Origin of the sequence: Streptomyces sp. NPDC060002, from assembly GCF_042737245.1 — a bacterium.
Taxonomy (GTDB): domain Bacteria; phylum Actinomycetota; class Actinomycetes; order Streptomycetales; family Streptomycetaceae; genus Streptomyces.
This window is the reverse complement of record NZ_JBHWUW010000060.1, coordinates 1-44,476: the sequence shown is the minus strand read 5'-3', so window position 1 is coordinate 44,476 and position 44,476 is coordinate 1. Positions and strand designations below refer to the sequence as shown.

General features: G+C 69.4%; 43 protein-coding genes and 3 pseudogenes. 22 read left to right on the top strand and 24 right to left on the bottom strand.

Annotated elements, in window-relative coordinates:
- Nucleotides 1-71 precede the first annotated feature (71 nt).
- Complete coding sequence (locus ACFWBD_RS35030; protein ID WP_384125716.1) at nucleotides 72-1,430, bottom strand: hypothetical protein; 1,359 nt, start codon at nucleotides 1,428-1,430, stop codon at nucleotides 72-74.
- Between the two features lie 946 nt (nucleotides 1,431-2,376).
- Between ACFWBD_RS35030 and ACFWBD_RS35025 the strand changes: the two genes are divergently transcribed.
- Nucleotides 2,377-3,477, top strand: a complete 1,101-nt coding sequence (locus ACFWBD_RS35025) for an exonuclease domain-containing protein (RefSeq protein ID WP_385676019.1) — start codon at nucleotides 2,377-2,379, stop codon at nucleotides 3,475-3,477.
- 723 nt (nucleotides 3,478-4,200) lie between these two features.
- A complete protein-coding gene (locus ACFWBD_RS35020) occupies nucleotides 4,201-4,701 on the top strand; it encodes a hypothetical protein (RefSeq protein WP_385676016.1) in 501 nt (166 codons plus the stop codon).
- Between the two features lie 61 nt (nucleotides 4,702-4,762).
- On the opposite strand, the gene ACFWBD_RS35015 is transcribed toward ACFWBD_RS35020, so the two are convergent.
- On the bottom strand, nucleotides 4,763-6,391 hold the full coding sequence (locus tag ACFWBD_RS35015) for a hypothetical protein (protein WP_385676013.1): 1,629 nt from the start codon (nucleotides 6,389-6,391) through the stop codon (nucleotides 4,763-4,765).
- A 129-nt stretch (nucleotides 6,392-6,520) separates the two neighbouring features.
- Here ACFWBD_RS35015 and ACFWBD_RS35010 point away from each other — a divergent pair, with 129 nt between their 5' ends.
- On the top strand, nucleotides 6,521-6,688 hold the full coding sequence (locus tag ACFWBD_RS35010) for a hypothetical protein (protein WP_385676010.1): 168 nt from the start codon (nucleotides 6,521-6,523) through the stop codon (nucleotides 6,686-6,688).
- Between the two features lie 457 nt (nucleotides 6,689-7,145).
- On the opposite strand, the gene ACFWBD_RS35005 is transcribed toward ACFWBD_RS35010, so the two are convergent.
- The 3 genes from ACFWBD_RS35005 to ACFWBD_RS34995 are packed head-to-tail and all read right to left on the bottom strand — an operon-like array spanning nucleotide 7,146 to nucleotide 9,689.
- Entirely contained in the window at nucleotides 7,146-7,760 is a 615-nt protein-coding gene (locus tag ACFWBD_RS35005) for a C39 family peptidase (RefSeq protein WP_385676007.1), read from the bottom strand.
- The gene (locus tag ACFWBD_RS35000) at nucleotides 7,753-8,745 is read right to left on the bottom strand and encodes a threonine/serine dehydratase (protein ID WP_385676004.1); all 993 of its coding nucleotides are present in this window, start codon (nucleotides 8,743-8,745) and stop codon (nucleotides 7,753-7,755) included. Before ACFWBD_RS35000 ends, ACFWBD_RS35005 begins: the two co-directional genes overlap by 8 nt.
- Nucleotides 8,742-9,689, bottom strand: coding sequence for a D-alanine--D-alanine ligase (locus ACFWBD_RS34995; protein ID WP_385676026.1), 948 nt, complete (start codon nucleotides 9,687-9,689; stop codon nucleotides 8,742-8,744). The genes ACFWBD_RS35000 and ACFWBD_RS34995 overlap by 4 nt, the downstream gene beginning before the upstream one ends.
- A gap of 141 nt (nucleotides 9,690-9,830) precedes the next feature.
- Between ACFWBD_RS34995 and murF the strand changes: the two genes are divergently transcribed.
- A complete protein-coding gene (gene murF, locus ACFWBD_RS34990; RefSeq protein WP_385676001.1) occupies nucleotides 9,831-11,231 on the top strand; it encodes a UDP-N-acetylmuramoyl-tripeptide--D-alanyl-D-alanine ligase in 1,401 nt (466 codons plus the stop codon).
- Here murF and murC read toward each other — a convergent pair.
- Both murC and ACFWBD_RS34980 read right to left on the bottom strand, forming a co-directional pair.
- Complete coding sequence (gene murC / locus ACFWBD_RS34985; protein WP_385675998.1) at nucleotides 11,228-12,646, bottom strand: UDP-N-acetylmuramate--L-alanine ligase; 1,419 nt, start codon at nucleotides 12,644-12,646, stop codon at nucleotides 11,228-11,230. The two genes, murF and murC, sit on opposite strands and share 4 nt — an antisense overlap.
- A 262-nt stretch (nucleotides 12,647-12,908) precedes the next feature.
- Entirely contained in the window at nucleotides 12,909-13,088 is a 180-nt protein-coding gene (locus ACFWBD_RS34980; RefSeq protein ID WP_385675995.1) for a hypothetical protein, read from the bottom strand.
- 694 nt (nucleotides 13,089-13,782) lie between these two features.
- On the opposite strand from ACFWBD_RS34980, the gene ACFWBD_RS34975 reads away from it, so the two are divergent.
- From ACFWBD_RS34975 to ACFWBD_RS34960, 4 genes are all read left to right on the top strand, one after another.
- Nucleotides 13,783-14,808 carry a hypothetical protein gene (locus ACFWBD_RS34975; RefSeq protein ID WP_385675992.1) on the top strand — a complete coding sequence of 342 codons (1,026 nt, stop codon included), beginning with the start codon at nucleotides 13,783-13,785 and terminating at the stop codon, nucleotides 14,806-14,808.
- Nucleotides 14,793-15,338: a GNAT family N-acetyltransferase gene (locus ACFWBD_RS34970; protein ID WP_385675989.1), complete on the top strand. Its 546-nt coding sequence runs from the start codon at nucleotides 14,793-14,795 to the stop codon at nucleotides 15,336-15,338. The genes ACFWBD_RS34975 and ACFWBD_RS34970 overlap by 16 nt, the downstream gene beginning before the upstream one ends.
- Before the next feature lie 141 nt (nucleotides 15,339-15,479).
- Nucleotides 15,480-16,052: an HD family hydrolase gene (locus ACFWBD_RS34965; protein WP_385675986.1), complete on the top strand. Its 573-nt coding sequence runs from the start codon at nucleotides 15,480-15,482 to the stop codon at nucleotides 16,050-16,052.
- Between the two features lie 579 nt (nucleotides 16,053-16,631).
- Nucleotides 16,632-17,756 (top strand): hypothetical protein, encoded by a 1,125-nt coding sequence (locus tag ACFWBD_RS34960; protein ID WP_385675983.1) that lies wholly within the window; start codon nucleotides 16,632-16,634, stop codon nucleotides 17,754-17,756.
- A gap of 138 nt (nucleotides 17,757-17,894) precedes the next feature.
- Here ACFWBD_RS34960 and ACFWBD_RS34955 read toward each other — a convergent pair whose 3' ends face one another.
- Complete coding sequence (locus ACFWBD_RS34955; protein ID WP_385675980.1) at nucleotides 17,895-18,704, bottom strand: hypothetical protein; 810 nt, start codon at nucleotides 18,702-18,704, stop codon at nucleotides 17,895-17,897.
- 117 nt (nucleotides 18,705-18,821) lie between these two features.
- The gene (locus tag ACFWBD_RS34950) at nucleotides 18,822-20,612 is read right to left on the bottom strand and encodes a helicase HerA domain-containing protein (RefSeq protein ID WP_385675977.1); all 1,791 of its coding nucleotides are present in this window, start codon (nucleotides 20,610-20,612) and stop codon (nucleotides 18,822-18,824) included.
- A 308-nt stretch (nucleotides 20,613-20,920) separates the two neighbouring features.
- Between ACFWBD_RS34950 and ACFWBD_RS34945 the strand changes: the two genes are divergently transcribed.
- Together ACFWBD_RS34945 and ACFWBD_RS34940 are read left to right on the top strand one after the other, a co-directional pair.
- A complete protein-coding gene (locus tag ACFWBD_RS34945; RefSeq protein WP_385675975.1) occupies nucleotides 20,921-21,592 on the top strand; it encodes a hypothetical protein in 672 nt (223 codons plus the stop codon).
- A 75-nt stretch (nucleotides 21,593-21,667) separates the two neighbouring features.
- The gene (locus ACFWBD_RS34940; protein WP_385675972.1) at nucleotides 21,668-22,225 is read left to right on the top strand and encodes a DUF6233 domain-containing protein; all 558 of its coding nucleotides are present in this window, start codon (nucleotides 21,668-21,670) and stop codon (nucleotides 22,223-22,225) included.
- A gap of 10 nt (nucleotides 22,226-22,235) precedes the next feature.
- On the opposite strand, the gene ACFWBD_RS34935 is transcribed toward ACFWBD_RS34940, so the two are convergent.
- The 5 genes from ACFWBD_RS34935 to ACFWBD_RS34915 form a co-directional block, all read right to left on the bottom strand.
- Nucleotides 22,236-22,745: a hypothetical protein gene (locus tag ACFWBD_RS34935; RefSeq protein WP_385675969.1), complete on the bottom strand. Its 510-nt coding sequence runs from the start codon at nucleotides 22,743-22,745 to the stop codon at nucleotides 22,236-22,238.
- 115 nt (nucleotides 22,746-22,860) lie between these two features.
- Nucleotides 22,861-23,061, bottom strand: a complete 201-nt coding sequence (locus tag ACFWBD_RS34930) for a hypothetical protein (RefSeq protein WP_385675965.1) — start codon at nucleotides 23,059-23,061, stop codon at nucleotides 22,861-22,863.
- Between the two features lie 5 nt (nucleotides 23,062-23,066).
- The gene (locus ACFWBD_RS34925) at nucleotides 23,067-23,534 is read right to left on the bottom strand and encodes a hypothetical protein (protein ID WP_385675962.1); all 468 of its coding nucleotides are present in this window, start codon (nucleotides 23,532-23,534) and stop codon (nucleotides 23,067-23,069) included.
- Nucleotides 23,535-23,605: 71 nt separating this feature from the next.
- Nucleotides 23,606-24,100, bottom strand: a complete 495-nt coding sequence (locus tag ACFWBD_RS34920; protein WP_385675959.1) for a TIGR02391 family protein — start codon at nucleotides 24,098-24,100, stop codon at nucleotides 23,606-23,608.
- Nucleotides 24,101-24,216: 116 nt separating this feature from the next.
- The gene (locus ACFWBD_RS34915; protein ID WP_385272023.1) at nucleotides 24,217-25,095 is read right to left on the bottom strand and encodes an alpha/beta fold hydrolase; all 879 of its coding nucleotides are present in this window, start codon (nucleotides 25,093-25,095) and stop codon (nucleotides 24,217-24,219) included.
- A 113-nt stretch (nucleotides 25,096-25,208) separates the two neighbouring features.
- On the opposite strand from ACFWBD_RS34915, the gene ACFWBD_RS34910 reads away from it, so the two are divergent.
- Nucleotides 25,209-27,149, top strand: a complete 1,941-nt coding sequence (locus ACFWBD_RS34910) for a BTAD domain-containing putative transcriptional regulator (protein ID WP_385675956.1) — start codon at nucleotides 25,209-25,211, stop codon at nucleotides 27,147-27,149.
- Nucleotides 27,150-27,196: 47 nt separating this feature from the next.
- Here the strand turns inward: ACFWBD_RS34910 and ACFWBD_RS34905 are convergent, their stop codons facing one another.
- Entirely contained in the window at nucleotides 27,197-28,693 is a 1,497-nt protein-coding gene (locus ACFWBD_RS34905; RefSeq protein WP_385675953.1) for an NF041680 family putative transposase, read from the bottom strand.
- 16 nt (nucleotides 28,694-28,709) lie between these two features.
- Nucleotides 28,710-29,153 carry a hypothetical protein gene (locus ACFWBD_RS34900; RefSeq protein ID WP_385675950.1) on the bottom strand — a complete coding sequence of 148 codons (444 nt, stop codon included), beginning with the start codon at nucleotides 29,151-29,153 and terminating at the stop codon, nucleotides 28,710-28,712.
- Nucleotides 29,154-29,238: 85 nt separating this feature from the next.
- Here ACFWBD_RS34900 and ACFWBD_RS34895 point away from each other — a divergent pair, with 85 nt between their 5' ends.
- Nucleotides 29,239-29,547 carry a DUF6233 domain-containing protein gene (locus tag ACFWBD_RS34895; RefSeq protein ID WP_385675947.1) on the top strand — a complete coding sequence of 103 codons (309 nt, stop codon included), beginning with the start codon at nucleotides 29,239-29,241 and terminating at the stop codon, nucleotides 29,545-29,547.
- A 25-nt stretch (nucleotides 29,548-29,572) separates the two neighbouring features.
- Here the strand turns inward: ACFWBD_RS34895 and ACFWBD_RS34890 are convergent, their stop codons facing one another.
- On the bottom strand, nucleotides 29,573-30,208 hold the full coding sequence (locus ACFWBD_RS34890; protein WP_385675944.1) for a hypothetical protein: 636 nt from the start codon (nucleotides 30,206-30,208) through the stop codon (nucleotides 29,573-29,575).
- A gap of 138 nt (nucleotides 30,209-30,346) precedes the next feature.
- Here ACFWBD_RS34890 and ACFWBD_RS34885 point away from each other — a divergent pair, with 138 nt between their 5' ends.
- Nucleotides 30,347-31,918, top strand: a complete 1,572-nt coding sequence (locus tag ACFWBD_RS34885; RefSeq protein ID WP_385675941.1) for a zinc-ribbon domain-containing protein — start codon at nucleotides 30,347-30,349, stop codon at nucleotides 31,916-31,918.
- Nucleotides 31,919-31,930: 12 nt separating this feature from the next.
- Here the strand turns inward: ACFWBD_RS34885 and ACFWBD_RS34880 are convergent, their stop codons facing one another.
- Nucleotides 31,931-32,335 carry a hypothetical protein gene (locus tag ACFWBD_RS34880; protein ID WP_385675938.1) on the bottom strand — a complete coding sequence of 135 codons (405 nt, stop codon included), beginning with the start codon at nucleotides 32,333-32,335 and terminating at the stop codon, nucleotides 31,931-31,933.
- 137 nt (nucleotides 32,336-32,472) lie between these two features.
- On the opposite strand from ACFWBD_RS34880, the gene ACFWBD_RS34875 reads away from it, so the two are divergent.
- Nucleotides 32,473-32,739: a hypothetical protein gene (locus ACFWBD_RS34875; protein ID WP_385675934.1), complete on the top strand. Its 267-nt coding sequence runs from the start codon at nucleotides 32,473-32,475 to the stop codon at nucleotides 32,737-32,739.
- Here ACFWBD_RS34875 and ACFWBD_RS34870 read toward each other — a convergent pair.
- Both ACFWBD_RS34870 and ACFWBD_RS34865 read right to left on the bottom strand, forming a co-directional pair.
- Nucleotides 32,718-33,020, bottom strand: coding sequence for a hypothetical protein (locus ACFWBD_RS34870; RefSeq protein ID WP_385676023.1), 303 nt, complete (start codon nucleotides 33,018-33,020; stop codon nucleotides 32,718-32,720). The two genes, ACFWBD_RS34875 and ACFWBD_RS34870, sit on opposite strands and share 22 nt — an antisense overlap.
- A gap of 582 nt (nucleotides 33,021-33,602) precedes the next feature.
- A pseudogene (locus tag ACFWBD_RS34865) lies at nucleotides 33,603-34,034 on the bottom strand (ATP-binding protein); the annotation flags it as partial.
- A gap of 456 nt (nucleotides 34,035-34,490) precedes the next feature.
- On the opposite strand from ACFWBD_RS34865, the gene ACFWBD_RS34860 reads away from it, so the two are divergent.
- A complete protein-coding gene (locus ACFWBD_RS34860) occupies nucleotides 34,491-35,567 on the top strand; it encodes a polyprenyl synthetase family protein (protein ID WP_385675931.1) in 1,077 nt (358 codons plus the stop codon).
- Between the two features lie 73 nt (nucleotides 35,568-35,640).
- Nucleotides 35,641-36,711: a polyprenyl synthetase family protein gene (locus tag ACFWBD_RS34855; protein ID WP_385675928.1), complete on the top strand. Its 1,071-nt coding sequence runs from the start codon at nucleotides 35,641-35,643 to the stop codon at nucleotides 36,709-36,711.
- A gap of 43 nt (nucleotides 36,712-36,754) precedes the next feature.
- Here the strand turns inward: ACFWBD_RS34855 and ACFWBD_RS34850 are convergent, their stop codons facing one another.
- The 4 genes from ACFWBD_RS34850 to ACFWBD_RS34835 all read right to left on the bottom strand — a co-directional run bounded on the left by ACFWBD_RS34850 (nucleotide 36,755) and on the right by ACFWBD_RS34835 (nucleotide 40,161).
- Nucleotides 36,755-38,038 carry a wax ester/triacylglycerol synthase domain-containing protein gene (locus tag ACFWBD_RS34850; RefSeq protein ID WP_385675925.1) on the bottom strand — a complete coding sequence of 428 codons (1,284 nt, stop codon included), beginning with the start codon at nucleotides 38,036-38,038 and terminating at the stop codon, nucleotides 36,755-36,757.
- A gap of 5 nt (nucleotides 38,039-38,043) precedes the next feature.
- Complete coding sequence (locus tag ACFWBD_RS34845; RefSeq protein ID WP_385675922.1) at nucleotides 38,044-38,625, bottom strand: hypothetical protein; 582 nt, start codon at nucleotides 38,623-38,625, stop codon at nucleotides 38,044-38,046.
- 160 nt (nucleotides 38,626-38,785) lie between these two features.
- Nucleotides 38,786-39,565: an ABC transporter permease gene (locus ACFWBD_RS34840; RefSeq protein WP_385675919.1), complete on the bottom strand. Its 780-nt coding sequence runs from the start codon at nucleotides 39,563-39,565 to the stop codon at nucleotides 38,786-38,788.
- Between the two features lie 29 nt (nucleotides 39,566-39,594).
- Nucleotides 39,595-40,161 carry an ATP-binding cassette domain-containing protein gene (locus ACFWBD_RS34835; protein WP_385675915.1) on the bottom strand — a complete coding sequence of 189 codons (567 nt, stop codon included), beginning with the start codon at nucleotides 40,159-40,161 and terminating at the stop codon, nucleotides 39,595-39,597.
- Between the two features lie 208 nt (nucleotides 40,162-40,369).
- Here ACFWBD_RS34835 and ACFWBD_RS34830 point away from each other — a divergent pair.
- The 6 genes and pseudogenes from ACFWBD_RS34830 to ACFWBD_RS34805 all read left to right on the top strand — a co-directional run.
- A pseudogene (locus ACFWBD_RS34830) lies at nucleotides 40,370-40,516 on the top strand (DUF6207 family protein); the annotation flags it as partial.
- A 306-nt stretch (nucleotides 40,517-40,822) separates the two neighbouring features.
- Entirely contained in the window at nucleotides 40,823-41,032 is a 210-nt protein-coding gene (locus ACFWBD_RS34825; protein ID WP_385676029.1) for a hypothetical protein, read from the top strand.
- Nucleotides 41,033-41,146: 114 nt separating this feature from the next.
- On the top strand, nucleotides 41,147-42,085 hold the full coding sequence (locus ACFWBD_RS34820; RefSeq protein ID WP_385675910.1) for an ADP-ribosylglycohydrolase family protein: 939 nt from the start codon (nucleotides 41,147-41,149) through the stop codon (nucleotides 42,083-42,085).
- The gene (locus ACFWBD_RS34815) at nucleotides 42,054-42,698 is read left to right on the top strand and encodes an ATP-dependent DNA ligase (protein ID WP_385675907.1); all 645 of its coding nucleotides are present in this window, start codon (nucleotides 42,054-42,056) and stop codon (nucleotides 42,696-42,698) included. Before ACFWBD_RS34820 ends, ACFWBD_RS34815 begins: the two co-directional genes overlap by 32 nt.
- Nucleotides 42,699-42,762: 64 nt before the next feature.
- Nucleotides 42,763-43,257, top strand: a pseudogene (locus ACFWBD_RS34810) (IS701 family transposase); the annotation flags it as partial.
- An 8-nt stretch (nucleotides 43,258-43,265) separates the two neighbouring features.
- The gene (locus tag ACFWBD_RS34805) at nucleotides 43,266-44,222 is read left to right on the top strand and encodes a WD40 repeat domain-containing protein (RefSeq protein ID WP_385675904.1); all 957 of its coding nucleotides are present in this window, start codon (nucleotides 43,266-43,268) and stop codon (nucleotides 44,220-44,222) included.
- Nucleotides 44,223-44,476: the final 254 nt, after the last annotated feature.

Here is a 44,476-nt window from a genome sequence, read left to right as displayed (position 1 = left end):
GGCCCGGAGCCGATCGGCTCCGGGCAGCGGGGGCCTCCTCCTCGTAACCCCAGACAGGGATGTCCTGCTGCTCAGCGGGAGACGGGCGGGAGGGCGCGCTCGAGGAAATCGAGCCGGACCTGGCGGGGCAGGGTGCTGTCGAGGCCGAGAGCGGTGCGGATGGAGTCGGTGCTGACCTCGCGGGGAATCTCCAGACGGCGTTCGGCGTCGCCGATGATCTCGCCGATGAGATTGTGGGCTGTGCGGGGGTGGTGGCGGATGAGCCAGTCAAGCATCTTCGTCACCGGCGTCGTGATGCCGTAGAAGACCGTCGGACCGCCGACGGAGCTGTCGAGTTCCTTGCCGTACGCGAGTTCGTCGAGGACCGCGTGCAAAACGGTCGCGGCCAGGTCATGGGCGTCGATGATGCTGTCGGTGTCGGCAGCCACGCTCAGGGCGAGTTCGTCGGCGATCTCCTGGACGGCGCTCGCGGTGCGGAAGCGCAAGGCCCAGCGCTTGCGCCAGTCGGGACGTTCCCACAGGGTGCCGAAGAACCGGCGTGCCAGGCGCTGGCGCAGCTCGGCCAAGCCGATCGACAGGTCGCCGTCACCGGAGTCGAGCTTGGCGGCCGCGCTCTCCGGGGAACGGTCGCGTTCCTCTGCCCAGTCCTGGGCCACGGGGCGCGACCAGAGGCTGCGGCCGCTGACCGCGGCTTGGGGCGGGGGCACTTCGCGCTGGTCGCGGGCGATGTAGGCGCGCAGGGTGGAGGCCGCGATGCCGCCGATCTTCGCCATCTCCGGCACGCCGATGAGCTGGTCGGCGGCGAGTTCGGGGGCGGACAGGCGCACCACACACTGTGCCAGCGGCCGTGCGTCTGAGGGCCGGCGCGCGGCCCACAGGGCCAGGTGGTCGTTCCACGGGTCGGGGGGCGGGGCGTCGAGGTCGAAGTTGGCGACCTTGAGCAGGCGGCCGCCGTCGGGGTGGGCGTTGTCGTCGAGGAGGTCGGCGGCGGTGATGGTGGTGGCTGCCTTGATCGGCCGGCGCTCGAAGCGTTCGCTGGGGGCGTCCCAGACCTGGTCGGGCCGGTACCAGGTGGTGCCGTCCCACCAGTAGCCGCCCTGGCGGAACAGGAGCTGGGGTCCCCACCAGCTGCTGTGCCAGGGCGAGGCGTCCTGGTCCCGGACCAGGAGAACGGTGCGGCCGTGCTCGGGGTGCCGGCGTACGACCCAGGCCAGGTCCTGTCGGATCGGATCGGTCGTGAAGGCGAGCCAGGAACCCTTCGTGTCGGCGACCTTGTCCCAGCGGCCCCACGTGCTTCCTTCTTCATGGCGTCCGATGGCCTCGATCGCGGCGGGATCGTCGACCGGGATGTGGTCGTCGTCCACGAAGGGCAGGCCGGGGACGGGGTGGTCGGTGTGCAGGCCGTTGGCGACGGGCTGAAGGCGATGCATCGTGCTGTACTCCTCACGGCTTGAGTGCTGTAAATACTTACAGCACATGCGATCCCCATCGCACAGCACTGTGAAACCCCTTTGCCGACAGACAAGTTGGCGACAGGTCAGGCAACGACACTCACGACGGCACTCGTGCTTGCTCGCGACGGAGGCCGCAAGGTGCCGTCGTAGCGCTGCTCGCGCTGAAGTGACGCGCCGATGACGGCAAGAGGGCGAAGCACTCCGCAGGTGGGGAGGTCCGTACGCCGGTGCCTGGCAGGCGCTGGGCCGGACGTGCCCGTCTTACGCAGAGAGCATCCGCGCGAAAAGGGGTTCTGCTGTGGGGACTTGAGGGGATGGCTGTCAGCGCCCGTTGCGATGCTCAGTACAGGTGACTTGGGTGACTTGGAAGGGGTGTGCGATGCAGGACGATCTGCTGGTGGTCGGATTCGACCTCGAGACGCAGACCGAGGTCCGCATCGGCGAGTGCCCCCTGGAGCAGTGGCGCACGCTCGGCTCCGGACGGCGCGAGACCGTGGTCTGCTTCTACTGCTGGCACGGCATCGACGCTCCGCCGGCCACAAAAGTGCCGCTGCTGGCTCGCGGCCGGATCGGCGGCCTGGTCCGGCCGCACGCAGCCCCCGCCTCACCGACGACGACGAGGGCGGCCTCTTCGGCTTCCGCTTCAAAGCCGCAGGCAAGGCATAGCGTCTACCCGCACGACGCGCGTCGGGTAGCACGGCTCACCCGGCGGCCGTGGCCGGACCCCCGCCGAACCGGGGCAGGTCATCGACGGAGGCGTCCAGGCGCAGTCGCACGTACGGGTGCTGACCGGCACTATGGCGCTGTCGATGTGTCGCAGCCGGTCCTCGGCGGTCGGGCCGATCAGAGCGGTCTATAGGATCAAGCAGTTCCGCACACGGCTGACCGAGCGGTGTGTCCGCACAGCCCGGGGTGTCTGAGCATGATCTTCGAAGTCCGTACTGCTGAGTTCCTCGGCGCTCTGCTCGGGGCCCTGCCGGATGGCTGGAACGGTTCCTGGACGGGACCGCAGCTGCACGACCACCGTGAAGAGGAGTTGCGGCTGAAGGATTTGGCGCGCGACGCCAACGCCTGGGCGGGGTTTCTGCGGCCCGATGAGACTACGGGCCCCGGAGCGCGGCTGCTGCTGTCCCTGGGTGATACCGACGTCCGCTACGGAGCCGTCATCGGCCTCCTTTCCGGCGCCGATGACAGTTCGTCCATGTTCATCTACTCCCCTGGCGGCCTGGCAGACATCGGCGGAGAGTTCCATCGGCTGCCACGCTCCAGCACACCTGAGCATGTGGCCAATGTTCTGTGTCGGCTGACTCGGGCTGCGGACCAGCGCTCGGTCGAGGACCACCTCATGGAAGCGGCAGCGGTCGGCCGTCACGCAACCGGATGGTTTCCTGGCGAGCGGATCGTCGTGCTGGACCTAGAGACAACCGGTCTGAGTACCGACGATGACCGCATCGTGGAGGCCGCATGGCTTCTGGCTGATCACCGTGCTCTGGCCTGGAAATCAGTCCTGGTCAATCCGGGCATCCCGATTCCGGTGGACGCCTACGACATCCACGGCATCGACGACGTGCTCGTCGCCGCAGATGGAGCTGATCCTCGTGATGCCCTCGATGAGCTGACCGGCACACTGGCCAAGCACATCGCCGACGGGGCCACGCTGGTGGTTTTCAACCGCACCTACGACCTGCCACTCCTGGACGCGGAGTGCCGACGCCACAGTCTCCCCACCCTTACCGATCGACTGGCTCAGCCAGTGCAGGCCATAGATCCGATGCGTATCCGCCAGCAGACCCGCTACAGAGGCAGCAATACGTTGGCTGCTCTCGCCGAACTGCATTCCCCCGGCAACCTCGCCGCGCACAGCGCTCTGGGCGACTGCCTGGCCACCTGGGATGTCCTCGCTCACCTCTGTCTTCATGAGGGCAAGGCCATTGTGCGCCACCTGGCTCGCCGGCGAGAAGGCGGCCGGTCTGACACACCGCTCACAGTTCGCGACTTGCTCGCCAGCAGCACTTCGTGGTGAGCGGCGTACCGCGCCCCCCTTTCCGCTCAGCGCCACGACGGCTGCAGAGCTGGCGCGGGAGCGGGAGCGGTCTCGAGCAGACCCCCATCCCCGACAGGAGCCAGACGCGGCGGGCTGGCGGTTAGCGACGACGTCGTCCATGACCGGGCAGGCCGGCCAGGATCGCGTACACGCTGGAGCCGCTGCCGCTCGTGACCGGCTTCGCCCATCCATGCGTCGGTTCGGGGGGCACCAGGCGCAGCAACCCGTCCACGACGCGAGGCCGGGGGGCGGGAGCCGTTATCGGCTCGCCGGACAGGGGGCACCGCTCGCCCTCCGGCATGGAGTGCTGGGCAAGCGTGTTCTTGTGTGTGATCCGAGCCCAGGTTCCGCACGCGCACTCGTAGCTGTTCTGCAGCTCCGGGCCGCTCAGGACCACTTCTCCGGACTTCGGGCAGATACCGGGGCATCCCGGTGCCGAGTGCTCGTAGAGGTGACCGTTGCGCAGACTCGCTTTCGTCGGGGAACCGCAGTCCGGACAGACACACGCCTTCGTGGGAGCAAGACCGCGCCTCGGCATGTGGTCACCCTTCGCTCGCCGGGCCCCAACTCGCAGCTATCAGGGGGCGGTTAGGTTCTCCCCTGCCCGAATGCCGCCCACACCCGAGTACGCGCGAGCGGTAGCATTCGCGGGTTTCACCCTCCCGGCACACTCAGCCGTCGGCGTAGACGAGGAGCAGTGCAATGCCCAGGAAGACCAGCACCGAGAATCCGTCCGGCTACGACCCCAAGAGCGACACCGTCCGGGTCAGGCAGCACGACTTGGCACGCCTGCTGCTGATGTTCCGTTCGCTGGTCCGCGAGCAGGAGCCTGGTAGCTGGGATCACATGAGGGACTACGACGTGTCCTTCGAGCGACTGGCAGATGCCGTCGACGCTGCCGCTGAGGCCCGGCAGGGCGCCGACTGGAAGGGCCCTGACCTCCGGATGCGCTGCACCACCACCGAACCCGTCTACGACTGGCCGGACGGTGCACCCTACGACGGCGGCGCGCCGGTTACATGGAACGTTCCGGGCTACGGATCCCATGCCACCTCAGGTGACGAGGGGCGGCACTCGCTCAGGTCACTGTGCGGCTTCAGCTGGGCGCAAGGCGAAGGCCGACGCGTGGACAGCCTTCCAGACTGCCTCGAGTGCCGGCGCGAGGTCCAGCTTGGTGCCGACCGCCCCCGCGGCAACTGGTGAGTTGCGAACTTCTACCGAGGACGCCCCCTGTTAGAGGCACCCCGACCAGCCGCTGAGAGACTCAGCCGCTGATGCCGAAGGTGTGCAGCCACCACAGACCCGGCGTGGTTACCCGGCTGTTCAACAGGAGGCAGAAGCCTACGATCAAGCTTAGGAGCGAAAGCCCAGCGGCGGTACCGAGGGGAAATGCAGCACTGTCTTCGAGGTTCCCTGCGGGTTCATCAGCTTCTGCGAGCCAGATCGGGAAGAGAGCGATGGCCATCAGGATGGCCCAGCCGACGGCGGTGAAGAGGAGATCAGCCACTGCCAGCAGGGCGAGTCCCCACCACGGTGGCCCTTCCTCGGAGAAACACGCAGCTGCGAATGCCGCGCCGTCCAAGTAGACAAAGACGGGAGGGAAAAGAGAGAGGAACCAGCCGACACCCATAGCAATGTTCGAGAAGGTCCAGAATTCACTGAACGCCGGGGAAGGCTCCGGATCATGGGCGGCAAGGGGCGGCTGCACTGGTAGCACCACCAAATGGTCTTCCGTCCGTCGGTTCGTTTCCTGAGCGGCGCGTTGTGGGGCCTGCCAGTTCGGAATACCTTGGGCTCCGACATCGCGGAGCCTGGGCTGGGAGGTGGAGTATTCGGCGCTGGCTTGCGTCGACACTTCGGGAGGCGTCTCTTCTTCGGTGAGTCGACTGACCTGCCTGCGCAGGACTTGGATCTCTTGTCGCAGAATCCGTATCTCTTCCTGCTGGCGTTCCAGGTCGGCGTTCATCTCCCGTACGAGATCGCGGGCACCGGCCAGGCGTCGTTCCTGATCACTTACAGTCGCACGCAATCCGCCTCGTTCGGATTCGGCCGTTTCCGCACGCTGCCGTTCCTGCCCGAGTTCGCCAGTCACTTCCTGCAAATGCTGTTCCAGAGCGGCCAGTTGCCGAGCGGTGTTCTGGCGAATCCCCTCGATGGTTTCCTCCGCGGCGGCGTCCCGAGTGAGCCATGCGGTCTCCTGTGCTTCCGCGAGTTCTGTCTTCAGCCGTTTGGTCTCCTCCTGGGTGTGGCGGAGAGCTTGGCTTAACAGGCTCGACAGGACAGCCTTTTCCCGTTCCAGCACTTTCCGGGCATCGACCGCGTCGTAGAGCTCCGCCCGCAGCGGCACGGCAAGCCGTAGCGCCGCCCGGTAGGCCAGCCACAGGTTCTGCACGTCCTCCGCAAGCGGTGGCGGTTGGAGAACCTCCAAAGCCAGATCGAGCAGATGCTGGACTAGGTCTTTCGTCGGCATCTTCTCGCCCGCGATGAACTTGCCCAGTGTTGCCTTGGACCTGCCGGAGGCGTCCGCGGCGGCTGTGACATCCGTCTGGTGCATCTGGCCACGCAGCGTCAGTTCATGAGCCATTTTGGACTGGGTCCAGGGCGGGTCGGCGTCCAGCAGCGGTTGCAGCACCACCGCACGCCAGAGTGTCACCCACTGCTTCACCGGCTCCGGCAACGACGCGTCAACAGGGTTCAGAGGCCGCCCTGGCCGCCGTCTCTTCTCAGGCTCCTCCACCATGCTTGCCCTTGCTCTTGTTTCTTCCCCCGCGGAGACATCACGCCCACGCCATGCCTCCGCTTCCGAGCCAATTGACCAGCCGCAACGGTGGTGGACACCAAACCGCCCGGACCCGACATTCGGCAGGAGTCCACCATGGTCGATCCGCAGCATGCGCCGCAGGCCAACCGGCAAACTGCGCCGCCTGCCCGCCCGTCCCGAGTTCCGGCCCTCGCGGGAGCTGGCCTCGGAAGTGTCGGCGCTCTGACCCTGACACTGGCCGGCGCACCGTGGGGCATCGTCTTGACCGTCGCGCTCACCGGCCTCGTCATCGTGCTCGTGCAGTCCGTCGTCCAGGGAACCATCCCGCAGAACTCCCCCGACCGCCTCGCCTGGTGGCAGCACTACTGGAACTATCGCCGCACACAGCCCCAGACCCACACCCCGCCCCCACAGCACCCGCCGGCGTAGGCCCCCATCGGAAGGGTCGATTGATGAAGGCCGCGCCTCCCGCCGGTCACGCGCCTGTTCGGATGCATGTGGTGCAGCCCTGCGTCGCGTTCCCGCCGGACACGGCATGCGGCCTCCGCACTGGCGACGCCGGTACGGAGGCCGCCTGTGTGTCAGCGGGTGCGCAGCCACCACTCCAGGATGGCGACGAGGACGCCTCCGGTGGAGCCGGCGAGGCCGAGGACGGCGCGGCGGCCGGCTTCTCGCCACAGTGCCTGCGGGCAGCGCGGGCCGGCGGGTGTGGTGGTCTGGGTCGTAGTGCGGGTGGCGGCGGGCTTGCGGCGGCGGGCTTGCGGCGGCGGTAAGCCATGGCGGGTCTCCCCCTCGGTGGCGGTGTGGATGGTGGTGCGCCGGGCCCGGCGTTAACTCGAGATTGGCCTGGTGAGGGTGGTCTGGTCCCAAGACGACGCCAGACACCTCAGATGAGGGACACCCCGCGGCCGGCGAAGAACTCAGCGAACTCGGCTGCGGGCAGGCGTGCGGTGCGGGCCTGTTCGGTATGGCCGGACGGGTTGCGGAAGTGCACGGTGTCGGCCTGACGGCCGGTCACCAGCACGAGATGCCCGCCCTTACCCGGAGCGGGGTTCTCGGGGCGGCGGATCTCCTTGTGTACCGAGGCCATCACCAGCCGGCCGGAGTCGAGCAGGGTGAGAAGGCCGGGCACCGTCAGAGTGGGGTGGACCTCGGCGTGCAGGTGGTGGACGTCGTGCACGTACTGGACGAACGGGGCGTAGACAAGGCCGTGGATCACTCCCGTATCCGCGTCCTCGGTGTATGCACCGTACTTCCGGGCGCCCTCGAGGAGCTCGAACAGGGTGGGTGCGTCGCCGTTGCGGGCGAGGAGGGCCATGCGCAGGCAGGCAATGCCACACATGTGACCGCACCAGGTGCGGTACGTGTCGAGGTCGGGGGCGCCGCTCTCGGCCCATCGGGGATCGGCTGCGTGGTCGCGGCCCTGGTAGGCGAACGCGGCGATCAGGTCGGGGCTGGCGTACTGCGTGACGGTGGGAAACGAGAGGTCGAGATCAGGCACGGGCGTGGTCCTTCCGGTGGGCTGCCTGGCTGATCAGCCGGTGGAAGGTGGGCAGGTCCACGCCGCCGCCGGAGATCACCACCCCGATCGTCCCCGACTCGTGGGGCACGTGGCCGGCAAGCACGGCGGCCAGGGCACAGGCGCCGCTCGGTTCGGCTACGACCTTGAGGTGCCGGAAGGCGAATGCCATGGCGATGGTGATGTCCTGGTCGGTCACTGTCACAACAGTGTCTAGGAGCCGGGAGTTGACGGCCCAGGTCAGTGGGGAGGGGCTGGTGTGGCCGAGGCCGTCAGCGATGGTGGAGGGGGTCTCGGGCAGGGCGATGCGCTGGCCGCAGCGCATCGACAGCAGGGTGTCGGCGCCGTTCTCGGGTTCTACGCCGATGACCTTGATGCCGGGGTTCAGGTGCTTGGCGATGGTGGCAGTTCCGGCGGCGAGTCCGCCGCCGCCGACGGGGACAACGAGGGTCTCGATCTCGGGGTGCTCGGTCAGGAGTTCCAGGGCGGCGGTTCCGGCCCCGGCCATGCTGTGGAGGGAGTTCGCCGATGGGACGACGGCGAGGCCGTCGCGGGCGGCGATGTCGGCGACCAGGGCGTCACGGTCCTCGGAGCCGCGGCGGTAGGTGACGACCCTGCCTCCGAGCGCGCGGACGCCTTCGACCTTGGGGGCCGGGGCGTCGGCGGGGATGACGACCGTGACCGGCACTTCGAGGAGACGTCCGGCCAGGGCGAGGGCCTGGGCGTGATTCCCGGAGGATGCGCCGATCAGACCGCCGACGCGTTCCTTCGCGGGGAGGGAGGAGGCGTGGTGGTAGGCGCCGCGGAACTTGAAGGAGCCGGTGCGCTGGAGGCTCTCGGCCTTGCACACAACCGGCCAGCCGGCGGCCTGGTCGAGGGAGAGCGCGGTCAGGGCCGGGGTGCGGGCGGCGACCGGTTCGAGGTTGGCGGCGGCGTCTTTCACGTCGCGGGCGGTCAGCTCGGTCACGGTCGGTACCCCTCGGTGGTGTCGGCGGTGGCGAGGATCATGCGGATGAGCTGGTCGTAGTCGATGCCGGCGGCAGCGGCCATGGTGGCGAGGTTCCCGGTGTGGGACAGCCCTGGCAGGGTGTTGATCTCCAGCCAGACCGGCCGCCCGTCGGGGGTGACGATGAAGTCGGAGCGGGAGTAGCCGGAGCAGCCCAGGGCGTCGTGCGCGGTAAGCGTCGCGGTGGTGATCGCGTCGAGGGCGGGGCTGAAGAGGTTCGCCGGGCATTCGTACCGGTATTTGGTCTTGTCCCGTTTGGTGGCGTAGTCGTAGAACTCGGCGTCGGTGGGGATCGTCGCCAGCGGCGGCAGGGCGACGGGCGAGCCGTCGATCTCCAGGACTCCGCAGCTCACCGGGATGCCAGTGGTGAACGGCTCGGCGAACCAGCGCTCGCCCGGGTCGATGGTGCGCAGGGCTGCGGCGAGCTGGGCGGTGTCGCGGCAGACCGTCATGCCGATCGAGCCGCCTTCGGACAGTGGCTTGAGGATCAGCGGGAAGGCGATCGTGCTGGTGACGTGCGTGCTCACGTCGCCGCTGCGGGCCGGGAGGGTGACGGTGGGCAGGACCGCCACTCCGGCGGCGGCCACGACGGTCTTGGCGAGGGCCTTGTGCATGCCGACGGCGGAGGCCGCCACCCCCGAGCCGGTGTAGGGGATGCTCAGGTGCTCCAGTAACCCCTGGAGCTTGCCGTCTTCGGCGTACTGTCCGGCGATGGCCAGGAACGCCACGTCGGCGCTGCGGATGTCGTCGGCGAACGTCTTGTCGGCGGGGTCGAGGAGTCTGGTGGTGTAACCCTGCCGGTCGAGGGACTCCCCTGCGGCGCGGCCGGACAGCAACGACCGCTCCCGCTCGGTGGACCTGCCGCCGGAGACGACGGCGATGCGCGCGGACTCGAAGGACTGCATCGTCACGAGTAGTTGCTCCCGTTCTGTCATGGATGAGGCCGGTTTCATGCGTACCGGTCTGTGGAGGCGCTACGGTCGGAGGGCTGAGCCGGGCGGTGCTGGACCGTGCCGGGCAAGTCCTGCTGATTCGGAGTGCGTCACGTGATCCCCCTTTCACTTGAAGCCGTCGCGGCCGCCGTCGGCGGCCGGCTGTGCGACGTGCCGGACCCGGCCGTGCTGGTGACCGCGCCGGCAGCCGTCGACTCGCGCGCAGTCGAGCCGGGCGGCCTCTTCGCCGCGCTGGCCGGTGAGCACGCCGACGGGCACGCCTTCGCGGCCGACGCGGTGAAGGCCGGGGCGGTGGCGGTCCTGGCTGAGCGTCCCGTCGGTGTTCCGGCCGTGGTCGTCGATGACGTGCTGGACGCGCTCGCCGCGCTGGCCCGCACCGTGCTGGCCGAAGTCCCGGAGGCGATGGTGATCGGGCTGACCGGTTCGGCGGGCAAGACCAGCACGAAGGATCTGATTGCGCAGGTGCTGCCCGAGCTCGGGCCGACGATCGCCACGGTGAAGAGCTTCAACGGCGAGATCGGGATGCCGCTGGCCATCACCCACCTGGACCGCCAAGTGCGGTACATCGTGCTGGAGATGGGCGCCCGCGGGATCGGGCACATCTCCCACCTGACGCGAATCGCCCCGCCGACGGTCGGCCTGGTCCTGAACGTCGGCACCGCGCACGTCGGCGAGTTCGGCGGCCGCGAGCAGATCGCCCAGGCCAAGGGCGAGCTCGTCGAGGCTCTGCCCGCCAAGGGGCTGGCCATCCTCAACGCCGACGATCCGTTGGTGGCCGCCATGGCCCCCCGAACCCGCGCTCAGGTGATGACGTTCGGCACCAGCAAGGACGCCGACGTACGGGCTGCGGACGTACGGCTCGATGAGGCGGGCCGGGCCTCGTTCACCCTCGTCGCCGCCGGCCGCGACGCACAGGTCGCCCTGACCCTTCACGGCGCGCACCACGTGTCCAACGCGCTGGCCGCGGCCGCTGTCGCGATCGGGCTGGGCGCCGACGTCGCGAAGACGGCCGGCGCGCTCTCCCGCGCGGTACTGGTGGCGTCCGGACGCATGGAGGTCACCGACCGGCCCGACGGCGTGCGGGTCATCAACGACGCGTTCAACGCGAACCCCGATTCGATGAAGGCCGCGCTCGGCACCCTTGAGGCGATGAGCAGCGGGCGGCGGACCATCGCGGTCCTGGGGGAGATGAAGGAGCTCGGCCCCGACGGCGGCGACGGACACCGGCAGGTCGGCCGCCTCGTCGCCACCTCCGGCGTGCAGGTGCTGATCGCGGTCGGCGGCGCCGACGCGCAGGCGATGGCCGACGCCGCCCGGGAGAACAACCCGAGCCTGACGGTTGTCAGCGCCTCCGACCGCGACCACGCCCTCACCCTGGCCCGCGACCTGATCCAGCCGGGCGACATCGTCCTGGTGAAGGGCTCCCACAGCGTCGGGCTGGAGCACACCGCCGAACGGCTCGCCCAGCCCGACACCATGGCGAGCGACCGCTAGACGGCGGCCAGCGGCCGGTCCGAGGGCCGAAGGAGCAGCGCCCCCAGCCCGGCCACCTCGCCGACGCCCATCGTCACGACCACGTCACCGGGACGGGCGAGAGCGGCGAGCACGCCGGCGGCCTGGACCAGGCCGTCAGCCGCGTGGACGCGGACCCCGGCACTCGCGGCCGCATGCTCGATTCCCTCCCCGGTCACCGCGCCGGCCTCGGTCGGCACCGCGTCGCGCACGGGCAGGAGCACCACCTCGTCCGCGCCGGCGAGCGCCGTGCCCATCCGCGGGCCGAAGACCCGCACACGCGTCGCCCCGCAGGGCTCGAACGCGACGAGCACCCGGCCATCGGTCAGTTCCCGCGCGGCCGCGATGTCCGCGGTGATCGCGGCGGGGTGGTGAGCGAAGGAGTCCACCACCCGCACCCCCTCCACCGCGCCGAGGAGCTGCATCCGGCGCTGCACCCCGGCGAAGCCGGACAGCCCGGCCGCCAGCACCTGCGGCGCCTCGCCCAGGGCCCGGCCCGCCGCGTACGCCGCCAGCGACGCGAGCACTGCCGCACGGCCCGGCGAGCGCACCGTCCACGACACCTGGACCCCGCGCGGGTCGAGCACGGTCACCGTGCTGCCCCCGGCCGCCACCGGGACGGCGGACAGCAGTTGGACGTCGGCCTCCCTGCTTGCGCCGAAGGTCACCACCTGCGTGCCGCCGTGGCCGCGTACCCGGCCGGTCACCTCCCGGGCGCCGACATCGTCGGCCGAGACCACCAACGTCCCGGCCTGGGTGGCGAAGTCCGTCAGCGTCCCGACCACATCCGCCGTGCCGGCGAAGGTCTCAGGGTGGTCGTCGTCGGCGTTCAGCACGACCGCGACCTCCGGCCGGTACAGGGCCACGCTGCGGTCGGACTCGTCGCCCTCGGCGATCAGCAGACCGGCCCCGGCATGCCCGTTGACGCCGCCGACCGGTGCGGCACCGGCCGCCCACGACGGGCTCAGGTGCCCCACTGCGGCGGCCAGCATCGCCGTCGCCGTCGACTTCCCGTGCGTCCCGGTTACGACCACCGACCGCTCCGCCCCGGCTACCAGCTGCGCCAGGACGTGCGAGCGGTGGGCCACCGGCACGCCCGCGGCGCGGGCCGCGATGATCTCCGGGTTGGCGGCGTCGATGACGCTGGACCACACCACCACCGACGCGCCCGCGATGTTCGCCGCGTCGTGCCCGGCCCGGACCCGGCAACCCGCCGTCTCCAGCCTGGACGCCGTCTCGCCCGTCTTGATGTCCGAGCCGGACACCTGCGCGCCACGACCGGCGAGCAGGTGGGCCAGCGCGGACATGCCCGCCCCGCAGATCCCCACGAAGTGAGGACGGGTCAAGTCCAGCGGACCGACCGGCGACGGGATCTCCACGTACCTTGTCTCAACCACAGCAGTCTCCTCGTGTATGAGGTGGTGCCTGATGTGACGCTCCTCCCGGCGGGCGGGAGAAGGGGTTGCAGGGAGCCGGGCCCAGAAGGAACCGGTCCCGTCCCCGCACGTGACCTGAGCAGCGGCCCGACACGACGGCGGCGGCAGGGCAGGGGCGGGGAAGTTCACAGAGCATGACAGCGGTGGAACGGGACGCCTTCGTGCGCGTCGGGTGAGGACGGCCCGACAGCCCACCCCAGCCGTGCGGGCACTGTCGCGCCGGTCACCGCGCACTCTCCTGCGGCGGCTCGTTCAGCACCCGGCACCGACGTCGACGCTGGACAGCGTCGATCGCGCTCACGCTGCCCTCGCCGTGCTCGATCCGGGCCCGGTAGTCCTCCCAGTCGCGGTCGGTCCAGTGGTCCAGGCCTGCTGGAAAGTCGTCGGTGCCGATGCGAGTCACTGGCTCGCCTCCACGGCTGGGACGCCGTACATGCCGGCGCACGGGGCGCAGGCGAACAGGGCGTCGTCCCGCAGTATCGGCACCGGGAACCTGGGGTCCGGAGTCCCGCTGCACCAGCAGCACGAGCGGCCTGTGATCTGCTGCGCACTCAGCCGCTCGCGGTGAATCGCCGGGGCGTCCACGTAGGCGCCGGCAAACGTCTGGCGGTGCGTGCTGCGCGTCGTCATGGTGGATGCCTCGCGGTCGGGAAGCCTGCGGCGGCCGTCCCCCACGGGGGAACGAGGGAGGGCCACCGGCGCCTCCGGTGTTCACCGGGGCGCACGTCCAGTCCAACGCCGAGGCGTGGTCAACAGGTAGGAAAAGTGGACCCGTTACTACTCGCCATGACCGGAGATTTCTGAGGGCGGGATCCCCGAGACCCCTCCACGCTGCATGATCACGCAGCTACGGTGAGTGCGCGGAAGGAAATTTCCGGTTGCAGGCCCACATGACCGAACACGCCCTCAAGCAGGCCACGTTGGCCGACAGCGTGAACGAGGAGCTGAAGGCGGCCGGTCACAAGGGGACAGTCGGTGATCGCACGGTCCGCAACTGGGTAACCGGAAAAACCCACTGGCCACACCAGCGCCAGCGAGACGCCCTCACGGCAGTATTCGGATGCATACCCGTCTGCCTTGGCTTCTATCCCCCCGGCATGCCCGCACCGCCCTACGAGGACCCCTCAGCCATGCTCCGCCGCCGCTTTTGCACCGCCGCCACATCCGCCGTCGCAGCCACTGCCCTTCCCGCCGTCGACGCCCGTCCCCGCACCGTGGGCACCTCCGACGTGATCCGCCTGCGGGACGGCCTGGACAAACTCACCGTGCTCGATCAGAAACGCGGCGGACACGCCGCCCTCGAACGCGCCGCCCTCGCCGGCGCAGCCGAGGCTGTCGGCCTCCAGGACCACTCCGCCTCGCAGACGATCCGGCAACGGCTGTTCGGTGTCGCCGCCGACTACACCACGGCCGCCGCCTGGTCGTGCATCGACGCCCGCCAGCTCGACCGGGCCCGCAGCCACGTGAACGAGGCACTGAGACTGGCCGGACTGTCACAGGACCCCGTGGCACTGATGCGGGTGTGGAACTCCACCTCGATCCTCGCGCACCAACTCGGTCACCACACCGAAGGTGTCGCAGCGGCACAGGCGGCTCAGTCCTGCGCGATCACGCGCCGCGATCCGCTGTTCGGATCCCTCGCACACGCCCGTGCCGCAGTGGGGCACGCCTACCGGGACGACCGGCAGGCCGCCATCCGTTCGATCGGATACGCCGAAGAGGCCCTGGCGCGAACCGAGGTGCACCCCCGTCCGTCCTGGATCTCCTTCTACGGGCCCGCGGAACTGCACGCCCTGACCGGCATCGTCCGCAGCCGTCTCGGCCAGCCCGCAGAGGCGGAAGCAGCCTCACACCGCGCCCTGTCCGCGCTGCCCGCCCCCTACCGACGCAATCGCGCCATGACGACCGTGGACCTCGCCATCGCCCAGCTCCACCAGGGCGACGCCGAACAAGCCTGCGCCACGACCGAGGACGCCTTCACCCTGATGTCCGGAAGCCCACTGCCCGGCCGCCTGCGCGTCCAGCTGGGCGACTTCTACCGTGATCTCCTCACGCTCGCGCCCTCCACCACAGTGGCGCGCGAGTGGGCCGACCGTTACCGATCCGAATGGAGCCCCGCGTGACCACGGCACCCGCCATCGAACTGCGCCGCTACGGACACAACGACCTGCCCGACATCCGGCAGACCCTGCTCGACGTCCATGCCGACGCCTACTTCGAGCGGCGGCACGAAGAGTTCGTACAGCGCTTCCCCTGGTTCGTGGACCACTGGGGCAGGCGTGAAGGATTCGCGTGCGTGATCGCCTACGAGGGCGGTGAGCCCATCGGATTCACCTACGGGGCGCCGGGCGAGCCAGGCCGCGAATGGTGGCGCGAGTACCTGGCCGACGAGCCGGCCGACCCGTCGACGTTCTCCGTCTCGGAACTGATGCTCAGGCCGAAATGGCGCAAGCAGGGACTCGGGGAACGGCTTCACACCGCGCTGCTCGCCGACCGGCCAGAGGCCCTGGCCGTGCTCACGGTGGACACCAAGCGGCCCCGGCTCCAAGCGCTGTACGAGGGTTGGGGGTACAGGAAGGTCGGCGAACGTCAGCCGTTCCCGGACTCCCCGCTGTATGCCGTGATGCTCCTCGACCACAAACACAGGGGCTGATCGACGCCGCCTTACGGCCCGCTCCCACCGGAGCGGGCCGTCGTACCACGGGCGGTGGAGCTAACAGTCGGCGAGATCGCGGCGCGAGCTCGCCCACGCCCACTACGTTTTCAATCACAACCGCTGACACCGGAGGACCGCATGTCCGACGACGCCACCCAGGGCACCGCGAGCTTCATCTCCGAGATGGGCGTGCTCAAGCGCGTCGCACGGACCGGCTGGTGGTTCACCGGCAACAAGCACCCGGAGTCCGTGGCGGAGCACTCCTTCCGTGTAGGGGTGATCGGCTCGGTGCTCGCCATGATGGAGGGCGTCGACCCGGCCCGGGTCGCGCTGATCTGCCTGTTCCACGACAGCCAGGAGACGCGGGTCGGGGACATCCCGCACATCGGCCGGAAGTACATCAAGGCCGCCCCGAACGGCGAAGTGACCGCCGACCAGGTCGCCAACGCACATCCGGCCGTGCGCACCGGGGTGCAGAGCGCGGTCGACGAGTACGAGGCCGGCGAAACCCCGGAGGCGGTCGTCGCCCGCGACGCCGACAAGCTCGAATGTCTGGTCCAGGCGGTCGAGCACCGGGAGCAGGGCTACAGCCTCACCCAGAACTGGATCGACACCAGCCTCGCCTCGCTCAAGACCCCGTCGGCGAAGGCCCTGGCCGATGCCGCGCTGAGCATGGACTCGCTCCAGTGGCAGAAGAACTTCTTGTCCTGACCAATCCAGCCGCCACCGTCGTCGGACGGCGCGACTGCATGGAGCCGGGCCCCAGGGAATGTTGATCCCCCGGGGCCCGTGGTGTGACCGGCTCGGGGTTGTCGTCCGGGTCGGTGAGCCAGTTGACAACGTCGGCGTCGGTCATCCGGACCGCCTGCGTCTCGTGGGCGTCGCCCGGCTGGACGACGTGGAAGCGGCGGCGCTGTTCTGCCTGGCCACCGGCTGTTGGATGCCGGGAGGTGGCTGCGAGGTCGCCGGGCCGCTGGCCGGTGACGTTGGCCGGAAAGGCGGGAGTGAGATCCCTTTGCCGGTCAAGATCGCGAGCGGGGCGCACGCCGTGCGGGTGGTGGCCCTTCCGCGCGCCCTTCACGCTCCGAGACAGTGCGATTACTTTTAGTGACGGCACTTCTGGCGCTGGTCTCCCGCCTGACGTTCCTCCCCCGCCAGCGGCCCCTGGGCACGTAGGCGCGTTGGAGCACAGGGCGGACTTCCTGTGCCGCCGGCCGACGTGCATCGCAAGCACACGCAGATCGCATGCCCCGCCCACGAGAGTCGGGTGCGGGCCGGAGAGGGGACGCGATGGGTTCATGGCATTGGAACGACCAGGAAAGCCCGACCGCCACAGTCGGTGTCCGGGCCACGATGGGCGCCGTCACCATGAAGAACGACGCCAAGGCCGAACAGCGGCCGTACGTGTTCGTGCGCGGCTACGACTCGCGTCTGCACATCAACTGGTGGAACGGCAAGGTGTGGGACTGGAGCGACCAGGGCACGCCGGCCGGGCGCACCATCATCGAGAAGGTCGGCGCCGTCACGGTCCAGGACGGCCCCAACGAGCAGCAGCGGCCGTACGCCTTCGTCATCACCGACGACTCGAAGCTGCACGTGAACTGGTGGGACGGCATCAAGTGGAACTGGAGCGACCAGGGCGCACCGAGCGGGCGGCACATCCGTGAGGGCGTCGGGGTCGTCTCCGTGCAGGACAGTCCGGGTGCGAAGCAGCGCCCGTACGTCTTCGTCATCACCGACGACTTCCGGCTGTGGGTGAACTGGTGGGACGGCTCCAAGTGGAACTGGAGCGACCAGGGCGCACCGCCCAGCCACACGATCTCCCGCCCGCTGGGCGTGACCACCATGAAGAACGACGCGAACGCCTTCACCCGCCCGTACGCGTTCGTCATCACGGAGGACTCCAAGGTCTGGGTGAACTGGTGGGACGGTTCCAAGTGGAACTGGAGTGACCAGGGGGCACCGTCGGGGCAGCTGGTCAAGAAGGGCGTCGGCGTCATCAGCGTCCAGAACGATCCGAACGCGCAGCAGCGGCCGTACGCCTTCGTCCAGGGCTACGACTCGAAGCTGTACGTGAACTGGTGGGACGGCTCCAAGTGGAACTGGAGCGCACAGGGTGCGCCCAGCGGTCGGCTCATCCTGGACTCCGTCGGCGTGGTCACGATGAAGGACGACCCGAACGCCTTCACCCGCCCCTACGTCTTCGTCATCGGCGACGACTCCAAGCTCTACCTCAACTGGTGGGACGGCAAGGCGTGGCACTGGGCCGCCCAGGACACCCCGCCCGGACGCGTCATCGAACGCCCCGGCGAAGCGCTCACCATGCAAAACGATCCGAACGCCACGCAGCGGCCCTACGCCTTCGTCATCACCGATGACTCCGACCTGTGGGTCAACTGGTGGTCCCTGACCTGAGACACAACAGCCGCCTGGCCGGGCCCACGGGCCCGGCCAGGCGGCTGTGCGTTTCGATGTGCCCGACCGAGCGCCGCCCTATCGCGGCCCCAGTCCACCCGCACCCAGCGGCAATCGGCCGGCTTGTCCGACTTCAGGTCAGCTCTGGTTGGCCGTCGGGTCGGTGAGCCAGTTGACGACGTCGGTGTCGGTCATCAGGACCGCCTGCGTCTCGTGGGCGCCGTCGTGCTGGACGACGTGGAAGCGGCCCGGGTGCGAGCTCTGCTTCGGGGCGGGGCCGGCGACCGGGGCCAGGCGCCGCCAGGTGTCGGCCGCGAACCGCGCCAGGATCACCGTGGCGAACTGCTCGCGGACCTCCGGTCCCAGAACGGTGGAGTGGGGCCGCCCGTCGAAGATGACGTGGACGCGGGCCGCGCGTCCCGCCCACAGGGCGTCCTCGAGCGCGGTGATGGCCGGGGACGTCTTCGGGTCGCCCTCCTGCCGGAACGTCTCCCAGTAGCGGGCGAGCTGGCGCAGCGTGGCGTGGGCCTCGTCGATCGCGACGATCAGCCGCGGCACGTCCTCCAGGTCGCCGTTGAGGTCGAGGCGGCGCTTGAGTTCGTCGGCGAGGCCGACCAGGGCGTCGTGGATGCCGGCGATGTTGCCGCGGTGGGTCACCGTCGGCAGGGACCTGGCCCACAGGTGGGAGATCCGCTTGGGGTCGAGGACCAGGGCGTGGGCGCCCTGGTGCAGGAACTGGGCGGTGAGGGAGCGCAGGATCGTGGTGCTGCCGCCGCCGCTGGCGGTGCAGACCAGGACGTGCGGGGCTTCGACGTCCAGGTCGACGGCGATGGCCCGCCCGTCGGTGCTGATGCCGATCAGGGCGGTCCCCTCGGGCAGCGCCTCTATCTGCTCGCGCAGGTCGGGGGCGGCAAAGCTCAGCATCTTCGGGAGCGCGGTCTTCTTCATGGGTGCGGTGTTCCTGTTCTGTGTGGTGCCTGGCGAACCGGGTGTTCTCCAAAGCTGGGGGATCGTGTCGGCGAAACCGGACAGGTCCGTTTCGGCCGGTGTCGGCGGACTGGGAGGTCAGTCCAGGTCGGTGGTGCCGGTGGCGGCGCGGGGCCGGTTGCGGGCCCACTTCTTGAGGTCGCCGACGCGGTAGAGGAGTTCGGCGCCGCGCTTGTCGACCGAGCCGGGGAAGGCCGGGTCGTTGGCGCGGGCGAAGCGCAGCGCGGCCAGGGTGATGCCAGGCAGGTGGTGATCGGCGGCCTGGCGCAGTCCCACCGCCTGGTCGTCGTCGACCGGGACCGGGACCGGGGTCGGGGTCGCCGGCAGCGGCGGCGTGGTGCTGCCCGCAGGGTCGCCCGGGTCGGCGGCCGGGGCCGGGGTGAGGCTCCAGGCGTCGGCGAGCAGGTCCCGGCTCGGGGACGGCTCGGGGACGGGCGGGAGGTCCGGGGTGGGGGCGTGCCAGGCGTCGGCGAGGCCGTCGGTGGGCAACTTCTGCAGCTGCACCGCACCGGGCTGGTCGGCGGCTTCGGCCTGCTTCCCGGCGGTGGCCCACTGACGGGCTTCGGCCTCGGTGAAGAACAGCACCTGCGTCTCGCTGGCGGAGCCACCGCTGACGACCTGGGCGCGGCCGTGGTGCTTGGTTGACTTCGGCGCCGGATGGACCTCCGGGGCGAGCATCCGCCAGGCATTCATGCTGTAGCGGGCGAGGATGCGGGTGGCGAACTGCTCGCGGACCTCCGGGCCTCCCAAGGCGCGGGCCGTGGCGGACTGGGCGACCAGGAGCACGTGCATGCGGACCTGGCGGCCCATGAACAGGATCTCCATCAGGGCGTCGACGGCCGGGGAGGTCTTCGGGTCGCCGGACTCACGGATCTTGTCCCAGTAGCGGGCCAGCTGCCGCATGGTGGCGTTGACCTCTTCGAGGAGGATCAGCAGCCGCGGGCCGATGGCGTTCGGGTCGGCGCCAATGCCGAGTTTTTCGGCGAGGCGTACCCGGCGTCGGCCTTCCATGCCGAGCTGGACCAGGGCGTCGTGGATGTCGGCGATATCGGCGCAGTAGGTGACGGCCGGGATGCCGCGCGCCCAGGGGTGGGAGATGTACTTGTAGTCGAGGACGAACACGCGCGAGCCGTGGTGGAGCATCTGGCAGGCGATGCAGCGCAGGGTCACCGACTTGCCGCCGCCGGTGGAGGCGTTGACCAGGATGTGCGGGGAGTCGGCGTCCAGGTCGACGGAAACGATCCGGCCCGCGGACCCGATCCCGATGATCGGCGCGGACTCCTTGGCCTTGGCCACCAGCTCCCGCGTCTTGGGGTCCTTGAAGAGGGCCTTCGCCGGGGGCTTGCGGGTCTTCTTCACCCGCACGTACGGCTTGCGGCCCTCGGGGTGCCAGTCGAACGTCACGCCCTGAAGGGCGAGCTTCTGGGTGATGAGGTCGGCGACGACGTCGCGGGAGAAGCCCAGATGACGGGGCAGGTCGATGCGTATCTCCGCGTCGTCGTCGCTGAAGTTCTTCGGGACGTGGAGGTAGCGGCGCGGGTCGGTCTGCTCCGCCAGCCCGAGCGGCCGGTGGATGGCGTCGTGCAGCGGAGTGACCCACTCGCGCATCAGCTCCCGGTGCTCGCGGGTCAGCACCATGTACGCCGCGGTGCCCACCGTCAGCACGCAGGCCCCGCCGATCCCGCCGGGCTCCAACGCGGCGAGCGCCTGGTCCCGGTTCTGCCACAGCTCCTGGACGCTCTGCACGGTGGCGTCCAGGTCCTGGGTGGCCAGATATCCGCTCTCCCAGACGCCGGCCCCAAGCACGACGCGGAAGGACAGGCGCCGCCAACCCGGCTTGTAGGAGCGGCGCCGAACCTTGCCCTCCACCTTCGGCAGGACGCGAGTGCCGAACGCCAGAACGTTGCGTCGGTCCTCTTGACGCCGTCCAGGCCCCGGCCGGCCAACACCCGGCCGATGCCGAACATGAGGGATTCGGCTTCCTCTTCCACCCGCTTGTCGAACTTCGTCTGTGCCATCGGCCGTGCCCTTTCGGTCTGCGTCCCGGCACCTCACACCCGGAAGCGGACACGAACCGTAAAACGGTTTACCTGTGGATAAAGTCCAGCGATCCGGACCCCCTAATCCGTTCGAAACTTTAGTTGTCGCAACTTTCGTTCGTGTCCTATGGTTGTCGCATGGTTGATATGTGGGAGCTCGACAGCGAGGCCATCGAGGAGCGGGTCGCCTTCCGGGCGCAGGTGCGTGACCTGGTGTGGCGCGAGACGAAGAGGCGCATGCGCTTCCTGGGCTTCAGCGAGCAGGAGGGACCCGCCACCCCGAACGCGCTCGCCCCTACCTCCGCGGCCGCCAAGGCGGTGCACCTGATGTACCTGGAGGTCGCCACGGAAGCCGGGAACGCTGCGCGGGAGCTCGCCGCCGACGCCGCCACGCGCGCAGGCCGGGCCGCCGCCACCTACGCGGACCTGGGCGAGGCCGCCGGGATCACCCGTCAGGCAGCCCGCAAGCGGTGGCCGGAGGCCGTCGGCACCCACTGGGCGCTCTACCTCCTGACCGGCAAGAACCGCCCGCACGGTATGACCACCCAGGTGTTCCGCAGCAGCGGCAAAGCGATCGAGACCGGACGCACCGCCGTGGACGACGGCGCCCTCGCCGACGACGGGGCCGTAGGCGCCGTCGTCATCAACGCCGCTCGCGAGGCCGTATGGGCCTGCTACTTCAACGACGGCACGTGGGCCCCGGAAGAGATCGCCATGCCCGAGGACCTGCAGACCGTGCCCGCCCCGGGCAGCCCCGAGCACGGGGACTGGCTGCACAAGTGGGACCAGTTCATCACCAGCAACCTCTGACCGCCCGCCGGTCACACGCCGGGCCCGGGTCCTCCGTTGGGGGTCCGGGCCCGGCTGCGTGTCTACCGTGGGGCCGTGACAACGCCCTCCGACGACGCTGCCGAATCCGCGCCTGTGCCGGTTCGGGTCGTGCTGCCCGCCGATCCCCTGCTCGGGACCGAGCAGCAGGAGGTCGTGGCGCGACTGTGGAAGCGGCGGCAGACCGAGACAGGTTGGGCCTACCTCGTGGGGCTGCCGTCGTACCGAGACCTCGAGGACGGCGGTGTGGAGGCGGCGGAGTACCGGGTGTGGGTCCGCGCTCCCGACCATGTACGGCCGGTCGAAGGCGTCGACTACGACCAGGTCGCCACCGAGAAGCTGGAGCCGTCACCCACGTCGGTGGTCCGCGAGGTCCTCGGGGAGCGCCGGCCTTCGGGCTGGGTGCTGGCGAAGGTGCGTGAGGGCCGGGGCCCGGCCCGGGGGGTGCTGCACGCGCCGGACTGCGAGGAAGCACCGCAGGGCGCGCCGCTGCTCGGTGTGGAGCAGGCGCTGAACGTCGCGGAAAACCCTGGGACGCGGCTGTGCACGCTGTGCGGGTGCGCTCAGGAACTGACCCCGATGCTGAGCGGCTTCGACCACATCACCGACTCCTGACCTGCCGTGGTCAGGAGGTGCCCTCGATGGTGACGGGGACTTCCAGCGGCACGATCCACTCGCTGCCCTTCGACCTGACGGTGATGCACAGGCGTACCGGCTCGTTCGCGTAGTCGCGGTGCCATTCGTCCACGTTGGTCGCCGACCACAACGGCGGGGAGGTGGGGGTCAGGCCGTATCGCGTCCACTCGCCGATCATCAGCTGCTGCGGGGCGACCGTCCGGCCGGTGTCGTCGCGGCCGTCCGCGCTGAACTTCCACGGCCCCCATATGTGGGCGCGGACCTCTTCGGGAGTCGGGGTGCCTGCGAGTTGGGGTCCATCGCCCCGGTGCGGGTTGTCGTTGCGCAGGGACGCGGTGATCTCGATGGCGTTGTGGGACAGCAGGCCGGGCGGACCTCGGGACAGGGTCTGCGCGGCCCCGTTGGCGTTGTGCGCGGCTCTCCAGGAACCGAAAGCGGCAACGGCAGCGACGACCGCGACGGCCAGAGCCAGGGCCGCGATCGTGTCGGTGGTGGTCATGAGGCAGGACGCTATCTCCACGCGCGCATGCGGACTGGCCGCACGGTGGCAGACGCACGCGCCGGGCCCGGTCCTCCGGTGGGAGGACCGGGCCCGGCTGCTGCGGAGATCTCTCTCAGCGGGTCTCGATGTTGCCCTGCGGACGCACCACCCTGGTCTCCACGGGCTTGGTGTCGTTCCTCCTGTCGGTCCCGATCAGCGCGGGGTCGGTGTAGATGTCGACGATGTCCTGCTGAGGCGCCGGGGCCGGGGCCGGGGCGGGAGAAGCCGGCACGGGAGCGGACTGGCCGGTCCCCTGGTTCTGTCCATTGCTCATGGGACTCAAGTGTGCAGCAGCAGTGCGACAGTCGACAGGCCAAGACCGACGATCAGCGACCCGAGGCTCACCCACCAGTACCTGGCCTTTTTCTGGTGGCGCCGCTCGTTTTCCTCGAAGAGCGAAGCCCGAGACGAGGCCAGCCGGATCAGGGCCAACTCCTTGGGCAAGCGGACGTAGCTGACGACCAGGTGCCGCGGCTCCAGGTCCTTGTACTCAGCCACCCGGAAAGTGTGCACGCCAGCCACCAGTGAGACGGCGTATGCGGCGAAGGCACAGTAGGCGAGGACGTCGTGGTGCTTGTGCGTCGCCAGGAACTGGGCGGCGGTCGCCGCGAACCCGACCAGGAACACCGCCTTGGTGTCGATCTTCGCCAACGAGTCCGACTGGCGCGTCAGCCGTGCGGCCGCCTCGTTGTTGAGGAGCTCCAGCGTGTCCTTCTGCGCCTCAAGTTCAGCCGGTGTCATCGTCATGCCGAGAGCCTAGAAGCCGGGACAAAGGGCCGCACTCCGCTCTACGGATCGGGTCGACCTGCGGAAACGACTCACGTGCCCTCGGTCTCCTCCGCGCGCCGGATCTCGCACTGATCGAGCAGCCGGGCGAAGTAGCTGTAGGCGGCCAGCCTCTCCATGCCCTCCTGTTCGGTCAGCTCATCGCGGGTGTGCGTCGCGACGTTCCTGACCGTGAGGTTCAGTCCAGTCGCGAGGTTGTTGAGCGCGCCGGCCAACGGTGCCAGACCTCCGCGCATGCTCTTGGCCGTCTGGTCCTCCGCCGGGCCGGGCCACACGAGCTTGGGCTTTCCGGGCCCGGGGTCACCTACGGAGAGGGTCTGCTGCCAGAACGAGGTGTCGGTCACGTCGTTGCGGCCCAGGCGTTCCTTCCAGTGCACGGTCAGCGCCTCCGACGCCTCCCGCACCGCGACCCGGTACTGATGAGTCGTCCAGTGCGCGGCCGCCGCCGACCAGATCACCTCATGGAACGCGGAAGGAGCGAACCCCGGCGTCGCGGACTCCGAGGCCGCCTCGGCATCGTCAATCATCGCGCTCAGACGCCCCCGGACCCTGGCCGCCGTGGTGCGGACGTCCTGAGCTTGTCGTTTATGGTCCGACGACCCGTCGGACCATAAACGACAAGCTCAAGGGTCACTTCGTGGGGTCAGCGTGCCAGCAGGTCTCGGATCGCTCCCGTGGTCTCGTCCGGGGCCTCCTCGGCCATGAAGTGCCCCGCATTCGTCAGACGGTGGTCGAGATCCGGTGCCCAAGCCCTCCATACCTGGGCGGCGTCGTAGCCGAGCTGGGTTCCCCAGTCCTGCTGGATGACCGTGACGGGCATCGCGAACTGCGATCCGGCATCAAGGTCCGCCCGGTCGTGGGCGACGTCGACACCCGCGGAGGCACGGTAGTCGGCGACGATCGAGTCCACTGCGGCCGCGCTCGCCCGCAGGTACTCGGCGCGCACCCGCTCCGGAATCGCGTCCGGGTCCTTGGACCAGGCGTCAAAGAACGAGCCGAAGAATGCATCCGCACTGTTGGCGATCATCCTCTCCGGCAGGCCCGCCGGCTGCGCCATCAGAAACAGGTGGTAACCCACCGCCGCCGACACACCCTGCAGCACATTCCACATGTCCAGCGTCGGCACAACGTCGAGGATGCCCAGATGCGTGATGGTCTCCGGGTGGTCTAGCCCGGCCCGGAACGCGACCAGGGCACCACGGTCGTGGCCGACCATGGCGAACTGCTCATGGCCGAGCCCGGCCATCATGGACACGATGTCAGCGGCCATCGTCCGCTTCGAATAGACATCCTCGTCCGCGGCCTCCGGCTTGTCGCTCACTCCGTAGCCGCGCAGGTCAGGACAGACCACCGTGTGCTCGGTAGCCAACTGCTCGGCGACGTGGCGCCACATCAGGTGGGTCTGGGGAAAACCGTGCAGCAGTACGACCGGACTGCCGCTGCCACCGATCGCAGCGGACAGCTTCACACCGCCCGCACCGGGCAGGAGGGTGTACTCGAAACCAGGAATCATGAGTGCCATAACGGTCCTTCTCTCAGTGCCGGCTGGCTGACCACTCCAACGTGCACGACACCGATGAGCAGCCAATCAGTACGACACCGTAGATCCGGGCCCGCGCACCGAGGATAGGGAGCATGCGGATCGATGTGCTCGGTACAGTGCAGGCGCGGCGTGAGGACGGCAGCCCGATCGACCTGGGCGGACCGCGGCATCGCGAGGTACTCGCGCGCCTGGTCGCTGCGGAGGGTCGGATGGTCACCGCCGACGCTCTCATTGACGACCTGTGGTCGCGGGCGAGGGCCGGCTCCCTGGGTGCGCTGCGCACCTTCGTCGCCGCGCTGCGTCGCGCCATCGAGCCCGACCGGCCGCCCCGCACACCGCCATGCGTGCTCATCACGCAGGGACCTGGCTACGCGCTGCGCCTGCCCCGCGGGGCCACGGACGTCGACCGGTTCCAGGACGCACTGGCCAAAGCCCGCCGCTGTCCCGAAGGCGTCGTCGACCTTGGTGAAGCACTCGCCTCGTGGCGCGGTCCGGCCTACGCCGACCTGCCCGAGGCTGCATGGGCCCAGCGGGAGCGATCCCGGCTCCAGGAGCTGCGACTGCAGGGCGTGGAACTACGTGCGGGCATCCTCCTCGATTCCGGCAAGGGGGCGGACCTGGTCGCCGACCTTGGTGCGCATGTCTCCGAGCACCCCTGGCGCGAGCCGGCCTGGGGCCTGCTCGCGCGTGCCCTGTACTGCGACGGACGCCAGGCCGACGCCCTGGCCACACTCCGCCGCGCCCGCACGATGCTCGTGGAACAACTCGCGCTCGACCCCAGCCCTGATCTTCAACGTCTGGAGACGGACATCCTCACCAGGTCAGCAACCCTTGAGCCGAACCGCGAACCGGTACCTCGTCCCTGGTCGGGGACAGGCGCCCGGCTGGGCCCGCGCACGACTGTGGACCTGGCCCGCACTCTTGCGCTCGTCGGCGGCGATGCCCTGGTCTCCTCACGGCGCGACCGCCTCGCGGCTGTCGAGTCGGCCGAACAAACGGGGGACGTCGCTTTGACCGCGCGGGTCATCGGAGCCTACGACGTGCCCGCGATCTGGAGCCGAGCCGATGATCCCAGGCAGTCCCGCGCCGTGGTGGCGGCTGCCGAGCGCGCCCTCACCGCGCTCGGGCCCAATGGCCCCACCGACCTGAGGGCCCGGCTGCTGGCCACCGTCGCCGTCGAGAGCCGCAGCGGCGACACATACGACAGGGAGTTGGAGAACGCGCACCAGGCCGAGGCCCTGGCCCGTGACCTCAACGACCCCCCACTGCTGGCGTTCGCGCTCAACGGGGTGTTTCTGCAGTCCTTCGCGCGCCCCGGCCTCGCACCGCAACGCGACACGATCGGAGCCGAACTCATCGCGCTGTCCACCCGGCACGGGTTGCCAACCTTCGCCATCCTGGGCCGACTCGTGCGCCTGCAATCCGCATCCGCTCTCGGCGATCTCGGGACCGCGGCCGTACACGCAGCCGCTGCGGACGAGCTTGCCGCCGCCCACGAGTCCCCACTGGTCGCGGTCCTGACCGCATGGTTCAGAGCGCGGGTCACCGCTGCCCGCAGCACCGAACCCGGCGGGCCGAGCCCCGCAGCCGCCGCGGCGGCATACCGAGCTGCCGACAACTCCCTCGCGACAGCCGGAATGCCGGGGCTCCACCACGGCCTGCTCCCATTGGCCCTGCTCGGCCTGCGCCTGCTGCACAACCGCCCCGCCCCCACCGACTCCCAGCTCGACTGGGGGCCGCACCTGCCCTGGGCGACGCCACTGGTACTCCTCGCCCAGGGCCGGGTGGAAGACGCCCGCGTCGCCCTCGCCGCCACACCCGAACCACCCCATGACCACCTCCAGGAAGCCCTGTGGTGCCTCACCGCCCACGCCGCTGTACGCCTCGACGAACCCGAGATCGCCGCGCACGCTGCAGTTGCCTTGCACGACGCCCGTGCCGAGCACGCCGGCGCCGCCAGTGGCATGCTCACCCTCGGCCCGGTCGAGCGCTACCTCACCGAAGCCAAAGCGTGCGCCGCCGCAGACCAGTGATCCACCCCAACCGGAGCACAGTCCGGATCAGCTTGCCGATTGTGGTCCTACCCGCAGGCCACGGAAGTTGATGTCGCGGCCTGGCCGGTTCGTCGGGGTTTGGTGCCGGTCTGGTGGTGGGTGGGCCGGGTGTGGGGTTCACCGCCGACCAGGACGCGTCCCACCTCGTGACGCGGGGCTGGTGCCCGATTCTTCGAGCCGATCGGTCGTCCGGGACCCGGTGTCGTGGGTTTTTGTACCCGGGCCGGCGTAGGGCTCAGCGTGCACAGGTTCCTGAACCCCCGCCGGACCCGGGCCGGGGTGAGTCTGTTCGAGGGCAGGGGCCGTTCCCAAGGGCGGCGTAGGTCGGCGGCCAGGGGGCGGACGAGGCGGAGTTGGGTCTGGGCTGCGATGACGAGCCAGGTCCAGCGGTCGGCAGCTTCGGGGTCGCGCAGTTTCGGGGCGGTCCAGCCCAGCGTCTGCTTCCAAAATCTGAAGTTGTGTTCGATGTCGAACCTTCGAAGGAATGCCTGCCAGACGAGGTCGACGTCGGCGGCGGTGGCGCTGGTGCGGGACCACCACAGCCACAGCGGCTTGGGATCCCCGCCCGAGGGCAAGTGCTCGACCTGCAGGCGGATGACGGTGCCGGCGATGATCGGCAGGTCGCCCTCGTAGTCCTCCCAGGCAGCCCGGCGGGTCAGCCGCGGGTGCAGCTTGTCCCACGCCTTCGCGACCGCAGTGCCGTAGCGGGTGGTGGCGGTCGTGGTGGTGGCGATGGTGCCGCCCCATGTAGCGGGGTCCTTGAAGACGAACTCGCCGCCGTGCTTCGGTGGCCGGCCGTTGATACCGTGCCAGCGCGGCGGTGCCGGGCGCCGCATGACCCGGTCCGACCGCAACCTGCCGAGCACCTCCACCGGGAGGTCGCGCAGGAGGTGGGCCAGGCGCGGGACGTCGTAGCCGGCGTCGACCACGATCCAGATCAGCGGGTCACCGTCATGCCACTGCCCCGCCTCAATCAGACGGCTCACCAGGTCGCGGACCTGGACGGTGGTGATGGCGGCAACGTCCGCGCCGGGGTCCAGGCGCTGGGCGTCCAGGACCGCGGTCCACGAAGTCCGCCCTGACTCCAGGGCGGCGATGACGGAGTAGGGCCAGCCGGGGATCATCTGGTGCTTCTGCTCGCCGCGCCCGTAGGTGTGGCAGAACGAGCGGTCCGGGGACGTCGCCGCGTCGGGACGCAGCCACGGACTGACATCCACGGCCAGCACCAGCCGACCGTCCGCCGCGCGCGGCAGCGGCAGCCCTGCCAGCGCCCGCCGCAACCGGCCGACATCAAGGCGCCCCTGATTCAGCCCCGCGTACAGCGCGCCGTGGCCACGCCGATGCTCGGGCGCCAACGCCAACCCGACCAGTGTCTTGACCGGCCCGTCTGTGCACAGCAGTGCATCGGTGAGTTCGAACAGCGCGTCGCCCCGCGCGGCCAGACAGGCGTAGAACTCACCCCGGAACCCTGCCAACACCCCAATCGCTTCACGGCGAACATCCGGCTCTACCCCACCGACCACAGCAGCCTCCGCGTTGCTACCCGGGCTTCCCTCTCGGAATTTTCAGGATCACGCCCAGGCCACACCCGCGTCCACGAAACAGTTGACAGCGGGTCAAGTACGACGCCATGTTCGAATTTGGACGATAAAAGACAAGCTGAGGTGTGACAAGCGCCCTGGGAGCCGACATCAGCGCCCAGCTCGCGATGGGATCAATGACACCGACCCCAGCAACGGCGATCTTCGCCCCCGTAACGGCAACCGCCCGCTCAGCCGCACCCGCTGCCTCCGCAACGTCGAGTTCGCGCGTGCGGACCGTCGCCTGATCCTGCCCTTCCTTGGTCCAAACCGTGGGGTACATCCCGTGAGATTGGACGTGGTCCGACTCGACTTGGGTCTCCATCCAACGCTCGAAGACCTCCTCGAACCGTTCCACGGCGCTCAGCAGTCGCTTCAGATAGTCGGCGCTGTACGTCGCCATCCGCTTCCCCCTCCTCTGATCGTGTCTGCCTGAGGGGGTGAGCCTAGAAGGGGGCTTAGCTCGGCGACTGCATACGGTGGGAGCCGTGACAGTGGTGGTTCAGCAGGCGACGGCAGCCCTTGCCCAGATCGACGGATGGATCGCGGTCGAGGAACGCCGTGAGGCGGAGCGGCGCCGGGGCGTGGAGATGCGGCCGGCCCCACCGGACTGGCTGATCCAGTACGGCCTCAACCGCACCAACGTGGGCGCGGTGCACACCGGCGACTGCTGGGCTGCGGCCAAGAGCGGCCGGTGCCGCCCGGCGACCCGGCAGCAGGCGCTCGATGCCCAGCGCCAGCAGGTACCGCCGTGCATCCACTGCCGGCCTGACACAGCTCTCGGCATCCTGGACTAAGAGGCCCGCTCAAGCCGCGTGCTGATCACCAGTAGCAGCGGGTGGGGCCCGGTTCCTGGGGGCGGGCAGCAGCACGTTTCTCGTCCGCTATCCGCTGCTGGTCCCGTCGTTGGGCATCCGCTCGGGCCTCGGGGGTGACGGCTGGACCGAGGGTGATCGCCTCGGTGCCGGTCACCGGGGCCAGCGAGTACCGGAGGGGCGATTTGCTGGACCTCGTGGGCAGGCGGAGACGGGCCACACCGGCCGGGAGCTCGGCACGCAGCGCTCCGTGCCAGCGGATCCATAGCGCGGGGCGTCCGCGGAGTGCTTCGTCTCGGAGCTTGTCCACGGCGGTACTGTCGTCGGCGCGGTCGATTTCCACGGCGATCGGTGGGGCGTCTTTGCGGATCACGCGAAGGTCGAGGTAGGCAGTCCAGGACGGTGACCAGTAGGCGATGCAGCCCCCGTTCTTCAGGCGGGGCGGGTCGATGTAGCGCATCTGCGCCTCCGTCCTGCACCTCCACCCCGATGCTCCCACCCACTGCACCACCGCCCGGGTGATGGACTGGGTCGCCTCCTTGCCCGTCAGGCCGGTGAAGGAGAAGCCGGTCTCGGACAGGTACGTGCGTAAGGAGACGGCGAGGATCTCGGACTCGCCGACCTCCGTCGGTTCATGGGCCATCCGGTGATTCTCCGCTCGCCCACTGACAACGGCCGTAGGCATCGTCAGGGCGTTGACCGGGACCATCCGGCGGTGATCCGCTCCAGCCTGGTGACCTCGGCAAGGACATGTCAGTGGCGCGCCCTACGGTGCGTGCTCATGACACGTCGCACCCGCTTTCTGGTCAACGAGCACCCGGCCATCGCCGCCCAATGGCATCCGGAGTTGAACGCCGACCTGGACCTGGCGCAGATCGGTCCCGGCTCCCACAAGGCTGTGTTCTGGCGGTGCGACGACGGGCACGTCTGGCAGGCCCAGGTCCATTCCCGTGTCGCCGGAACCGGCTGCCCGCAATGCGCCGGGTACGTGCCCCGTGGCCGGACCACGCTCAACGAGCACTCCACTGACTTGGTAGCAGAGTGGCACCCGCGCAACGACGCTTCGCCGGATCAGTTCGGGCCCGGCTCGCAGCGCAAGGTCTGGTGGCGCTGTCCGGCCGGGCATGAGTACCAGGCGCGGATATCCAACCGCAGCCGCGGCACCGGCTGCCCGGCCTGCGCGAGGGCCGGCCGCGATGCACCGGCCAGGCGTTTGGCCGACATGCCCGAGCTGTTCGCGCAGGTGGACCCCGACACCGCACCGGCTGACGTGACCCAACTGCTGGTCAACTCCCGCGTACGGCTGGGATGGCGCTGCTCCCGGGGCCACCGCTGGGAGGCGAAGGTGAGCCACCGGACCGTCGCCGGATCGGGCTGCCCGGCCTGCGCCCGCAGGAAGCGTGCTCCCGCTCTGCCCGAAGCGCGGCCGGACCTGGCGGCGCAGTGGCATCCCGAGCGCAACGACGGACTGACGGCCGAAGCCGTCACCGCCGGTTCGCACCGCCTGGTCTGGTGGAAGTGCACCGTATGCGCCGGCGAGTTCCGGGCCAAGGTGTTCCACCGCGTCCGCGGCGTGGCCGCGTGCCCCTCCTGCTCCGGCCGGGTGCGCTACCAGGCGCTGTCGAGCGAGAGCCCCGAACTGGCGGCGCTGTGGCACCCGTCCCTGAACGGGGCCCTTACCCCGCTGGAGGTGACCGCCGGGGCCAATGTGCCGGTCTGGTGGCTGTGCCCCGCCGGCCACGAACCGTGGTCCGCTCAGGTGGCGCACGTGTTCATGGGCAGGCAGGGCTGTCCGCGCTGCCGGAAGCGGACAAGCGTCTCCCGGCAGGAGACGGAACTGTTCGCCGAACTCGAGCTTGTCCTCACCGGCGGAGAGCAGCAGTACGCGCTGCAGACGCCGCACGGCCGCTACCGGCTCGACATGCTCTTCCCAGCGGACCACGACCAGGCCGTGGCCGTGGAGTTCGACGGCTCGTACTGGCACCGCGACGGCGAGGAACGCGACCGGCTCAAGGCGGAGTCCGTGGAACGCCACCGGCCTGGCTGGATGGTGGTGCGGGTGCGTGAGGAGCCGCTGCGGCCGACCCGGCATGGCGACGTGCTCGTGCCGTACCTGGCAGACCCGTTCACGGCCGCCAGCATCGTTGTCGAGCACCTGACGCCGCTGGCGTCGTGGTCCGAGGACGCCCGTCAGCGTGCGCGCGCCTACCTCAAGGGCGGGCGCCGGCTGGGAGCTGCGCTGGCCCAGCGTCTGATCAACGAGCGGCAGCCCGCTGCCCCACCGGCCGACGACCGGCCCGCTCCCGAGCCTGTCTCGGGGCGGATCGCGGGCGTGCAGTCTGCCTTGTGGTGAGGGGGCAGTGGGCTACTCGGCCACGTCGTTGGGGTCGGGCAGTCGGGGCGGGAAGTGCCGCTCCAGGATCTCCACCCACTCGTGGAGGACGACGAAGCCGGTGGTGTCGGCCTGCGCCTGGACCAGCTCGGTCAGCGCGGCGACGAACGGCTGGGCAGCAGTGGCCGGCGGCATCGCGGCGGCGGCCTGCTTCAGGCGCTCATGCGCGGCCGGGAAGACGTCCTTGGCCCACGCGTCCTGCTCCTTGATGCGCCGGGAGCCGTCCTCGAAGCCGATCTGCATGATGGTCCACTGCGGGCAGTCCGGGGTGTGCCACATCTGGATCGGCAGGCCCACCCCGACGCAGGCGTTCTCCGGGCTCGGCCCCGCCTTGCAGTCCGGGCACAGCTCGCCCTCCGTCTTCGCGAAGCCCTCCATCGCCTGCTCCCCTCGTCTGGAAGCCACGAGCCTGCCACGGGAGATCACCCGCTGCACAGAGCTTTGCCGGGGCGGCGCCCCAGCTTGTTGACCTCACGGTATGGCCATCAGCGGGGGTGGTCGTCCAAGGTGGGGCGATGAGCGAGCTCCGCCCCGGTGACATCACCGACGACATGATCCAGGCCATGGACACGGCCAAGCGGCAGGGACTGCAGAAGGACCTGCGCACCCTCGCGGCCAACATCCGCGCCGATGCCGAAGGCCGCTACGACAGCGCGGAGCCCGGGTGGCGCTCCGGTGTCGAGTGGGCGCTGCTGTGGATCGAGAACACCGCCAGCCAGCTGACCGAGGGCAGGCCGGGCGCCGGGGCCGGCGGCCGGGGTCAGGGCGTGTCGCCGGAGTAGTAGAAGCGGCACACCACACCCGGACCAGCGGCCGGGCGCGGGTCGTCGGGGAGCGGGTCGTACAGCGCCCGGCCGCCGGACCACCGCCCCAGCTCGGTCATCAAGGCGACACCGTCGTCTATCTCTTCCGGCCGCCAGCCCGTGATGCCGAGCAGCAGCCCGTCCAACGGACCGCCCACGAGGGCGGCGTACGTCTGGTGCGGCAGCGGGCCCGGGTTGGAGGCGTCGTGGTCGTGGCCGTACACCCGGCCGCGCAGCAGCTGCTCGTCATCGGCGTTCATCCGGCCAGCCTCCCAGCCACCACCGAGCCCGGAGTGGGGCATGGTCAGGCCGTGCAGGTCATCGACGGACAGGCCGTTGAACAGGTTGGCGCGCAGGTAGGGGGTGAAGCTGATGATGCCGTCGGACCAGTCGCTGCCGTGCTCTCCGAGGGCAATGCCGTCGGCGTTGCAGATGAGCATCCTGCGGTCGCTCATCCGCCTGTTCCACTCGACAAAGGTCACGACCGGGGGCGGATCCTCCCCGGCGTACTCCTCCGACAGGTCCAGCTCCAGGTCGACGGGTTCGCCCACCATGATGTCGCTGGGGTCGAGCCGCTTGCCGTCGAACGTGACGCGCACGTGCGGATAGGCCCGGAGGTAGAACGCCAGCTTCGCGGTGAGGTTCGCGGCGTCGTCGTCGCGCTCCAGGCTGCTCAGGGGCTTGCCCTGGGGAACGGAGATGCGGACCGTCGTACCGGGCTTCTCCCGGGCCGGCTCTGTCTCCTCAACCTGCCAGACGGTGGCATGGTCGGCGTTGCCGCGGATCCGGACCCCGACCAACTCGTCGCCAAAAGCATTGGACACCCAGGCAGCGGACTCCCAGGTGAGCTGGTCGCCCAGGGCAAAGGCGAAGAGCCGGCCTTCACCGTTGCGGCCGTGCAGGATGCGCTCCCCGCCTTCGGTGTGTGTCCTGCTGGTCTTCCAGGTGTTGCCGAAGGCTTGGAAGGCGGTGCGTGCCCGCTCGGGTGTCATGCCGTGGCCGTTGTCGGTCACCACGACGTCGGTGATCGCCGTCAGGCTGGAGCGGTGCAGTTCGACGTGGACCTTGGTGGCGTTGGCGTCCAGGGCATTCCACACCAGTTCGGCGACTGCCGTGATCTGGGGCTTCTTCTTGAACTGGAGGATCTTGCGCTCGCCGACCGAGAGCTCGAACTCCGTCAGCGGCGGTCCGCTCTGCGCAGGCAGGGCGGCGCTGACCACACGCGCGCCAACTCCCGTGCGAGCGGCGCCTTCTGTGTTGTGATCCCCAGACATGCGGTGACCGTACCGGTTTCATACAGTGCGGTACACATCGCCTTGCGTGATGGGTGTCGTGTGCCGTGGTCTACCACTCGCAGCGGCACTACCGGCGGCGAGGTGCGGTGGCCCGGGCCTCCGCCTGGATCATGCCGGTCATCAGGTCGCGGGGAATCTAGGCCCCAGTCGGCGGCACCGGCGGTGTGCCAGCGCTCAGCGCGTGGGCCCGAGGTCGACAGCTCACGGCCAGCGAGCGGGCCACCCGCGAGTCGAACGAGCGCGCACTGATCGTCACCTCAGCGCGTGTTCTTGAGCGGTCTGGGTCGTTGGATGGATCATGCAGACCAAATGGGTGACGCGGCCAGCCAACGGCCCCAGTTGTCGTCAGGGTCTTGATCCAGATGCGCAGCCGTCACGATCACCTTCCTTCGTCCTCCTGGAGCTTGGCTCTGACCGGTCGGGAGCGGTGAATCGGTGACTTCGGATGTGGTCAACGCGCAGGTGATTGATTTGCGTGCGGTGCAGGGCCAGATCGAAGCGGTACTTGAGGACTTCCTTGCAGGCAAGGCCCGTGCGGCTTCTGACCGGGGGTGTCCGCCGGAGGCGGTGCAGGCGGTGCGGGACTTCCTGGCGGCAGGGGGAAAGCGGATCCGGGCGCTGTTGTGCGTTGTGGGCTGGCATGCGGCAGGGGCACGAGGGGATGCGACGGCCGTGCTGCGGTTGGCGGCTTCGTTGGAGCTGTTCGTTGCCTTCGCCCTCATCCACGACGACATCATGGACGACTCGGCCAGCCGCCGCGGCCGCCCTGCTGTCCACCGCGTGATGCGCGCCCGGCTGGGACAGGACGAGCGGGCCAAGCGGCTGGGTGCGGGTGGCGCGCTCCTGGTGGGCAACCTCGCGTTGATGTGGGCGCAGGGGTTGCTGCACACCCTCGAGTTGGAGCCGGGGCGGCAGCGGCTGGCGCATGGGCTGTACGACGCGATGCTGGAAGAGGTGATGTACGGCCAGTACCTGGATGTGATGGGCACTGGCCGTGACGCCGACGACATCGAGGCGGCTTTGCAGATCATCCGTTTCAAGACCGCCACCGCGACCATCGAGCGGCCCCTGCAGTTGGGGGCTGCCGTCGCCGGGGCCAGTGAGGCCACGATGGACGTTTTCACGCGGCTGGGTCTGCCTCTGGGGGAGGCGTTCCAGTTGCGGGATGATCTGCTGGACGTTTTCGGCAGCCCGGACGGCGCGTGCGCGCCGGGCCTGAGTGATCTGCGGGAAGGCAAGCGGACCGTTCTGCTGGCTTTGGGTCTGCAGCGCGCGGACCAGGCTCAGCGGAAGCGACTTGTCCACCTGGTGGGCCAGGCCGGTCTGAGCGAGCGTGAAGCAGCGGAGGTCCGGGGCATTTTGCAGGCGACCGGGGCGCGGGAGCAGACCGAGCGGATGATCGCTTCCCGCTACGAACATGTACTGCGGGTCCTGGACGGGGCCGGCTTGCCGCCGGCAGCGGACTCTGCTCTGCGTGGCCTGGCGGTCAGGGCCACCCAGTACACCTCCTGAACCCGCCGCGTCCGCGTACCTGTCGCACCAGCGATCACGTTGGTCATCCAATCCTGAGCAGGGAGAATTCCTTATGACCGAGCAGGTTCTCGAACGGGTCGCCGGATACGAGCAGCGGTTCAATGCACTTCTGGAGGAGTACTTCGCCACGCTTGATGTCGGAGGCGATGCACGGTCGTTCAGCCGTTTCACGCCGGGGTGCCTGGAGTTGCTGCGGGATCTGTCTGTGCGGGGCGGCAAGCGGATGCGCGTGGTTCTGCTGCACGAGGCGGCTCGTCTGGTGACGGACGGGCCGCTCGAAGGACTGGACGCCGCGGCGCTGAGCATCGAACTGCTGCAGACTCACCTCTTGGTGCACGACGACATCATCGACAACAGCCCCACTCGCCGGGGCGGCCCTTCCACGTACTACGCCTACCGCGAGCGGTTCCCCGACCACCCGCAGGCGGCTCTTGGCCTTGCCCTGCTGGCGGGCGACCTCGCCCTCGCTCTGGCCCTGCAGACGCTCATGGAGGCGGAACTGCCCACCGCGATGCGGCAGGCCATGGTCGAGGTGCAGACTCGGGCGGCAGCCGACACGTTCGTGGGTCAGATCATCGACCTGGAGCGGGACTTCACCGTCACCCCGGGCGAGGACGTCCTGCACTGCGTGGCCGACTACAAGTCCGCCCGCTATTCGGTTCTGGCGCCCATGCAGCTCGGGCTCCTGGCTGCCGGTGAGCAGCCGGCGCTCTTCGAACAGGACCTGCGCCGCTATGCGCGGCTGGCCGGGATCTGCGGGCAGATGCGCGACGACTACCTGGACCTGTTCGGTGACTCGGCCGTCATGGGTAAGCCGACCGGCACCGACATCCGTGACGGCAAGCACAGCTACACCGTCAGCGCGTTACTTTCGGCCGTTGACGGCTCCGAGCGTGCGCTGGTGGAAGCCGCGCTCGGTGACCCGTCCTGTACGGCGGAATCCATCGCTGCCATCCGGGAGATCGGTGAGCGCCGTGGGGTGGCGGGCAGGATGCAGGCGGACATGCGGCGCTGTGCGGAGCAGGCGTCTGCGGTCGCGGCCGGCTGGCGGTCGCGGTGGCGGGAGGAGGCGGTCACCTTCTTCGAGCTCGTGCCGTTTTGGAGCGTTGAGCGAGCCAAGTGAGCGGTGCGCGCACGGGAGGTATGAAGCGGGTGCGACCGTATGCCTATGCGGCCGGGGCGGGTGTGTCTGGGCCGGCGACCGGCTGGGCTGCAGCTGCCAGGGCGTCGCGCCAGAGCTCGGGAAGACGCTCAGCGCCGGGTAGGGCCTGGTCGATGCGGAAGCACGCGCTGACGACGCCCTGGTAGCTGAGTGCCACTACGGCCATGGGGGCGCCGGGCGGGCAGCAGATGATCGGGTCAATGCGGATGACCGTCGCCTCGCCGTAGGACAGACGGGGGCGCATGACGAAATGGGAGGCGCAGACGCTGAGACGGCCCGGGGCAGTGCTGGCGGCCACGAGGCGGCGCAGCAGCACTGGTGGCAGCCTGAGGGCGGCGCGGAGCACCGCCTTGTGCTCGGGGGACTTCAGAACGGCCGTGATCTCTTGCATTCCTGCCAGCCTCCGGCTGGAGGGTGTGGTGTTGCTGGGCAGGTCGATCCGGGTCAGGAACAGCCGGTTCCCCGGCGCGGTGGCTTCCTCGGGCGTGCGCAGGTTGACGGGAACCATGACGGGGAGCGGCCTGTCGGCGGCGCGCGGCCAGGCGTCCTTGGCCCACCGGGTGATGGCCTCGGTCAAGGCGGTGAGGTAGACGTCATTGCTGCTGGCTCCGCCGGCTTTGGCCACGGTACGCAGCCACGTGGCGGGGATCTGGGTCCACAGGGTGTGGCGGCGGCTGCTCAGTGGCTGGGATGCGGACTGCCACAGGTGGTGCTGACGGGCGTGGCGCAGCAGCGCCCGGACGGTGCGCAGCACCTGGCGGATGCGGGGGCGGCCGGCGCAGGACAGGCCCTGTGCCGGAGCCGAGAGCCTTGCTGGAGGCAGCATGGGCCCGAACAGTGTCTCGTGGACGGCGGCCATGCTGCCTCCGTCCTGGACGGCGTGATGGGTTAGATACAGCAGAGCGAACCCGTCGGGTGTGTGGCCGTGCAGCAGGATCATGCGCCAGGCGGGCGCCTTCTCGGGCCACGGTTCTTTTAGCAGGAGCCGTACTGCTGCCTCAAGAGCCGCCGGCCCGTTGCCGACCTTCTGGGCACTGACGTGACGGGCCAGGTCCGGGACGGCCGCCACCCACCGTGCCGCCGGTCCGTCGCCGCTCAGGACATGCGTCAGGCAGGGCAGGTGCGGAAGGTGTGTAGCCACGTGCTCGCGCAGACCGGCCAGATCGGGCACGGCACCGGTCAGGTGCAGTACCACCCCGATCGTCGCGTTGGCGTCCGGGTGCTTCGCGAGCCGCTCGGCGTCCCGCATAAAGAGATCGGCAGCGCTGGGCTGCGCGAAGCCACTCATGTACCTCACCCCAGGAGGTCGAAGACGGGGGTACTGACCGCTGCGCCGACGAGCGTGCCGACGGCGACCTGACCGGTGGTGTGGCAGCGAAGCCGGATCCGGGACCAGCCGATCAGCGCCACCAACGGTGTCAGCACGAGCATCCGGGGACCGAAGACCTCGGTGAGGATTGCGGTGGCGGCGGAGGCGACCGCGCAGTGCACCGACACCTTCCAGAAGAAGGTGATCACCAGCAGGGCGAGGAGAACAACGAGCATCGCCGTCACCAGGGCCTTCACTGCGGCGGGAGCGTCGAGCCCGTACAGCAGCGCGGTGCCGGTGATGACCGAGCCCATCACCCCGGGGGCGGCCACGATGCGGTCCTGCCGCCGCCGCACATGCCTGTCGCCCCAGTACCGGCGGCGCTCGCCGAATCGCAGGAGCAGCGTGGGCAGCACCGCGGTGAACACCGCCGCGAACAACCCCCAGCCGACGCCGGCCCATCCCTCGGCGTGCCAGCCCAGCAACGGGGCCAGGACCAGCATCCAGTTCCGGGGCTCGCCGCCGTCACTGAGCCACCACGCCCAGCGCGCCTCACCGCGCGGCACCACCTCACTTGCGGCCGGGTGGGTCAGGCCAGGCGGCGGGGCTGATGCGGTCGAAGCCGCAGTGCTGTGTTCCGCCACCTCTGAAACTCCCCGCCCCTCACGCGATCCTGCTGCCGCCGTGCGCGGCGCTCACCATCGAAACGACCCCCCGTAAAGCCGGTCACGGCACAGGGGCGGTCTGCTCGACACCCGCCACCCCTGCCTGGGCTGCGCGCGGGTGGCGGGGACGGGTCCGGACGGCAAAGGCAGCCATACCCAGCGCTGCCAGACCGACCGCCCAACCCGCACCCAGCATCACGCTGCTCCACGGCACCACCTGCAGACCGCCGGCGGCCACCGAGGTCTGCACCGCCCCGTAAGCAGGCAGGCAACGCACCACGAGACTGTCCGCCTCCGGATTGATCAGCGGGTTCTGCAGCACCAGATCGACGGAGCTGATCATGATGGCGAGGAACATTCCAGCCAGCTCGCTGCGCAGCACGGCCGCCAGCACCATCCCGATGCCGCCGTAGATGAGAGCGCCCATGAACATCCCCGCCCCGAGCACCAGGGGCTGCTCGGGGCGCCAGAACAGATGCATCCACCCGGTGGTGTAGGCGGCAATCACGGCCGCCATTAGGACGAGCGCGGCGCATTTCGCGAGCGCCAGGCAGGAGCGGGGATAGCCGGCGCGCACCAGCCGCTGGTCGAACTGTGCGGAGCGGGCTGTAGCGACGAACATCATGAACGCGATGACCAGGGACAGGGCCTGCAGTGCGCCGATGACCTGGAGCAGGATGTTGCCGTCCATGACCACCGAGCGGCCGACCGAACGAATCCGGAACTGCAGGGGGGTCCGGGCCACCACCGTGAACGCCAGCGTGGTCCACAGCGGAACGAAGAGGACCATGATGAGCAGTGCCAGCCGGTTACGGGCCTGCTCGATCAGCGCGAACCGCAAGGCCGTACGGAAGCAGGACCACCACCGCGTCATACCGCCACCGCCTCCGGCCCGGCCTGATCGGTCTCCAGCAGCACTCCGGCATGAAGGCGGTACAGGGCGTCCAGGCGGGAGGCGTCGTAGGCGAGGTGGGAGACGACCAGCACCGCGCAGCCCCGCTCCCGCAAGGCTCCCGCCAGGTCCCAGAACCGCAGGTAGGTGTCCCAGTCGAAGCCTTGATAGGGCTCATCCAGGAGCAGCACCTTCGGGTCGTGCATCAAGGCGAGGGTCAGGTTGAGTTTCTGGCGTGTACCTCCGCTGAGTGTCTCCACCCGCTGGTGCCGGTAGTCGCTGAAACGCAGCTGCTCCAGCAGTTCGAAGGCTCTGGTCAAACTGCTGATGCCGTAGGCGGCCTGGAAGAACCGCAGATGCTGCTCGACGGTGAAAGCCTGGTGCAGCACCGTCTCCTGCGGGCAGCAGCCCAGCAACCCGGTCTGCTCCACCACGCCGCTGTCCGCTGCCAGATCCCCGGCCAGAATACGCAGCAGCGTGCTCTTGCCAGCCCCGTTCTCGCCGACGATGCCCACCAGCCGGCCTGCGTGAAGATCCAGCGACACCCCCCGCAGAACAGGACGGCGCCGGTAGCTCTTACATACATCCCGAATCCGCAACACCGGCTCACCGGCCAGCACCACTGCATCCCCCCATTCCAGAACAGTCCTCACACGGCTGGCTTCCGGAACGCACCACCTGCTGAAGCGCAGCCACGATGCCCCCAGCCGGACAGCAACCCCACGCGAGCATCAACGACACGAAGCAAAAGCGGTGACGGGCGACGCTCCAGCTGCGCCAGTCCCCCAGTCGGAGCCCCCTGCCGGGAAAGCCGCCACACGCGGGGACGCCGACGACGAGACAGCGTTCGCGTTCCAGGAGGCGATCGCCGCGCAGTGGGCGACCGCGACAGCGGACCATACGACACGAGAGGACCGGCCGTCGGCTTGTGACTGCGCCGCTAAATCGCCCTGCGCCGTCAACTCCCCCCTCACGCTCCGGGCACGAGGTGGTATGCCCGAACCCGCCCTGCTGAGCCGCGGCAGGGCGGTGCACCTGGTCGGGCTTGTGATCGGAGCTCCGTCCGGTCTGGTTGGGTCCATGATCGGGCGGGTGATCGTCAGGCCGACCATGAAATGGGCTGATCGGGCGGCTGGTCGCAGCCACGCAGGTGGCGTACCAGGCGGGTGGAAGGCATGCAGCGTGACGTGGACACTGCCACAGCCAATGCTTACCGATACGGTGCACAGCCCCGTTCTGCCGCCGAAGTCGGTGGCAGAACCGAAGTGGGACGGTTTTCGGGCTCTCGTCTCCGTCGAAGCGGGCCAGGTGGTGCTGCGTTCCAGGCGCGGTACCGAGATGGGGCCGTCGTTCCCGGAGGTAGTGGCCGGGGCCGTGCAGCTCCCGGACATGACCGCGCTGGACGGCGTTATGTGACCTGTACCGGTGTCTCAACCCCCGGATGTCTCAGGCCGCGCTGGACGCGTTCGCCGCAGATGGCTCGGGAGCCGAGAAGGAAATAGGGCCGCGCGGCACGGATAACCTGCGTGAATGGAGCGGATTCAGCGGGCCGCTGGCGTGATCGTCGGCTCAGCGGTGGGTGACGCCCTGGGCGGCCCCTTCGAGTTCGGTCCCCAGGGAGCGTTCTCCGCACGGTTTCCAGCGCCTGGTGCCAGTAACGAGATGTGCGGAGGCGGTGGCTGGGACCCCGGCGAGGCCACTGACGACACGCAGATGGCCGTCCTGGTCGCGGAGTCGCTGCTGGAGCGGAGCGGACTGGATCTGCCGGACATCTTCGCCCGCTTCCAGCGGTGGGCAGCATCAGAACCGAAGGACATCGGCTTGCAGACCGAAGACGTCCTGACCAACGGCATGCCCTGGAACCTCGCCGCCGCGATCCATTTCCAAGTCAACCAACGAGCAGCGGGAAACGGCTCCCTGATGCGGGCATCGACCTCCGCGGTCCGCTTCGCGGCCGCCGGCCAAGAAGCCACCATGGACGCAGCCCGCCGCATCGCCGCCCTCACCCACGGCGACCGCGCGGCTTGGGAAGGCACCGCGATCTTCCACGAACTCATCCGCGTCACGTTCGAGGACACCGACCCCCTCACCGCGCTCCCCGACATCCTGGCTCTCGTCCACCCCGACCACCGCGGCCGTTACGCCGCAGTCCTCGCGCCCGACTGGCACCCCGATCAGGCGACCGAGTTCAACGGCGCCGTCTGGCCCTGCCTGGGCTCCGCCGTCTGGGCCCTGCGCACCACCACCAGCTTCGAAGACGCCATACGGGCAGCGATCGACCTCGGCGGTGACACGGACACCGTCGCCGCGGTGACCGGAGGCCTCGCGGGGGCGTACTACGGGCTGGATGCAATCCCCGCCCACTGGGCCCAGCCGCTCCACGTCCCCCTCCCAGGCTTCGACGGACGGGTACTGCACCTGGCCGATCTGCTCCACCTTGCACACCGCCTCGGAGAAGGGCTGCGATGAAACAGGCGCGGTAGCCCGCATAAACGGCGAGCTGGTCGCATGGGACGCCGCGGGCCGCCTCGCGTTCGAGCGGTTGCAGAACCGGCTTGCCCGGCGTGGTGTCGGTGCGGCCCGGGCGGCGGAGGAGTGGCCGGCCCACTTCGTCGCGTTCGATCTGCTGCGCCTGTCCGGTACGGACGCGACCGGGTGGCCGAACCGGCGGCGCAGGGCCGCACTGGAGTCCGTGTTCACCGCCCGCCAACTGTCAGCGGCGTGGACGCTGTGCCCGTCGACCACCGAGGCTGGCGTCGTGCGCGAGTGGCTGCCGTGGGCGTCGGTCGGAATGGAGGGGGTGGTCTTCAAGAGACTGAACGACGTCTACCGCCCGTCGGCGAGGAGCTGGGAGAAACAAGGTCCGCGAGACGAGCGAGGCGATCGTCGGCGCGATCACCGGTTCCCTGGCCGTTCCCCGCTCGCTGCTGCTCGGCAGGTACGACGACAGAGGACGCTTTCAGTACGTCGGCCTCACCACCACCCTCGCCCAAGCGGCAAGTGCGGCGGTCGCCGGTCTGCTCGCTGCGGGACGGCGGGGTCATCCGTGGACAGGCTGGTCGTTCCCCGCAGGCTGGGGTAGCCGGGAGACGCTGGACGTCACGCTGGTGGAGCCCAGGCTGGTGGTGGAAGTCAGGGAGTCGAAAGCTATCGACCTCACCGACTCGGCGCGGGGTCACCGTCAGCTGCTGATCCGGCGCAACCGCACCACCGGCGAACTCGCCTACTACCGCTGCCATTCCACCGGGCCGGTCCCGTTGCGCAGCCTGGTCAGGGCGGCCGGGTCCAGGTGGCGGGTGGAGGAGACCTTCCAGAGCGCGAAGGGCCTGGCCGGGCTCGATGAGCACCAGGTCCGCCGCTACCCGTCCTGGAGCCGCTGGGTCACCCTCGCCTGGGTCACCCTCGCCATGCTCGCTCATGCCTTCCTCGCCGTCGTGCGCGCCGACGAGTACACCCGTCGCACCGGACCGGAGGACCTGGCCCCGCTGACCTGTAACGAGATCCAGCACCTGTTCCTCGCTGTCACAGTCCGGCCGATGAACGGTCTCGCCCACCGGCTCGGCTGGTCCGACTGGCGACGCCGTCACCAGGCACGATCACAGACCAGCCATTACCGCCGACAAGCCGCAGCCCAGACATGAAGAATGGGGTGCCGGCAGGGGAGGAAACGATGCGTTCGAAAATGGTTGGACCCGGGATCGAGATCGCGGGTCTCGGCGGTCCGGTAGCCCCGTTGATTTACCGTTCACCTGCGGGTGGGACGGAGTTGGTGGCCGCCTCTTCCGGGCGGCTGACCCGGTGGGATGCCGAGTCCGGCCGTCCGACGGGCAACTTCCAGGTCCCCGAGAACGCTTCCACCGACACGTTCGAATTGACAGCGCTCGTGCTCCCGGACGGGCAGGTGCGTATCGCGGCCGGGGACGAGGACGGCCTCTGCCTGTGGGACGGAGCGAGCGGACGGCTTCTGGCCAACGCGGTCGGGGACGACCAAATCTTCCAGGTCGCCGGAGAAGTGACGGGCGGTGGGCGGGCTCAGCTGGTCGGCACAGGGGTCAACGGGCTGCACATGTGGGACCCGGTCACAGGCGCGCCCCTGTCCCCTCCGCTGGAACATGTGGGAGATGTGGTCGCCGTGACCATCGCGAAGTTGCGCGGCGGGCCCTCATTGATCGTGACGGGGGACTACGAAGGAGTAAGGCGCTGGCAGGGCGACCTCTGCGAGTCGTCGTTCGGCGCAAAGATCAACGCTCCTCACGTCGACATGCTGACTACGGCGTACAACGACGACGGGCGACCGCTGATCGTCGGCGTGGTGGAGGAGGGCGAGGTCGTCTGCCGCTGGGACGCCGAGACAGGGGAGGAGATAGGCCCGCCGATTCCGGCCGAGGGGGAATTCGTGAGGATCGCGACGGCGACCGTGTCGGGTCGGATACGGCTGTTCACCGCAGACCAGGACATGGTGCGCCAGTGGGACTTGCTGTCCGGCGAATCGTTCAAACAAACGTTCATCGGGTCTTATGTCTCCGCGGCGTCTCTGCCGGACGGAAGCGCTCTCCTCGCCGCCGGGACGAAAGGCGGGAAGCTGACCACCCACCACCTGGTCTGAGCGCTGAGGGCCCCACAGGTCGGGTGGCAAGTCGAGGCCGTCGGAATTTGCTTCGGCCCGTCCGACTGGCGACGCCGCCGCCAGGCACGATCACAAACCAGCTACTACTGCCGACCGGCCGCAGCCGGACATGAAGATCACGATCTACAGCTGGAGTATTAGTACTCCAGCAGGATTTCGGTGTCTGACCTGGTCTTTTCGCCGAGTGGCGGGAGTGTAGCGGGACTTCGGCCGTGCGGGGGCGGTCTCACGGA

What these genes read in the sequence shown, in the direction of transcription:
- ACFWBD_RS34890 (WP_385675944.1), bottom strand. Translation starts at nt 30,208, where the DNA reads ATGGCCCATGAACCGACGGAGGTCGGCGAGTCCGAGATCCTCGCCGTC.
- ACFWBD_RS34870 (WP_385676023.1), bottom strand. Translation starts at nt 33,020, where the DNA reads ATGAACGCCGATGACGAGCAGCTGCTGCGCGGCCGGGTGTACGGCCAC.
- ACFWBD_RS34925 (WP_385675962.1), bottom strand. Translation starts at nt 23,534, where the DNA reads ATGACGATGACACCGGCTGAACTTGAGGCGCAGAAGGACACGCTGGAG.
- ACFWBD_RS34885 (WP_385675941.1), top strand. Translation starts at nt 30,347, where the DNA reads ATGACACGTCGCACCCGCTTTCTGGTCAACGAGCACCCGGCCATCGCC.
- ACFWBD_RS34975 (WP_385675992.1), top strand. Translation starts at nt 13,783, where the DNA reads ATGCCCGCACCGCCCTACGAGGACCCCTCAGCCATGCTCCGCCGCCGC.
- ACFWBD_RS34920 (WP_385675959.1), bottom strand. Translation starts at nt 24,100, where the DNA reads ATGATTGACGATGCCGAGGCGGCCTCGGAGTCCGCGACGCCGGGGTTC.
- ACFWBD_RS34915 (WP_385272023.1), bottom strand. Translation starts at nt 25,095, where the DNA reads ATGGCACTCATGATTCCTGGTTTCGAGTACACCCTCCTGCCCGGTGCG.
- ACFWBD_RS34825 (WP_385676029.1), top strand. Translation starts at nt 40,823, where the DNA reads ATGCTTACCGATACGGTGCACAGCCCCGTTCTGCCGCCGAAGTCGGTG.
- ACFWBD_RS34995 (WP_385676026.1), bottom strand. Translation starts at nt 9,689, where the DNA reads ATGCAGTCCTTCGAGTCCGCGCGCATCGCCGTCGTCTCCGGCGGCAGG.
- ACFWBD_RS34960 (WP_385675983.1), top strand. Translation starts at nt 16,632, where the DNA reads ATGGGTTCATGGCATTGGAACGACCAGGAAAGCCCGACCGCCACAGTC.
- ACFWBD_RS34955 (WP_385675980.1), bottom strand. Translation starts at nt 18,704, where the DNA reads ATGAAGAAGACCGCGCTCCCGAAGATGCTGAGCTTTGCCGCCCCCGAC.
- ACFWBD_RS34935 (WP_385675969.1), bottom strand. Translation starts at nt 22,745, where the DNA reads ATGACCACCACCGACACGATCGCGGCCCTGGCTCTGGCCGTCGCGGTC.
- ACFWBD_RS34930 (WP_385675965.1), bottom strand. Translation starts at nt 23,061, where the DNA reads ATGAGCAATGGACAGAACCAGGGGACCGGCCAGTCCGCTCCCGTGCCG.
- ACFWBD_RS34875 (WP_385675934.1), top strand. Translation starts at nt 32,473, where the DNA reads ATGAGCGAGCTCCGCCCCGGTGACATCACCGACGACATGATCCAGGCC.
- ACFWBD_RS34945 (WP_385675975.1), top strand. Translation starts at nt 20,921, where the DNA reads ATGGTTGATATGTGGGAGCTCGACAGCGAGGCCATCGAGGAGCGGGTC.
- ACFWBD_RS35020 (WP_385676016.1), top strand. Translation starts at nt 4,201, where the DNA reads ATGCCCAGGAAGACCAGCACCGAGAATCCGTCCGGCTACGACCCCAAG.
- ACFWBD_RS35030 (WP_384125716.1), bottom strand. Translation starts at nt 1,430, where the DNA reads ATGCATCGCCTTCAGCCCGTCGCCAACGGCCTGCACACCGACCACCCC.
- ACFWBD_RS34850 (WP_385675925.1), bottom strand. Translation starts at nt 38,038, where the DNA reads ATGAGTGGCTTCGCGCAGCCCAGCGCTGCCGATCTCTTTATGCGGGAC.
- ACFWBD_RS34965 (WP_385675986.1), top strand. Translation starts at nt 15,480, where the DNA reads ATGTCCGACGACGCCACCCAGGGCACCGCGAGCTTCATCTCCGAGATG.
- ACFWBD_RS34820 (WP_385675910.1), top strand. Translation starts at nt 41,147, where the DNA reads ATGGAGCGGATTCAGCGGGCCGCTGGCGTGATCGTCGGCTCAGCGGTG.
- ACFWBD_RS34910 (WP_385675956.1), top strand. Translation starts at nt 25,209, where the DNA reads ATGCGGATCGATGTGCTCGGTACAGTGCAGGCGCGGCGTGAGGACGGC.
- ACFWBD_RS34970 (WP_385675989.1), top strand. Translation starts at nt 14,793, where the DNA reads ATGGAGCCCCGCGTGACCACGGCACCCGCCATCGAACTGCGCCGCTAC.
- ACFWBD_RS35015 (WP_385676013.1), bottom strand. Translation starts at nt 6,391, where the DNA reads ATGCTGCGGATCGACCATGGTGGACTCCTGCCGAATGTCGGGTCCGGG.
- ACFWBD_RS34855 (WP_385675928.1), top strand. Translation starts at nt 35,641, where the DNA reads ATGACCGAGCAGGTTCTCGAACGGGTCGCCGGATACGAGCAGCGGTTC.
- ACFWBD_RS34880 (WP_385675938.1), bottom strand. Translation starts at nt 32,335, where the DNA reads ATGGAGGGCTTCGCGAAGACGGAGGGCGAGCTGTGCCCGGACTGCAAG.
- ACFWBD_RS35025 (WP_385676019.1), top strand. Translation starts at nt 2,377, where the DNA reads ATGATCTTCGAAGTCCGTACTGCTGAGTTCCTCGGCGCTCTGCTCGGG.
- ACFWBD_RS34900 (WP_385675950.1), bottom strand. Translation starts at nt 29,153, where the DNA reads ATGGCGACGTACAGCGCCGACTATCTGAAGCGACTGCTGAGCGCCGTG.